The organism is Pseudoalteromonas sp. 2CM28B, assembly GCF_023161935.1.
In genome coordinates this window covers 1-57,671 of record NZ_JALNTH010000038.1, presented here as the reverse complement: position 1 = coordinate 57,671, position 57,671 = coordinate 1, and the positions used below count along the sequence as shown (strand labels likewise).

Sequence of the window (57,671 nt, the reverse complement as noted above, 5' to 3'; positions counted from 1 at the left end):
CCCTTATTGGCTAAGTGCGGGTTACAGCTACATAGACGCTCGTTACGACAATTCTGCAAGCAGTCAAGATTCTGCTCAAGTAATCGATGCATTTGATAATTCGCGCCCAGACATTATTGCAGGTACCGGCGTTGGCGCACCAAGTTTTACCGCGTTTGCACCTTCAAACCGCCAAGTTCAGGGCATTCCTGAGCAATCGTTCAGTTTTAACGGAAATTATTCAATTAATTCGAAATGGCAAATGGGTTTTTCAGGTCTATATACAAAGAGTTACCCATTAGACTTTTTGGCAACAGTTAAAATTCGTGATCAATACACGCTAAACGTTAATACTAGCTACGCATTTACGCCTAGGACTAAGTTGCGATTAGATGTAAACAATGTCACTAATCAAAAAAACTGGCGCCCAGTATTTGAAGGGGGTTACTTTGGTGCAACATTGGCATTCCCTGAACTGCCAATAAACGCAAAATTAACACTAACCCATAATTTTTAAGAGCGGTTGAGAGAACATGATTAAAAAACTATTTTTGGTATTGATTGCAGCAGCGGCTATAGGCTTGTTCTTTCACTTTAATTTACACCAGTTACTTACGCTTGAAGGATTAAAAGGCTCGATGGATCAATTTAGCCAATATAAAGAGCAATCGCCATTATTGGTTTTTGGTGGCTTCTTTTTATTATACGTAGTGGTAACGGCTCTCTCATTACCGGGGGCGGCTATATTAACACTGGCCGCAGGTGCATTATTTGGCTTAGTTGAAGGTTTATTGGTTGCCTCTTTTGCCTCTACGGTAGGTGCTACGCTTGCCTTTTTAGTATCGCGTTACTTACTACGCGATACAATTAAACAACGTTTTCCTGAGCGCTTAGACGCTATTGACGCAGGCGTTGAAAAAGAAGGTGGCTTTTACTTATTTACGCTTAGATTAGTGCCCGTATTTCCGTTCTTTTTAATTAACTTATTGATGGGTGTTACCGCAATTAAAGCATGGACCTTTTACTGGGTAAGCCAAATAGGCATGCTGGCGGGTACATTTGTATTTGTAAACGCAGGTACGCAACTTGCGCAAATTGAGAGCTTATCAGGCATTTTATCGCTCGATCTTATTTTATCGTTCGCTTTATTGGGTGTGTTCCCTTTCATTGCTAAAGGAATCTTAAACGTGTTTAAAAAACGTCGCGTATACAAAAACTACACTAAACCTAAAAAGTTCGACCGCAACATGATTGTTATTGGTGCAGGTGCTGGCGGCTTAGTGACAAGCTACATTGCAGCAGCAGTTAAAGCCAAAGTAACCCTAATTGAAGCCGGCGAAATGGGTGGCGACTGTTTAAACTACGGGTGTGTGCCAAGTAAAGCTGTTATTAAAAGCGCTAAAATTGCAGAGCAAATTCGCCACGGTGAACACTATGGCTTAGAAAACATGGCACCGCAGTTTTCGTTTAAAAAAGTAATGGCACGTGTACACCAAGTAATTGCCGACATCGCCCCGCACGACAGCGTTGAGCGCTACACAAACCTAGGCGTAGATGTAGTAAAAGGCTACGGTAAATTATTAGACCCGTGGACTGTAGAAATTAAGCTTAACGACGGTGGCACGCAAACGTTAACGGCTCGCACGATTGTTATTGCCACAGGCGCACGCCCATTTGTACCGCCACTTCCTGGTATTGAAGAAACAGGCTATGTAACAAGCGATACTTTATGGACTAAATTTGCTGAACTTGAAGAAGCCCCTAAAAAGCTTGTTGTACTTGGCGGCGGCCCAATTGGTAGCGAACTTGCACAAAGTTTTGCACGCTTAGGCTCAAATGTTACGCAAATTGAAATGGCAGAGCGTATTATGATCAAAGAAGACCTAGAAGTGTCTACCTTTGCTCACGAAGCGCTTATTGAGAGCGGCGTAAACATTTTAACATCGCATCAGGCACTGCGCTGTGAAGCGCGCGACGGTAAAAAATTCATTGTGGTAAAGCATAATGATACCGAAATCGATATTGAATACGATGAGCTACTATGTGCTGTGGGCCGAAGCGCGCGCCTTAAAGGTTACGGCCTTGAAGAACTTGGCATAGAAACTAACCGCACTGTAGTCACTAACGAATACCTTGAAACGCTTTACCCTAACATTTTTGCCGCTGGCGATATTGTAGGTCCGTATCAGTTTACGCACGTAGCCGCTCATCAGGGTTGGTACGCAGCAGTAAATGGCTTATTTGGTAATCTTAAAAAGTTTAAAGTAGATTACCGTGTTATTCCGTGGACCACATTTATTGACCCAGAAGTAGCACGTGTTGGTTTAAACGAGCAAGATGCTATTGATAAAGGCATAGATTATGAAATCACTCGCTTTGAATTTGAAGAGCTAGACCGCGCCATTACCGACAGCGCCACAAAAGGCTTTATTAAAGTAATTACACCAAAAGGCAAAGACAAAATACTCGGTGTTACTGTGGTTTCTGAGCACGCTGGCGATTTAATAGCTGAGTTTGTACTGGCAATGAAACACGGTTTAGGCCTTAACAAAATACTGGGCACTATTCACAGCTACCCTACATGGGCTGAAGGTAATAAGTACGCGGCGGGTGAGTGGAAACGCGCTCACGCACCTGAAAAAGTACTTAACATGCTTGAAAAATACCACACATGGCGCAGAGGCTAATATGTTTAAAACACCTTTAAAAGCGCTATTGTTAGGTAGTGCTTTGCTTGCAACATCGTTTGCAACGTCATTTTCGGCCCAAGCTAAAAATATGCACGAGGGCTGGAACGCATTATTAAACAACCATGTTGTAGCTATTGATCATGGCCACAGCACTGAGGTTGATTATTCAGCAATAAAAGCTAAGCACAGCGAGCTTAAAAGCTATTTAGATTCACTATCGGCTGTTACACAAAATGAGTTTGATACATGGGAAAAACCTAAGCAGCTGGCGTTTTTAATTAACGCATATAACGCCTTTACTGTTGAGCTAATATTAACAAAATACCCAAACCTTAAGTCAATTAAAGATTTAGGCAGTTTTTTTAGCTCACCATGGAGCAAAGAGTTTGTGCCATTACTTGGTAAAACGCGCAGCCTTGATGATATAGAGCATGGTTTAGTACGTGGCAGTGGTAAATACAACGACCCACGTATTCACTTTGCTGTAAATTGCGCAAGTATTGGCTGCCCAGCACTACGTGAAGAAGCCTACACAGCCACTGATTTAGAAAGCCAATTGCAAGCGCAAACGGTGCGTTTTTTATCAGATACAACCCGCAATATAGCGCAAGATAACACGCTAAATGTGTCTTCAATATTTAAGTGGTATGGCGAGGATTTTGAACAAGGTTTTAAAGGCGCCAACACATTGCAGCAGTTTTTTTTGAAATACCCTAAAGCACTAAAACTGGTACCCTCTCAGCAAAAAGCGCTTAAAAATAACGACATGAAAGTTAAGTTTTTAGACTACAACTGGGATTTAAATGCTCGCCAATAAATGTTGGCAAACATTATCGCGATACAGCTTTTGCTGTGTCGCGTTTTGCATTTGCCTTGTTATTAGCTTCAAAAGCCTAGCAAGTACACAATTACAAAGCCGTTGGCAGCAAATAGAAAGCTTAGGTAAAAACCAAAGCGTATATTTTTATGCGTGGGGCGGCGATGCGCAAATAAATGCATATATTCAATGGGCTGCGCAGCAAGTAAAAGCTAAATACAACATTAACTTAGTCCATGTAAAACTCAGTGATACCAGCGAAGCCGTTAGCCGCGTACTTGCCGAAAAATCAGCAAACAATAACGATAAAGGCAGCGTAGATTTAATTTGGATAAACGGTGCTAACTTTGCCACCATGAGCGAGCACTCATTATTACTTAAACAATGGGCTAATAAACTGCCTAATTTTAGCTACACCGACCCTAGCAATAACCCCGCTGTTAATTTTGATTTTGGAATACCCACCAACGGGATGGAAGCTCCTTGGGGCCAAGCATCGCTCACCTTTTACTACGACAGTTTAGCAATTGACGGCACTGCAAATAACACACTACCAACAACCCTAAACCAATTACTTAGCTGGAGCGCACAAAATCCAGGGCGCTTTAGCTACCCAAAGCCGCCTGACTTTTTAGGCATGAGCTTTTTAAAATACGCGCTTGTTATGCTACATCAACAAAGTGATCACACACTTAAAGCACAGTTAAATCAGCCAGCTACTGCACAAAACACAGCCCAAGTATTAAACCCATTATGGGACTTTTTAAATAAGCTGCACCCAACACTTTGGCGCGGCGGGAAACACTTTATGCAAAGTGGCGCACAAATGCGCCGTTTAGTAGGCGACACCGAGCTAAGCATAGCGTTTACGTTTTCAGCACCCGAAGTACCCGCCGCCGTTAAACGTTATGATTTACCTAAAAGTATTCGCAGTTATGCAATGCAAGATGGCAGTTTAAGTAACACCCACTTTGTAGCCATACCTTATAATGCAAGCCACCAGCAAAGTGCGCAGTTAGTGGCTAATTTTTTATTAAGTCCAGAGGCGCAAGCTCAAAAACAAAAAGCGCCTATATGGGGCGATAAAAGCGTACTTATTCAATCAACGCTAACACCACAGCAACAAGCCTTATTTAAAACAACGCAACCGCATCCAAGTGCCCTGCCTTTAAATAGTATTAAACGCACGCTAAGTGAGCCTCACCCAAGCTGGGTAAATGCTATTTTGCAAGGTTGGCAAACGCGTTTTGGAGTAAGCCAATGAGTGTTGTTTCAAATAAGTTAGCAGCAAGCCCAACGCTTAAACCACATAAAAGCGCCGATATGTTTAGTAAATTAGTTACATTAAGCCCACGATTTTTACTGGCATTGCTTATTTTACCTGTAATAGGCGGCTTAATTAGTGTGCTATTGCCCGCTTTTGGTTATGCGCCGGTACTTGATCACACAACACTTGCCCTACATGGCTTTACTATGCTCATGCAAACACCCGGCCTAACACGCATGGTTATGCTTAGTGTTGGCAGCGGATTAATAAGTACCTTACTAGCCTTTACCATTACATTAATGATTTTAGCGGCATTTTTTAATAGCCCGTGGCTTAACCGTATTCAGCGTTTATTGAGTCCCATACTGGTAATTCCTCACGCGGCAGCGGCTATAGCGGTTGGTTTTTTAATTGCGCCTTCGGGAATGATCTCGCGCTTAGTATCGCCTTGGTTTAGTGGGTGGGAACTTGCGCCTAACGGACTGTTTCCGCATGACGCGTTTGGAATTAGTATAATTTTAGGCTTAACCCTCAAAGAGCTGCCTTTTTTACTGTTAATGGCGCTAGGTGTGCTTGCCCAACCTGAGCTTGGCAAAAAACTGCGCCAACAACATAAAGTAGCGCTTAATTTAGGCTACTGCCCTATGACTGCTTTTTTTAAAGTAGTATTACCAAGTCTTTACCCATTGCTGCGCCTACCCATTTTAGCCGTATTGGCTTATGCCAGTGCAAGTGTAGAAATGCCACTTATTTTGGGGCCAAATACACCACCCACATTAGCTGTAGCTATCATGCACTGGTTTAACGATGTAGATTTAAACCTGCGTATTAAAGCCTCTGCGGGGGCATTATTGCAGCTTGTACTTACTGGCGGTTTGCTAGCACTTTGGCTTGGCGGCGAAAAAGCGATAAAAGCATTATTTAGTGATTTACTGACCAATGGCGAGCGAGAATATGGCGGCGTTTATTGGCAAAAAATAACAACCGTATTAACAGTATTTGTAATTGGCTTTATTTTGCTTTCATTAATTGGCTTAATTATGTGGTCGGTTGCCGGATTTTGGCGTTTTCCGGCGGCACTGCCCGAGCAGCTCACGCTACTTCACTTTAAAAGTGCGCTAATGCAAATGCAAAGCCCGCTTTTTAATACCCTTGCTATAGGGCTAGTAACTACGTTATTTGCCATTATTATTACGCTTTTGTGCTTAGAGTCAGAGCAGTTAAGTGCCAAACCCATGTCGCGCTTTACCAGCTTAATTATTTATTTACCGCTGCTTGTACCAAGTATTGCGTTTTTATTTGGGCTAGTGTGGCTGCAACAACTAGTAAATAACCAGGCCGCGTTTTTTAATGTGGTATTTACCCATTTATTGTTTGTACTACCGTATGTTTTTTTATCGCTTGCGAGCAGTTACAGGCGCTTAGACCCTCGCTTTGCTCATGTAGCAGCAAGCCTTGGCGCAACGCCCTGCAAAGTGTTTTTACAAGTAAAACTACCCCAGTTGTTTGCTCCTATTTTAATTGCGGCGGCACTTGGTTTAGCCATTAGCTTTGGCCAATACCTCCCCACGCTTTTAGCCGGTGGCGGGCGCATAGCAACCATAACAACCGAAGCGGTTACCCTTGCTAATGGCGCAAGTAGGCGCACCAGTGCGGTGTATGCCATTATGCAAATGGCATTGCCACTCATTGGCTTTATACTGGCGTGGGTGTTACCTAAGTACTTTTTTAAAAGCGCCCATCGCTAACCCATAAATTAAAAGGTTTTTAATGCAGTCATCTTTAGAGATTAAAAATTGTGAGCTTTATCGTCAAAACCAGCAATTACTTAGCTTAAACGAGCAGGTAAAAGGCGGCGAAATACTCACTGTTATGGGGCCATCAGGCAGTGGTAAATCAAGTTTATTAAATTGGCTTACCGGCACATTACCCAGTGGTTTTAGCGCAAATGGCGAAGTGTGGCTTAACGGCGAAAATATTAATAACTTACCCGCACATTTACGCCACATAGGCGTGCTTTATCAAGATGCGTTATTATTTTCGCATTTATCGGTAAGCGGTAACATTGCCTTTGCTATGCCTAAAGGCAATAAAAAACAGCGCCTTGAAAAAATAGAGCACGCCCTTGAACAAGTTGGATTAAAAGGCATGGCTAATCGCCACCCCGACAACCTCTCTGGTGGGCAACAAGCCCGCGTTGCTTTATTGCGTATGCTATTGAGCGAGCCAAAAACCATTTTACTTGATGAGCCCTTTAGCAAGCTCGATACCCAATTAAGAGTAGATACGCGCGAGCTAGTATTTAGCCAAATACGCGAGCATAAATTGCCCGCTATTATGGTAACCCACGATCATAGCGATGCAGAGGCCGCAAATGGCAAACTGATCACCTTAAATTTAGCCAAATAAACGCACAAAAAGTACAAGGCACCAAGCATGTTAGACAAATACATCACCCCAGTAATAAAGCCACTGTTAACTCCTGTTGTGGCGTTAATGCACAAACGCGGCATAACGCCCGACCAACTTACTGTGGTAGGCTTTTTAATAGGCCTATTAGCTGTGCCATTAATTGCGTATGAAATGTGGTACGCAGCGTTAACGGCTATTGCTTTAAATCGTATTTTAGATGGGCTAGATGGCGCATTGGCACGCCATGCAAATTTAAGTTCAAGCGCTGGCGGCTTTTTAGATATTACCCTCGACTTTTTATTTTATGCGGCAATTCCGCTTGGCTTTATTTTGGCAAACCCCGAGCAAAACGCCATTGCAGGTAGCATATTACTGGCCACCTTTATAGGCACTGGCTCAAGCTTTTTAGCCTTTGCCATAGCCGCCGAAAAATTTAAGCTCGAAAAACCCCAGTTTAAATACAAAAGCTTTTACTATTTAAATGGTTTAACCGAAGGCACAGAAACCATCGCGCTGTTTATTGCCTTTTGTATTTGGCCGCAGCACTTTGCCCTAATGGCGAGTGTTTTTGCCACTGCGTGCGCTATTACTATTTTTACACGTATACATGGTGGTTATAACACGCTTAAACGCCAAGAAGCTGATGAGGTTACACAAGCCAATGAGTAATGAAATTTGGTGGCGATTAGGGTTCTTTTTTAGCATTTTGGTTATTATGATGCTGCTAGAATCGCGCATGCCTGCCCGTAAATCGCCGATAAAAAGCACCACCCGGTGGTTGGCCAATTTTGGACTGGTGTTAACTTCATCATTAATTGCTCGCTTAAGTGTGCCAATAGGCTTAACTGCCGTAGCGCTTTATAACCAAGAGCACGGTATCGGTTTATTTAATCAAATAGCCACACCAAGTAGTGTTGCTATTATTTTAAGCATATTACTACTAGATATAGTTATTTATTGGCAGCACCGGCTTTTTCATCAAGTGCCTATTTTGTGGCGTTTGCACCGTGTTCACCACGCCGATGCCCATGTAGATACCAGCACAGGTTTGCGTTTTCACCCTATCGAAATTGTACTCAGCATAGTTATAAAATTGATTGCCGTTACCGCTTTGGGCGTACCTGCTATTGCAGTATTAATATTTGAAATAGCACTTAATGGTTTAGCGCTGTTTAACCACGCCAATATACGTTTACCCAATGCCATAGAAAAACCACTTCGGCTCATATTAATGACCCAAATACTGCATCGTATTCACCATAGTCAAAGCGTGAGCGAAACCAATTCAAACTACGGATTTAGTGTTATATGGTGGGACAAACTGTTTGGTAGTTACAAAAATGAAGCGCAAAAAGCCGATAACGAGATAGATATAGGCTTAAAAGAATACCCTAACCCGCAGCAAAACGCCTCGCTGTGGGGCTTGCTAATTATGCCGTTTAAACGTAAATAAGCTGCCATTTCAAGTGGCTACAATACTCTTAAAATAAACAATAAATTAAGCGGTAAATGCGTATTTAAATTTACACATTTACCTTATTAAACCCCGCCAAAGCCTTACTCCCTATAATTTAACCTTTACAAGCTAAGCGCTTTAAAGGGTTTACTAACCTATTGAATGCTATACCACTTTCACTTTTTTTAACTTTCGTTTTTGTAAAAAAGCAAAATTACACGCCATATAGTAAGCCTAATACGGGTAGATCATCGCAATTAGCACTGACGTAATTGCTACAGGTAACTTTAATATTTACTAATTAAGTAAAGTATTAATAGATGTATTAAAAATGCAACATTACTAATAATGTAAGCTGTTAAATTTATTAACGATTTAGTTAATAACTCCAATTGGTAAACTGGTCTTACCGTAAACTAAATGTAAATAAAACACACAAATATGTTGACCATTTACGTAGTGCGCAATATTATTTGTAAGCGCTTACAAAAACACATGGAAAATGTAAGCGCTTACAAAAATAAATATGTTTCTTTTTAATAAGTTTAAACACACATTCTGACAACAATCTGTGAAACCGGGGTTCAGCTATGAACATTGAAAAAACACACATTGCTCGCTTACTGGCTGCTATTTCGTTAGCGTCTTTAGCTGGCTGTGGTGGCGACTCAGCCACAACATCTAATTTTGAAAATATCGACGCTTCTGAGCCAGTTTCAGATTGGCAACTAGTATGGAGCGACGAGTTTGACGGCTCTGCCATTGATACTAATAAGTGGAACTTTGAATTAAACTGCGATGGCGGTGGTAACAACGAAAAACAATGTTACACCGATAACGAAGAAAACGCCTTTATACAAGACGGTGTGTTAAACATTGTTGCCCTACCCGCAACAGAAGGCGCTGAAAAGCCCTACACTTCTGCGCGTTTAAATACCCGTTACAATGCTGACTTTACTTATGGCCGCTTTGAAGTACGTGCAAAGCTCCCTTCGGGGCAAGGCAGCTGGCCTGCGTTTTGGATGCTACCAACCGATGAAGAATACGGTACATGGCCACGCTCAGGCGAAATTGATGTTTTAGAATCAGTAAACCTAAAAACCGCTGACGAAGATGGCGGTGTTGAATCAAGCATTCATGGCACATTGCATTACGGCCGCGCTTGGCCAGATAACAGCTACACAGGCCAAGAGTACAAATTTCCTGAAGATAGCAACCCAGCAGATGACTTTCATACTTACGCAGTAGAGTGGCAAGAAGGTGAAATACGCTGGTACGTTGATGGCTACCTATATGCAACGCAGCGCCAATCAGAAGTATTATATAATTCCAAAGGCGAAGCCGCAGGTTTAAAACATCGCGGTTGGTTTGCAGAGTATTTTGAACAAGGTTCTGGCGAGCTAGAAACTCATTGGGATAGCGCTCCTTACGATAAAGACTTTCACTTACTGTTAAATTTAGCAGTAGGCGGCGACTGGCCTGAAAACGTAAATGAGTTAGGCGTAGATGCCAGCGCATTTGAAAACGGCCAAACATTTGCAATTGACTACGTACGTGTTTATCAATGTGCATCAAACCCAGATACCGGCAAAGGGTGTGAAACTATTCGCCCAGGTTACGATAGCCTAGACGATGCCCTGCTAGAGGGCGAAGCGCCTATTCCTAGCCCGCCATCTACAGGTATTGCTACACCGTTAACTATTTTTGGCGACAGCTTTAACCCTAACTGGCCAGCATGGGATTGTTGTGGTGGCTCTACACCTGCAATTGTAAGTGATGAAGAGCAAGGCGACGTTGTTGAATTTACAATAGGCAGCGAGCCTACAGTGGTTGGTTTTATTAGCCGCGATGCGTTTATTACTGACGAAAACGGCGCTGCAACACCTTTTGATGCATCACCTATGCTAGAAGAAGGCTACGTACGCTTTAAAATGAAAGTAACCAGCGCACCAAGCGTGTCAGACACACCTTGGTTTGTAAAACTTGAAAGCACAGAAGCCTCAACCGATGCTGATATGCCGCTTACAAGTAGCGTTGAAGGCCAAGCACCTGTAGTAGGTCAGTGGCAAACCTATACGTTTTTACTTTCTGACCTTGCTGACTTAGATTTAGATATCAGCGCAATTGACGTACTTATGGTATTTCCTGAGTGGGGCACGGGCGAAGGCGCAACCTTTTTAATTGACGACGTTGAAATTACACAAGACAACCTAGGCGCATCACCAGAGCTGACTATTTTTGAAGATGAGCAAAACCTAGCATGGCCAATGTGGGATTGTTGTGGTGGCTCAACGCCTATCGAAGTAGTAGATGATGAAGCGCACGGTGTAACCGCTGAATTTAGTATTGGTGCAGAGCCTACAGTAATGGGCTTTAACAGCCGTACTGAAGTAGGTGGTGCAGGTGAGTCATTTGATGCAAGCAGCATTTTAGATGAAGGCGTTATTCAGTTTGATTTAAAAGTAACGTCTACCCCTAGCGACCCGTCAACTGCGTGGTTATTTAAAGTAGAGGCAAATGGTGCAACTTCATTTGCAGAACTTGAACTAACGCAAAGTGTTGAAGGTGTAGCGCCAGTGACTGGCGAGTGGCAAACTTATACATTTAAGTTATCAGATCTCGCAGGTGCGGGCCTTGATGTAAGTGCAATTGATGTACTTATGATTTTTCCGGCATGGGGCGCAGGTGAAGGCGCGGTTTACCGTGTAGATAATGTTAAAATTTACAACCCTAATGCAGCGCCCGTTGCCTCTGGTGAGCTAAACGTATTTACAGATACAGTCGCCGATCAGTGGAGCATATGGGATTGCTGTGGTGGTTCAACACCTACCACAGAAACCGACGATGATCAGCACGGCGCAGTGGCTCAGTTTAGCATTGGTGCAACACCTACTGTAATGGGCTTTTTAGCCGATGAAGACGTATCGTTTGATGCATCAGCCCTGTTAGAAAATGGCGTTGTACAGTTTGATTTAAAAGTAATAACAGCACCTTCAAACGTGGATGCACAATGGTTGTTCAAAATTGAATCAATTGGCGCTTCAAGCGCAGTAGAGCTGGCATTAACGCAAAGCAATGAAGGGCAAACACCTGTTACAGGCGAATGGCAAACATACACCTTCCCTATTGGGCAACTATTTGATGCGGGCTTAGATATTAGCGCTATAAACGTGCTCATGGTATTTCCTACGTGGGATATGGGCAACGGCGCATTATACCGCATAGATAACGTGATTATCGCGAATCCATAAAAACACACTACAATAGGCGCATGGCGCCTATTGCTACACAACAACATTTTATAAAGCAGAGCTATTATGAACACATTCAATTTTAAAAAGAGCCAACTTGCGGCTTCTGTGTCTCTTATCATTGCTGCAAGCACGTTAAATACGGCCATTGCTGCCGAGGCAGACACTGCAGCATCTCCTGATGTAGAAGTTATTGAAGTAAAAGGTATTCGTGGTTCACTTATTCGTTCTATGGATATGAAACGTGATTCATCGGGCGTAGTAGATGCCATTTCAGCAGAAGAAATGGGTAAATTTCCAGATACCAATTTAGCAGAATCATTACAACGCATTACCGGTGTATCGGTGAGCCGTGCAAACGGTGAAGGTAGCCAAATTACCGTACGTGGTTTTGGCCCAGAGTTTAACTTAATTACGCTAAACGGCCGCCAAATGCCAGGCACAGGTTATACGCGTTCGTACAACCTTGAAAACATTGCCTCTGAAGGCGTAAGTGCGCTAGAAGTATTTAAAACAGCGCGCGCCGATGTACCAAGCGGTGGTTTAGGTGCAACAGTTAATATTTCTACTGCGCGCCCTTTTCAAAAGCCTGGTCAAAATTTTTCAGCCACGGTTAAAGCAAATCACGACTCATCAAACGAAGCCGGTGATGATGTAACCCCAGAGCTTTCTGCTGTTTATAGCAACACATTTGCAGATGACAGATTTGGTTTTGGTTTTTCGTTTTCGCACCAAGAACGCGACTTTCAAAAACAACGCGCCAATATTCAAGGTTGGCAAGCCAATGTTGATTTACCTGAATTAGATAGCAGTAACGTTGTTGATAACCGTACTGACCCATCAGGTAACTACTACTTCCCTAAAGACATGAACTACTCTATTGAAGATGTAGAGCGTGAACGTACTAACGGCCAAGTTACTTTTCAATTTGAACCGGTTGATGGCTTTGTAGCCACTTTAGATTACACAGCAAGTAAAGCGGTTACGGGCTCTGAAAGTATTGGTTGGGGTATTTGGAACGACTTTGGTAGCAATATTAATGGCTACGAGCTTGATGAAAACGGCACCGCTGTTTATGCCGATATTAGCGGTAACGATGCCTCGTTTACAGCTAACAAAGGCACCACAGAAGTAAAAGCACGCTCTATTGGTTTAAACCTAGAGTGGGAAATTAACGACACGTGGCACGTTGAGCTTGATTACCATGACTCTAAAAATGAAACCGATAACGGCGCCGATGACGGGCTAGGCAGTACTGGCCAAGTTATTTTAGGCTCTGATCAGCTAGCAAACAAAATTTACGATTACCGCACAGGCGAAATTCCAAGTGCTCAAGTTAACTGGTTAAACGGCACAAGCGAATTAACGCCAGGCGAAATTGACTCTAACTTTAGCCAATTTACGCACTCGCCGGGTGAATCAAACATTGAGCAATTACAATTACATACCACTTGGTACAATGAAAACTTTGATATTGGCCTAGTTAAAGTAAAATTTGGTGCATCGCGCACTGAGCAAAACACCGGTGGTTACACTGCATGGAGTGGCTTAGTGGGTGGCCCTGGTTTTAACCCATCGTACACAGAAATATTCCCAGACAGCATGTTTACTCGCCACGATACGTCGGGCCTTTTAGATCAATTTGATGGTGGCGGCAGCAACTTACAACCAGGTTACTACTACACCTACGATTTTGACGAAGCAGTGGCTCGCCAAATGGCTTACCTAACCTCTGATGTAACCGGTGGCGATGCATACGCAGCCAATGCTTACATGGATGGTATTGATAGCGAAAGCTACGTAGAAGAAATTACAAACAGCTTTTATATTCAATCAAGCTGGGAGTTTGATGTAAGCGATTACTACGTAAAAGTAAACGCAGGCCTGCGCTACGAGCAAACAGATGTAACCAGCACAGTACGCCAACGTGTTGAAGAACAAGTAAACTGGATAAGCGCCTCAGAGTGGATAATGCAATATGCAGCCGGCGGCGATGATAACTTCTTAGAGCAGCAAGGCGATTACGACATATTATTACCGTCAATCGATGTAAGTGTTGATTTAACCGAAGACGTTGTAGCCCGTGTTTCATGGGGTAAAACTATGTCGCGTGCACCACTGGGTGATTTAGCCGGTGGCCGTAGCTTAACAGGCAGCCCAAAACCTGGCTCGCGCACGGGTAGCCAAGGTAATACAAATTTATTGCCGTTTGAATCAACCAATCTCGACTTATCATTAGAGTATTACTACGCAGAAGGCAGCTACGCCTCTGTTGGTTACTTTAAAAAAGACGTAGATAACTTTATTCAAACCACCATTACGCAAACCACGATTGAAGGTCTATACGACATTTTAAACGGCCCACGTTACTTACAAGCAGTTAGCGATATTGAATCGCGCGGCGAGCAAGCAACCACCGATGCTATTTTTGCGCAAATGATTAGCAATGGTTATGGCAATGCAAATGGCATCATTGAGCCAAATAGCGATGACCCACTTATGGTATGGAACATAAGCCAACCACAAAACACCGACAGCAAATCGGTAGATGGTTTTGAAGTGGCTGTTCAGCACTTAATTGGCGAAACTGGTTTTGGTGTAGGTGTTAACGCCACGTTTGTAGATGGCGATGTAGAATTTGATAGCGAAAGCCTAGACCAACAAGCTCCGCTTACAGGTTTAAGTGACTCTGCAAACTTTCAAGGCTTTTACGAAAAAGACGGCCTATCAATAAAAATTACTTACGCATGGCGCGACTCGTACTTAATTGGTGTAGGCCAAGCACAAGGCTCAGCCGATGCGCCACCGCAATATGCTAAAGCTTACGGCCAATGGGATATGAGCGTTAACTACGATGTAAACGAAAACGTAACCGTATTTTTTGATGGCATAAACTTAAATAATGCCACCGAAGAAGGCTACGGCCGTTACGAAGAGCAGTTTTTATTTGCTAATCAGTACGGCCCACGCTACTCAATTGGTGCCCGTTACACGTTTTAAACTATTCCCTAGTTAGAATAGTTAAGCCGCTTGTTTCAACAAGCGGCTTTTTTTATAACGTTTTTATTTGCTCAAGCAATACATTGGTTGTCCAATCAATGCCGTTATATGCCACATCGGGCTTATAAAAATCCCCTGCCCCACGCGCTCTGTTTACGTATACTTTGTTAGGTACAATCACTTTCCCTAACCCTGAAGGTAAATCAGCTAAGCGTACTTCCATGTACATAGAATCAGCACTACTTGGCGCACCGAATAACGTTGTATTTTCAAAAAGCTTAAACTTATCAAGCGCATCTAAACAAGCACTGGCGCACTGCGGTGGAACAATAACAAACACCTTGGTTTTAAAGTCACTAGTTAAAGGCTTTTGAGGTATGTTAATTGGCATATTAGCTTCTTGCTCTACATAAAATGTAGAGCCACTTTTAAGTGATAAAGCCATACCCGCAGCCGTGATTTTAAATATTTTCAATAATTCAGGCTGATTTTTTACAACCTCTAATAAAGACACTACATGGTCGGTATTATCCTTTGATGCTCTCCACCACACTTGCGTGTTTTGAGAAGTATTATCTACTTTTTGTTCTACTATTTTTTTGCCCCATAGTTCTTTGGCTATTTGTGAGCTCCAATAAGATGAGCCACCTTGGTTATGGCGCAAATCTAACACCACGGCTTTTGCAGTAAGTAACTTGCTACGCTGCTGTTGTATTTTTTCAAACACTTTATTGTAGGCAGCAGTTTGCTTTTCGGTTGATGAAAAGCTAGGCATAGCAATCCACGCAATATTTTTTTCAGGCCAGGTTAAATCAATGGGGAGTTCATCACCGTTGTAGGCATTTTCTAAATGCTTACTGACTGACTTAGGCCTTACAGACCAATTTAATATGTGTGTATAGGTATCGCCATTGGCTTTAACAAATTCGCATTCTTTTAAAGGAGTTAAAAATGGGTTGCCCTCGTCAATGAGTAACCGCCAACCTTGCTGCCACCAATGGCCAGGTTGTGCAACTTGCCCATGAAACTTAAACACTCTCTCACGTATTAAGGTCTCGGTGCTTTGCCCATCACATTGGCTTACAACGTCGCCTTTGCTAATACTTTTGTTTTCACTGTAATACACTTTTAGCGCATCACCTCGCCACACAGTTCTAAAGCCCGGCCAGCGGCGCGCGGGTCTATCTACGCTTGAAAACGCCCCCGCGTGGCCATCTTGTAAAATAGTGCTAAAACGAGAAATTGCCGCTACATGAACCTGCGGCCCACTCGCTTGAGCCGACAATGTAAGTGCTTCTGCTTTTGCTTTTTTTAATAAGTCAGGGAACGTTGGATTATTAACATCAAACATACCGGGATGATTATGTGCGGTAATGCTATATGCTGCCTCAATATCGCGCTCTGTTATACTGCGCCACTGCTCAGGTGTAGTAGGTATAATTGGCTCTTGTGCGGCATTTACAACTGCTGGTAGTAGGAATATTGGGAGCAATACATAATTGGTTATTTTTGTTTTTATAGTCATGAAAATCCATTTAAGCTAAAAATAAATTACTGGTACGTTATTGTTCATTAACAATACTAATAAAGCGATTTAAGGTACATAAGTAAATACATACCTGGCACCTAAGTTAAAAACTTAAGAATCGTCCAACCTTATTTAGTAGGTGAGCAATGTGTCTGATGCAGTAAAAAAGCCATGCTAATTAATTTTGGTGCTTGAAGGTAATCTTCGGCCGCTAAAAATTGTCCAATTAATCCCGGGGATTTCGTAACTTCATAATCAGTTGATCATAGTTTTCACTTTTCGGCACAATACTTAATTCACCATCGGCCTCGAAAACCACCGCCATAACTGTGCTTAAATCACCAAAACCGGCTTTTCGAACACTCGCTTCCACTTCCGTGCTGGTGAGTCGAGTGTCTTTCATAGCAGCCTCTATATATTCACCGTCGAAAAAGACTAATTGTGGAGAAGTTTTGACTACTTTGTCGAACGTCGAAAAATGGGCGCTGATCCAAGTGAGTAAATATTGTAAAAATAGGAGCAAGCTTACCGCGACTAAAACCTCAACTATAACCACGTCTTTCAATAAGATAGCAGAACCTAAGATGGAGCCTGCCGCAACCGTGATTATCCAGTCAAAGTTATTCATTTTAGCAAATGAGCGTTTACCTAATAAATGCGTCGCTAGGATTAAAAAGGGATAAATAATCAAGGTTGTGGTGACAATGCGCGCTATTTCACTCCACGATTCAAAAAACATATTTCCCTCTACTTAAGGTGCTGAATATACTAATAATCATATAAACTAAACAGCCACCTGAATCACACAAATTAGGCTATCACCTTAATAAAACAAACAACACTGTGCAACTAAATCTGCCATACAGATTCAGGATTTATCTTTTATTAATGGGTCTCTTTACAGATGGTTTTTAATTTATGTCAGGGCATCAAATTATGATGGGCCCTAACAAATTATGATGGGACTCACTTTATTTAGCCAATTAGAATCTAGGCATCAAAAAGTGCAAAGTTTAAGATTGGAGTTTTGTTAATTCTTTCTCGATACTCTTTTCGCCAACGACTAAGCATTAACGGATGAATATCTAGCGCCTCGGCAACATCCTTTGACATGACATCGTCTCGTAAGCTTAGTTCGACTGCTTTGATATTGAAATTAACGGGGTAAAACCATGTCTTTCTAGGTTGGGTATATCTAGGCATTTCAGCCTCCTCAAAGTGATGAGGAGGTGTCCACTAAAACGGGTGAGGAGCATGTTCCTTGTTTATGCGCTTGTTAGCATGCAGTTAGTTCGATTTGGTGATTTGCCAAAAAGGCGTTTAGCTGTATTGCTAAATTGGTATTAGCAAAGAATTCATGCCTGTAGCCCAAACGCAGCGATGCTTCCACTTTGTTTTTATCCATATTAGTTTCTAAGGATGCCCACCTGTTTCTATACACAATAGCGATAATGTTGGTTAAATCATGTCCGCAGCATACCTGAAACTTGCAAGCACCTTTTTTCTCATACTCTTGTATTTTATCTTTAAGAACTTCTACGGTAATATCCTCACTTTTAGATTTACTTCTAAGAAATAATATTTGTAAAAAAGAATCTAAATCAAAATTAATTGAGAAATTTGTAACATCAATAAATTCATTGAAATTTAGGCCCCTAAACTTCAGATTTAACTCTTCTGAGTGATTTATCCAACGTAACAAACCTAAAGTGTAAGCAGCGCCAAATACCTTGCTAGATAGTTCATCAGAAAACTGCTCCACTTTATCATTTGCCGAATATTCATTAATAAAGGCCTCTAAAGATGGTGAATTTATCAATAACGTCTCTGCATCATGATAATCAGTTACGAACACCGATATATCCTCATAAGTATTGATAGAACCCGATAAATGATCTTGATCAGCGTCACATATAGCTAGTATTTTTTCAGGAATCTCAACTGAAAGTTCTTCCATGACCTTTACTAGGTCTTTCTTTCCATCAATTGACTCTATCTTCAATCTATCGTGTTTCAAAAGCTTTCTAAATAAACGGATATCAGACTTACCCTCTACAACACATATTATTTTGTCCTTATACAAAGGGTGGCTGAAAAGCAGTCTTATTTCATTTTTCTTATCATTTTCATCAATATAACTTCGCATTAGGAAAGACCCCCTTCCAAGTCTACTGTCAATTCCCATTTTCCATCGATAATTTGAGGAGAATGCGTTGCTATAACTACAGGCATATTTTGTATTTCAATAATTTCTTCAAGGTCTTTCAAAAATTCTTTTTGCCAAGCAACATGCAATGATATCTCAGGCTCATCGATTAATACCAAAACGTTCTCTTTAGTTTTAAATATTAATTCATATAGCAAGACAACCTGATGCTGCTCTCCAGATGAAAGTTGAGTTAGCTTCAATGGCCTTTTTTCATCGGTTTCGAAATGAAAACCTTTTTCCGCTTCTATTTTTATTTTCTTGAACGAAAGTCTCTTACTGTTAAGGATTCTAGAAAACAACTCAATTTTCTTATATATGTTTTCATATGGCTTTAGCTTTGCGTTTGTATCCTCAACATATAAAGTTAAAACTTTTCTATCTTCATCTTTTATCTCATCTAGTATTCGCATAGCAGGTAAGTGCTGCTCAGAGGATAAAAGATTAAAAGAAGACAATTCAGATCTTTTATTTTGCAAAGCTTGCAACTCTTCTTTAAGTATCGATGCATTCTTTGGCTTGAAGCTTCTATCATTAGTAAGTAATCGAACGGGAAATGTTGTATCTAACTGTTGAGAAACATGCGACGATTGAAAACCTGAATCTCTAATAAGCTCAGCTAGTTCAGCTGCATATTTTTCGATTGTATCTATAAAACTTTGCTTCCGTCCTCTACTAGAAGAAGCTTTCCTTTGTATGAGTCTCTGGTCTTGAACGAAATGTGCATTCAAAGAGTCACTAAAATCAATAAACCATTGAGGATAGTTTTTAGAAGTAAATTCGTCCGGCAAGTACTCAGCAAAGTTTTCAATCACTTCTTCAAACGTATAAATTTCTTCTGTTCTGTGATCCTCCCACTCCCTTGGCCCGACACGCTGCAGAAATGGTACATGAAGATCAATTCCATGAATTGACAGCTTTTTACTTTTAGATAACTCAAACTCCCTTGAATATTCATGACTTTCAGATTCATTACTATGGCCAAGAGTAATAGAACGTGATCTCTCATCATCGTTGCTTTTTGTAATCTCAAGAGTTCCATTTGATGTATAAAGCTCAATGGATCTAAACTGCAAATCACATAGGAATGAAAGTTTTCGATTGAAGATGGAGTCTATAACTTTTAGACAGATCGTTTTACCATAGCCATTTGGTGCAGTAACAATAGTTATATTTTCGTCTTTGAACTTTATGACATGATTGAAATGACCGAAAAGACCATTGATTATTAGTTTTTTTAATTTCACATTTGTTCCCTTTATTTTGTGAATTAACCAGATGCCAAATTTTGCATGCTAACGCCCATTTAAGGGGCTGATAATAGTTTGCTTAAATTGTGTAGCGAAGCGAAACCGAGCAAACTGTTAGCAGTCCCGCTTTAAATTCTTGTTATGTTTCAATGCTATAATGGTTCAATGTCTTTAGGGAAACCGCTTAATTTAGCACTATCCTTGTTTTCAAAGTCATTCGTAATATTACGAATATTCCAACTTCGATTTACATGTTCGTAGATGTGAGAAAGTTGAATTTTGAAATCCTCTTCATCTATTTGACCTGCAGCATCTAATTGAGTTATGAGTGATTCTAAATGCTCTTTCGCATCTTCAAGCTCATAAAGAAGAGTTGACCATTCATTTGGATTAGACTTCCGATCTATCATGATATCCCTGAAACATAACAACTTTGTCTACGACATTTGTCGTTTTATAAACCGACAAATGTCCCTATATTACGATGCTTTTATCTTAGCCAGCAAATAAACACCTGTAAACAATTAGTTAACTATAAAGGAATTTCCGTTAATGCTGTAATACACCTAAATGGGGGAGATCAGTCATATCCGACAATGCATAAATCACTGCACGTTTTTAGAGCAACTTTTATAAAAAGTTAATATCGTAAAATCGTTTTTAACGCAGGTAATGAGTTATTAAAACGCTTAGGATTTAACGTTTTGAACGCGGCTGGTATTGTACTTATATATTACAACACGCTTAAGGTAGCGTTGTGAGCACTGTGAAATAAAAGCGCTGCAAATATGCAGCGCCCTCATTACTTAATGGTTGTTGTGTTTAAGTTTTAGCTGTTTTATTAAAAAAAGCCGAGTGGATCTTCGCTATAGCTCACTAATAAATTTTTAGTTTGTTGATAGTGATCGAGTGCTAGTTTGTGTGTTTCACGCCCTATTCCTGATTTTTTATACCCACCAAATGCAGCATGTGCTGGGTACATGTGGTAACAGTTGGTCCACACTCGGCCAGCTTCAATTTTGCGCCCCATGGTATAAGCACGGTTCATGTTTCGGCTCCACACCCCTGCGCCTAAGCCAAATTCTGAGCTGTTGGCAAGTTCGAGTGCTTCGGCTTCATCTTTAAAGGTCGACATAGAAATAACAGGGCCAAAAATTTCTTCTTGGAACACACGCATGTCGTTTGTACCTTTAAGCAGTGTAGGTTGTATGTAATAACCACCATTTAAATCGTCATTTAGCTGCTCTACGTTTCCGCCGGTGAGTACTTCAGCGCCTTCTTTTTTACCTATGTCTATGTAACTAAGTATTTTATCAAACTGTGCTTTTGAAGCTTGAGCGCCCACCATGGTTTCGCTGTCGAGTGGGTTACCACGTTTAATTTGTTGGGTACGTTCGAGTATGCGCTCAATAAATTGCTCGTATATATCTTCTTGAATAAACAATCTTGATGGACAGGTACATACTTCGCCCTGGTTAAAGTAAGCAAGTACGGCGCCTTCTATGGCTTTTGATAAAAACGCGTCGTCTTTTTCCATTACATCATTAAAAAATATATTGGGCGATTTACCGCCAAGCTCTACCGTTGAGGGAATAATGTTTTCAGCAGCACATTTTAAAATATGTGAGCCAACAGGTGTAGAGCCTGTAAATGCAATTTTAGCAATGCGTTTACTTGTGGCCAGTGCTTCGCCTGCTTCTTTACCAAACCCATTTACAATATTGAGCACGCCTGCAGGCAGTAAATCACCAATAATGTCCATTAAAACTAAAATAGATGCTGGAGTTTGTTCGGCTGGTTTTAGCACCACACAGTTACCTGCGGCAAGTGCTGGTGCAAGTTTCCATGCGGCCATTAAAATAGGGAAGTTCCACGGGATAATTTGCCCAACCACACCTAACGGTTCGTGAAAATGATATGCCACCGTGGTTTCGTCAATTTCGCCAATACTGCCATCTTGCGAGCGCAGGCACCCTGCAAAGTAGCGAAAGTGATCGGCCGCGAGCGGAATATCAGCCGCGAGTGTTTCGCGAATGGCTTTACCGTTATCCCATGTTTCGGCAACGGCTAGTAGCTCTAGGTTTTGCTCAATTCGGTCGGCTATTTTTAGCAGTATATTACTGCGCTCGGTCACCGAGGTTGTGCCCCACTGCTCTCGCACTGCATGCGCTTTGTCGAGTGCTAGGTTTATATCATCTTTGTCGGATCGAGGTATTTGGCAAAATACCTTACCGTTTACCGGGCTTATATTATCAAAGTATTGGCCGTTTACAGGTTTTACCCACTCCCCGCCAATGTAATTACCGTATTGTTGTTTAAAGTTTACGAGTGCGCCATCGCTACCTGGATTTGCATATATCATGTGTGTGCTCTCTTTATTGTTGTTAGCTAAAGGTCGAACATTTATATAAAACAAAATGCTTTATATTTAATCAGTGTTGTTTGACATTAGCCTAACGAGCACCTAAAAACTTGATTAGCTGTCCACAAAAGTTGTCTGTGAGTCCACACTAATAAAAATTTAAAGGATTGATATGCACACATCTCAGTTAAACAAAAAACGCCAACAACTTGATGTTTTAATAGAAAATAAAGTGACATTTGCAGCAGATAACAGCGAGTTGAGCATTTACGACACGTACCAACGTGCACAAAAGGTGGCACTGCATTCAAAGGAGTTACTGTTTTGTGCCATGCTCAGCGGTAAAAAAGTAATGCACGTAGAAAGTAGCCAATACCATAAAGCATTTTTACCCCACGAGTCGTTTGTATTAGCGCCAGAGCAAGGTGTATTAATTGATTTTCCACAGGCATCAATGCACGCCCCAACCACGTGTTTAGCGATTGAAATTAGCAAAGATAAAATAAACGCTGTGGCGAATGCGCTTAACATGCAGCAAAGCTTTGCACACGATGGCGGCTTATTCGAGTATGTTCCACAATTGGTACACAGCCAACATAATAGCCAAACACAGCAATTATTAGAGCGCATGGTGCATTTATTTAGCGAACAAGGCGCACAGCGACATTACTTAATTGACTTGTCATTAAACGAATTGATCACCCGGTTGCTACAACAACAAAGTCGCGACTTATTACTCGCTAATAGCGATAAACCACGCCTTAAAACAAAAATAAGCGATGCACTGCTTTATATTGAAGAGCACTTAAACGAAACGCTCGACATAAATACCTTGTGCAAAATAGCCTGCATGAGCCGCAGTAAGTTTTATCAGCAGTTTAAACTGGCATTTGGCACTACCCCAGCCCTTTGGCAGCAACAATTAAGACTTAAAAAAGCGCGCAATCAATTACTGCAAGGCCATGCAATTAGCCAAGTCTGCTTTGATGTTGGGTTTAATAGCGCGAGCCACTTTAGTCGTGTATTTAAACAAACCTTTGGTATTGCGCCTAAAGAATGCCGGCATTAAGGCTAAAACCTTATTTTTTACTTTGCTAACGCCCTGAATATGTTAGTTTATTAACATGAGTATTGAGTAAAGAATTGGTATGAGTAAGCAAACCCGCTGGACCCTAAAAAGTATTGCTAAAGAGTTAGGTGTATCTAACGCAACAGTCTCTAATGCGTTTAACCGCCCTGATCAGCTATCGGCTAAACGCCGAGACGATATTCTTGCAGCGTGCAAAACCTTGGGCTATTACGGGCCCAATAAAGCCGCGCAATCGCTTCGCAGTGGTACATTTAACATTGTGGCGTTAGTGCTGCCCGATAGTGTGGAATATATGGTGTCGGACCCTGTGGCCAGCAGCTTTATGCGGGGTGTAACCTCGGTGCTTGAAAAAAACGGCATTAATGTTTTATTGTTTTCTGGTAATAGCGATAACCTTAACAGTGTGGTCGACTTTGTAGATGGCTTTATTTGTTATGGCCGCCCTCGTAATAACGCATTAGTAGAGCAGTTAAAAACGGTCTCTAAACATGTGGTAACTATTGATTTTGATATAGCCCGCAATGCCTCAGTAAATATTAATAACGAGCAAGCAAGTTACGAAATAGCCAAGCATGTTTTAAAAAATCAAAGCGATAAAGTCGCTATTTTAGGCTTAAGATTACTTGATGAAAACGTATTGTGCCGCGTATATGAGCATCACGAATTTGAAACAGGGCAATCTATTTCGCACCAACGTTTACGGGGTTATCAACGTGCTTTAAGTGAGACAAATATAACCGTAGCTGATGACCGCATTTGGAATATACCTGAGAGCAGCGAGCGTTTTGCTAACATTGCCGCTAAAGAGGTGTTAAGTGCCTCCCCTCGCCCAAACGTTATCATTTGTATGAGTGATTTAATTGCCCTTGCCACCATGCGAGAAGCGATAAAACAAGGCATAAAAATAGGTGAAGAACTGCGTATTGTCGGCTTTGATGGAATAGACGAAGCCGCTCGTTTTGTGCCGCGCCTAACCACTATTCATCAAAACAGCCAAGAAAAAGGCGTAATGGCCGCCGAGCTCTTTATATCAAAAGAAGAAAAAATATGTGATGTAAGTTACGAGCTAGATATTGGCGCAAGTGGTTAATAGGTTATGTTAAAAAGGGCTGGGTAAACAAAAGCCAAGCTTTTGAGCTTGGCTTTTATGTTTTAATAGCCTGTTAGGCTAACAATGCGTTTAAACTTATCGTTGTTTCTTCATCACCATTTACTTGGGTAATAAGCGCGTCTCGCGTTTTAAAATTAACACTTAATGCAATAGACTTATCTTCTAGTTGCCACGTTAAACAACATATTCCCAGGGTGCCGTGAGCACTAAACTCTCCTGCAAAAGCGGGGTGTTCATTACGTAATTTAATGAGCTCTATTAAACCTTTTACTACAGGTTTATTGAGTGCGTGCTCAATTGTTTCACTATTTAAATACGGGCGGTTAATATCACGACCCACATTGGTACGCGCAAGTAAATCCATATCGTTTTCGCAGGCAAATAAACCACCGTAGTACACTTGCGGCACACCGGGGGCAAAAAACTGTATGGCACGCGAAATCAAATAATCTAAATCGTTAGCGCCTAATGCATTGTAATACGTGCAATTTACTTGGTATAAATCAACATTACTGGCAGCAGCACCTGTAGCTTGGCGGCTTTGGTTGTTACTGTTGGCATGCATGGTTTCTACAAGGGTATCTATTTGCTGTGCATTTAATAGCCCTGGCTTGTCGCCCATTGGGCCTGCATCAATAATGCCTATGCCGTCATGCGTATCAAGTACCGTTAAACAGTTGCGTGGTGAAATTTGTAACCATTTAAGTAATGCATCTACATCGTTATTAAATAAGCTATGTAAAATAAGCGGCGGTAATGCAAAGTCGTAAACCATGTTTACACGCTTTGCTACTTCTACTTGGGTTTGGAAGTGGCTATGAATTTCAGCAATGGTTTCCATGCCAAGCTCGTTTGCTTGCTTTGATAGGTTATCTAGGTAGCCAAAGGTTTCGTCTAGCATAAAACAGTTTGTACCGGCTTGTTTAATTGCGTAACCCGCTGCATCTAAACGAATAATATTTACGTTATTTTCAGAAAACTTAGTTAATACATTATTTAAATACGCAATACCTGCTTCAACTTTTACGTTTATATCAATTTGGTTATCGGTAAACGTGGTCCAAAAGTCATACGTTTGACCATCGCCACACTGCATTGGCGTAAAACAGCTACCGGGGCGCGGGCGATAAATTGCTTGTTGCTCAGCTTCGCTCATACCATTTGGAAAAACGTCTTCTTTTGTTAAAAACAAATCCCAAAATTCTGATTGTTTACCTTTAGCTAGCACATCTTGAAACTGATAAGACTGCGCTGAAACATGGTTAACGATTAAATCGGCCATTAGATCATGGTTTTCACCCAGTGCTTGAATATCAGCCCATGTACCAATGCGAGAATCTACTTCGCTGTGATCAATCGGGTCAAAGCCTGCATCGCTGCCATCAATCGGATTATAAAACGGCAAAAGGTGTACACCACCAAAAACGCCCTTAAGTTGGCCATTTAAAAGCGTAGTAAGTGCGTTTATATCTTGCCCTGTGATTCGATCAGCGTATGTGATCAATTGAACTTTATTCTTCATCATGTGTGATTACCAAGTTGAAACTTAATCGATTAAGATATATCTTTAACTAGCACGTACAATTTTACAAGTAATTTTTAAATATTTTACATACAAAAGTTGTGGCAAAGGTAATACTAACCAGAGTAAGTGATTGAGTTATTACTATAACTTGAGCCACAACGAGGAAAAATCACATGACAAATTTACACACACACACCAAAAGCGACCCAATGCAGCGCATACGAATACTCACTTACATGATGTTTTTTATGTTTGCGATGACCTCAGATGCAGTAGGTATGATCATCCCTGAACTAATCACAGAGTTTGGTTTAAGTATGACCCAAGCCAGTGCTTTTCATTATGCACCTATGGCACTCATTGCCTTTAGTGGCTTGTTTTTAGGCTTCTTAGCCGACAGCCTAGGCCGTAAACAAACCATAATGCTGGGCTTACTTATTTTTTCGCTCAGCTGCTTTTTGTTTGCCTTTAGCAATAGCTTTTCGGTGTTTTTAATTTTGCTGTGCTGTATAGGGCTTGCCATTGGTTTATTTAAAACCGGCGCACTAGCGCTACTTGGCGATATATCTGCAAGTAACGCAGAGCACACTAAAACCATGAACAAAGTAGAAGGCTTTTTTGGTATTGGTGCCATAGTTGGCCCTGCGTTGGTAGGCGTACTGCTTACTCAAAACGTGAGCTGGACTTATCTGTACATTATTGCCGGCGTTATGTGTTTAATTTTAGCGTTAATGGCATGGCGCGCCGACTACCCAAGTGTTGTTAAAAGCACAGAAAAGCCAGCTTCACTTGCCACCACCATGAAAATGATTAAAAACCCGTATGCACTTGGTTTTTCGTTGGCTATTGCATTATATGTGGCTACCGAGGTTGCTATTTACGTGTGGATGCCAACACTTTTAAAAGATTACACAGGCTCGTGGCCTTTGCTTGCGACCTACGCACTTACTATATTTTTTGTATTACGTGCTGCTGGACGCTTTATTGCTGTATGGCTTTTAAATCACTTTAGCTGGCAAGGGGTTATGGCTTATTTAAGTTTAGGCATCGCACTGTGTTATGTGGGCACTTTGGTAGGCGGAGTTGATTGGGCGGTAGGCTTACTTCCGCTTTCGGGTTTATTTATGTCGATGGTTTACCCTACTTTAAACTCTAAAGGTATATCGTGCTTTCCTGTTGCACAACATGGTGCAGTAGCGGGTGTTATTTTATTTTTTACCGCGCTTTCGGCCGCACTTGCGCCTTTATTTATGGGCATGATAAGTGATTACTTTGGCCACGTACGCTACGGTTTTTACTTAGCTACCGGCTTTGCTGTGATCTTATTTTTAGCCATGCTTTATAACTTTTACCGCGACCCTGCGGCAAAAGCATTAACTAAAAATGCATAAATGGCTGCTCAAGCCAGAATAAAAAACACCTTTAAAATCAATATAAAAACAAAAAAAGTGCAAATTATACACAAAAATAATTTGCATATTGTAAAAACTTTGTTATTTTTACTTAATCGATTAAGTAAAAATAACAAACTCACACAACACAATGAGGCGTTAACATGACAACACACCACACACCTTTATATTTAATCAGTGCCTTAGCACTTGCAGTAAGCCAAGGCGTTCATGCACAAGACGAGCAAGAAACCAAAGTGCAAGCTAAGCAAGGGCTTGAAACAATTGTTGTAACCGGTGTACCTCGCCGCACAACTATTATGGCATCGAGCTCATCAGTAAGCAGTTTATCGCTTGAGCAAGTTGAGGTATCAACGCCACGCTCAACGGCTGAAGCATTTAGAATTATCCCGGGTGTTCGCGCTGAATCAACAGGCGGTGAAGGTAATGCAAATATTGCAGTGCGTGGCTTACCTGTAGCATCGGGTGGCGCCAAGTTTTTACAACTGCAAGAAGATGGTCTGCCTGTAATGCAGTTTGGTGATGTTGCCTTTGGTAACGCAGATATTTTTATGCGCCTTGATAACACAGTGCAAACAATCGAATCAATTCGTGGTGGCTCAGCCTCTACATCAGCCAGTAATGCACCTGGCGGCATAATTAACTTTATTTCTAAAAATGGCGAAAACGAATCGGGTAGCGTATCTACTACTGTTGGCCTAGATTACGACAGTGTACGCACCGACTTTGAATACGGCACCTATTTAACCGACAGCGTGCGTTTTCATGTAGGTGGTTTTGTACGCCAAGGCGAAGGCCCGCGCGAAACAGGCTACACATCAAATAAAGGTGGCCAAATTAAAGCTAACCTTACTAAAGATTTTGAAAACGGTTACGTACGCCTTTACTACAAACACCTAGACGATAAGAGTGTTGGCTATCTTCCTATGCCAATGTACTCAAATGGTGACTCTATTGCTGGCTTTGATGCGCAATCAGATACACCTCACTCAGCGTTATTTACTAAAACAGTACGCTTAAATGGTGAAAACCAAATTAGCAGTGGTGATATCCGTGATGGTATGAATCCAAAGGTTGACTCTGTTGGTTTTGAAGCTGTATTTGATTTAGATAACGATTGGCGTATCGAAAACCGTTTTCGTAAGTCATCAATTAGCGGTAACTTTAACTCGCTTATTCCTGCTGAGGTTGGCAGCGCATCGTCTATTGCACAAAGTATTGGCGGTGTAGGCGCAACACTGAGTAACGCAAACACAGGCGAAGCATTTAATGATGAACTTGCCATGCGTATTCACACTTTTGATGTAACGCTTAACGACTTTGGCTCTATTGTTAACGATTTTAAACTGACTAAATCGTTTAGTGATGACACTAGCCTAACCTTTGGTTACTTTGCCTCTACGCAAAATATTGCTATGTCGTGGTTATGGAACTCTTACGTAATGGAGCTTAAAGGCGACAATGCGGCACTTTTAAATGTAACCGCAGCCGATGGTACTGAGTATTCAGAAAACGGTTTATACGCATACGGCACGCCTTATTGGGGTAACTGTTGTCAGCGCGATTACGACACCGAATACGATACTCGCGCACCGTATGTTGCGTTTTCAACAAAACTTGGTGATGTAAGCATTGATGCAAGTGCCCGCTACGACAGCGGTGAAGCACGCGGTAACTACGCAGGTGCCGTAACCTCAACAGTAGATATGAACCGCGACGGTACTATTTCTATTCCTGAGCAAAACGTAGCAGGTATTGATATAGCTAATGCAAGCCCAGTTAATTACGACTGGAGCTACTCGTCTTACTCTGTAGGTGCTAACTACCAAATTGACCCAAGCCTAGCGACGTTTGCACGTATTAGTAAAGGTGGGCGCGCAAATGCAGACCGTTTATTATTTGGTAAAGTACGCAGTGACGGAAGCGTAGCCGATGAAGATGCAGTAGATGAAGTAAACCAATTTGAGATTGGTGTGAAAAAACGCTTTGACTCGTTCTCGGTATTTGCAACAGCCTTTTACGCAGAAACAGAAGAGCAAAACTTTGAAGCAACATCGCAAACCTTTTTCGACCGTGAATACGAAGCAAAAGGGATTGAGGTTGAATCAACTTACTTTATGGATGCATGGGACTTTAGAGGTAACTTTACTTGGACCGATGCTGAAATTGCAAAAGATGCGCTAACTCCTGAAGTTGTAGGTAACACACCACGTCGCCAAGCGGATTTAATTTACTCATTAATGGCGCGTTACAGCTACGATAAAGGCGCGGCAGGTGTAAGCTTTATTGGTACAACCGATGCTTATGCACAAGATAACAACGACCTTAAGTTTGACGGCTACACGCAAGTAAATGCGTTTGTAAGCTACGACTTATCAGAAAACTTAAACCTTGCGCTTAATGTAAACAACCTATTCGATACAGTAGGTATTACAGAAGCCGAAGAAGGCTCAGTACCTGAGAACGACATTATTCGTGCCCGTACTATTAACGGCCGCACTACGTCGGTTACTTTAAAATACGCTTTTTAACTAAATGTGTGTATTGCGCTGCAGTGAGTCATCGCTGTAGCGCCTTTTAAAGTATGAATAAATAACACCCTTCATGTTTTTAGCCTAGCCTTGCTAGGCTTTTTAGGATATTCCAAATGACCAAACTCATGTGCTTAGGCGAGCTTTTAATTGATATGCTGCCTCAAGATGCTCATAACTCAGCGTACTTACCCATCCCTGGTGGTGCACCTGCTAATGTTGCTGTTGGCTATGCAAAACTTGGCGGAGAGGCTGCATTTTGTGGTGGTAAAGGTGACGATCATTTTGCCAATCAATTAAGTAATGCACTGGCGCAATACAATGTAAATACAGACTATTTATTTACCATTGCTGGCTCACAAACCGCCATGGTAATAGTAAGCCTTGATGAAACAGGCGAGCGCAGTTTTGGCTTTTATCGCCATAACACAGCCGATGTACTTTTAACCCAAGCGCATTTAGCGCAAATAAATTGGCAAAGCATAAGCACCCTGCACTTTTGCTCAAACACCCTAACCGATCCAGCCATAGCTAGCACAACGGTTAAAGCGCTAGAACTTGCTAAAACACATAATAAGCTCGTTAGTTTTGATGTGAATTTACGCTACAGCTTGTGGGAAAACATCCATGATATAGCAAGCAATGTAAAAGCCTGCTTCGCTTATTGCGACATAGTTAAACTTTCGCGTGATGAACTTAATTTTTTAGCAAAGCATAGCGAAACAACGGGCGAAGATTACATTCAAATGCTATTAAATACCGGAGTAAAACTGGTGTTTTTAACCGACGGGCCAGAGCCTGCTACGGTTTACCACAGCGCATTTATACTTAACGAATCGGCACCAAAAATAAACGCAGTAGATACAACAAGCGCGGGCGATGCCTTTATAGCGGGGGTTTTATACTATTTAAATAACTTAGGGAGTAATTTAGTGCTGGCAGATAAACTAAATGATGAAACCAGCATAAAAAACGCCCTGCACTTTGCCCTTCAATGTGGCTCTAAAGCGTGTTTAGCTAAAGGGGCATTTCCGGCATTACCTGTGCTGGCTGATGTAATATAACCTTAAGTAGAGTGCAAGTTGCTTTAAATAATAAAAAACGCTATTGAGAGCGTTTTTTATTATTTAATTATTCATCTAGCCAATCGATGGCGGCGGTGGCGTTTTCGTAGTATTGCACCTCGCCTGAAATAAACCAATTGCCTATTTTAGCCATGCGGGCTTGCCATTCTTGATTGCCATAAATAGCAATTTTATTAAATTCTTTTGAGTGCCTTACGCCAAGCTTTAAATCATCCCACGCGGCGCGAAGCTCCCAACCTTCTAACTCGCTGGCATCAATAAGCACGTTTGCTATAGGGTGTTTAACCTCGCCAAGGGCTGAGTCGATCATGGGGGTAATGACTTTATAGTCGTCGTGGGTTAGCGTTCCTACAGCTTTTAGTTTTAAAAAAAATTCTCGGCCTGCGCGTTCAATACCAATAGATAAACCATGTGTTGTGTGTACCATGCTGCTCTCCTTAATCGGGTGCGCTTATGTTATTTACAGCCTGTGTGAGTGGGTTTAATAACGAAAGCTGGAGTTAATTAAAGCCTATAAAGTGAAATTATTCCCTTTAAAAAATAAAAACCCCAAAAATACCCATCACTTACTGAGTTAAACCATAAAACTACACCGTATTAAGTTAATTAGTACTGAACTAAATCAAACAATACTGCTAAATAATGCTATTTGCTAAGCGTTTTGTACGCGCTCTATTTGCTTATCTACATCTGTTAAGTGCCCTAATTTAAGCCACACTTTTGCACCTTGCTTACCTGCGGTTATATTAAGCTCACTATTAATAGGCAGCCTTAACCAGCTGTGTTTTACTAATACGTCTGATTGCTCACTTATATCGCCTTCAAGCACGAGTAACTCAGCACCCCCGTTTGCACTAATTTGCATGTTAGCGTCTGCCTCAAAATGCAATAAACTCACATCTTCAAAGTCATCTTTATAAAGTGGGGTTATAGCAAGGCCTTTAAATGTGGCGTGTTGCACACTGCCCATATGCTGTGTTTGTAAGCGTACGTGGGTTCTATCTTGTGGCTGAAATTGCCAAAGCTTTACAAATATTATGCAGCCTTCATCAGAGCCTGGTTTGTGCTTTGATTGCGGTGGGTTACGAATATAAGAGCCTTGTGGAAAATCGCCATGCTCATCTTGAAATACGCCTTCTAGTACAAAAAACTCTTCGCCGCCTGTATGCACATGAGGCGAAAACTCGCTCCCTGGTGCATAACGTACAATGCTTGTAGCACGGGCTACTTCTGCGCCTACTCTATCAAGTGGGCGCCTATCAACGCCCGCCATTGGCGAAGGGTTCCAATTAAGTTGCTCACTATGAACAACGACTCTCTGGGTAAAATCGGCGGCTATTTTCATTTTATTACCTTTAAAATTGCATAGTGTGAGAGTAAATTTTATGCATAAAAAAAGCGAGCTTAATAAGCTCGCTTATTTAATTTTTAACGCTTTACGCTACATCTAGCTTTTTATGCTTAGAGTGTACAAACACTAAACCTACTAAGCCAATAACAACCACAGCGGCACCAATTGGTTTACCTAAGTCGGCCGATAAATTAAAGCCAATAGCAGCAGTCATAATGTACGAAAGTGTTACGCCAGTAGCGATAACGGCAGGTATGCTGGTGATCCAGTGGAATGCACGTCTATCAAATAAGTACTTAGTTGCAAGCCATAATACACTGGTTGAAAGCAGCATGTTTGAAAATGCAAAGTAGCGCCAAATAACCGAGAAATCTAATTTAGTCATAAAAAAGGCAATCGTTAAAATTGGCACTGCCAGTAATAAGCGATTACGTAAGCTTTGCGGAATATTAAACGCATCAACCACGGTTAAACGCAGTGAACGGAACGCCGTATCGCCAGAGGTAATAGGGAACACCGCAACAGCAATAATGGCCATAATACCGCCCATTACGCCTAAGTAACTATTTGCTACATGGTTAACCACTAAACCTGGGCCACCTTGATCAAGCAATGCTTTTAAGCCAGCGTAGCCTTCTGGGAATGCAGCAATACCCGCAAGTGCCCATACACAACCTACAATGCCTTCACACATCATTGCGCCGTAATATACTGGGCGTACGTATTTTTCGTTTGTTAAACAGCGGGCAATAATAGGCGCTTGGGTAGAGTGAAAGCCACTAATAGCACCACAGGTAATGGTAATAAACAGTAACGGCCAGGTTGGAAGGCCATCTGGGTTTGGCTCTAAAAAGTCATGCGCGTGGTCGGCTTCAAAGTAGGCTAAAAAGTCGCCTGCAACTGGTAAGTGTGGTGCATCTAGTAATAACGCACCGGCTATTAATGTAGTCATTACAATCATTAATAAGCCAAATAGCGGGTAAAACTTAGTAATAATTTTATCAATAGGTAGCAGCGTTGCTAAAAAGTAGTACGCCAAAATAGCCAAAACCCAAAAAGTATTATTAGCAAAAAAAGTGCCTTCAAATACATCTAAGTTACTTAATAAGCCTGCTGGGCTCATAATAAATACAACGCCCACAAAAAACAGCAGCATGGCTGTAAATATCAGCATAAAGCCTTTAAACACAACGTTGTAATAGTGCCCTGCTATTTCTGGTAAGCTTTTGCCATCTTCTTTAATGCTCATCACACCCGAGAAGAAGTCGTGTACCGCACCACCTAATACGTTACCAAGCACAATCCACACAAGTGCTACCGGTCCGTAAAGCGCACCTAAAATTGGGCCAAATATAGGGCCTACACCCGCAATATTTAAAAATTGAATTAAAAATGCACGCACAGGGTGAATGGCTACATAGTCAACACCTTCGCTAAAGCGTTTTTGTGGTGTATCAACTGTTGTATCCATACCTGCTTGTTTTTCAACAAACGGGCTATAAAACTTATATCCCAGTATTAAGATTGTTATGCAGATAAAAAAGATGATCATAAAGCACGTTTCTCTTTTTGTATTTGGAGTATAGAGCGCCTAATTGCCGCCCCGCCTTTCAATCCATGAATAATCGACGAACATTAACAAAGTATTAATCCCCCCGCTATAAGACGAATAGCTAATACACAAGGGTCTGTAGACCTTTCAAGGTTAAATTTGCAGCAGCCTGTTTGGTATTTAGGCAAGGCAGAGCCTGTCTGGTGTGGTTATTCCCCATAAGTAGGCGATAACGCAGCATTAATGCCAAACAGGCGCTGCCCTTCGGGTCCTGCCTAGGGGCGATTTACTCTTTGTTGCCTACATGGATGTAGGTAAGGGGCGTGAGCAGGACGCGGAAGCTTTGCTCGGTTTTGACTTATTCTTACATGGATGTAAGTCATTAGGATAACGCAGGAGCAGTTATCGAGCCCACTAGGTTACAAACCTCGCGCCGCGATTAAACCGCCCCTAGTTTGAACAAATTTCAAACTGCAAAGGTCAACAGACCCTATTTGAGTTACTTTTTATGCACCTTGCTCAACACTTAATCTAAACGGCTTCATTAATAAAAATTAAAGCAAAAAAAAGCGGCTTTACTATAAAAGTAAAACCGCTTACACACACAATGATTGGGTGTAACTGTGATTTTTTACGTTACGCTGGGCTCATAAACTCGTTAATTTGTTCATGAGTAAGTGTAGGTGTAGCACCGGCACTTTCGGCCACCATAGCACCTACTGCACACGCAAAATCAACAGCATGTTGTGCACAATCGCTACTACAAAGCTGATAAATTAACGACCCTAAAAACGAATCCCCCGCGCCTACTGTATCCACAACGCTAATTAAATAACCTGAGTTATAGTAATTTTCGCCTTTTATGGTTAGTAGTGCACCGTGGCTGCCTTTAGTTACACATAAGTATTCGGTGTTAGTTTGCTGTGCAATAAACGCTAAGTTTTGCTCAAGTGAATGGAACTTACAGCCCATTGCTTTGGCAATTTCATAAAGCTCTTCATCGTTTAATTTGATGAAGTCGGCTTTATTCATTAAATCTACTAATGTGTCTAACGTGTAGTGTGGCGCACGTAAATTTACGTCAAACACTTTAAAGTTAGCTACATCAACTAATTGGTTTAATGTAGCAAGTGAGGCTTCGCTTCGGCCAATTAGGCTGCCAAATACAAATACATCACTGGCTTTTACTTTTTCAATAAGTGAGTCTGTAAGCTCAATGTTATCCCACGCAGTGTCGGCAACTATTTCGTAGCTGGCTGAGCCACTTTTATCTAAGGTAACTTGTACTGTGCTGGTTTTTTTGTCGTTATTAACGCCAATGTATTCGCAGCTTACGCCTTTGCTTTTAATTTCGCCTAGTAGCTCAGTACCGAGTTCATCGTTACCTACAGCGCTTATCATGTCGGCTTTAATGCCCAGTGAGTTAATACGCACACACATGTTAAGCGGCGCGCCGCCTAGGCGTTTATCGTTTGCAAAACAATCCCATAGTACTTCGCCAAAGCAGCTTACGCTTACGTCTTTACCTTGTTTAGAATCAATTAAAATGCTCATTATTAGTTACCTTTAGGCTCAAGCACGTTATTCATAATTGCTTTAATTTTGCTAGCCGGTGCGTATAACGCTTCTACATTGTTTTTGTAGTGAGACGTAAAGGCACTTTGCGTATTTAAATCGCCAAATAAGCTTGTTAGCGATAAAAATGCAAGGTCATCAGTCGCCGTTTTAGCCGCGGCTTCATGTAACTCGCTTTGCATTGCATCGATTATTTCAAGCTTATTGCCTTGCTCATCTTCGCCTTTATCGCTGTAAAAACACCATGCAGCAATAACCAGGGTCGCAAGTGATACATCACGGCCATGGGCTAGATTTTCGTTAATAGTGGCAATTAAAAACTTAGGTAGCTTTGCTGCGCTTTCTGAACAAATGCGCGATAAGCTGTCTTTAATGTTTGGATTAGCAAAGCGCTCAATTAGCGTGTCTTTGTAGATTTCAAGGTCAATGCCTTCTAATTTCTCTAGGTTAGGCGTTACTTCTCTATCCATAAACGCACGTAAGTACTTTGCAAATAAAGGATCTGATACTGTTTCGTCAATTGTGCCGTAGCCATGTACAGAGCCTAATAAACCCAGTACCGAGTGGCCTGCATTTAATAAGCGTATTTTCATGGTCTCAAAAGGTGTTACGTCACTTACAAATTGTGCGCCAACGCTATCCCAATCTGGGCGTCCGCAGCAAAATGAGTCTTCAATTACCCATTGAGTAAACGACTCACAGGTAATTGGCCATTCATCGCTAACACCGTAGGCATCAACAACGTAGTCGATATCGCTCTTTTTAGATACTGGCGTAATACGGTCAACCATTGCATTTGGGAAAGTTACGTTAGTAGCAATCCACTCGCTTAATTCTTTATCTTGCTCGGCCGCAAAGGCAAGTAGCATTTTACGCGTTACATTACCGTTGTGCTGAATGTTATCGCACGACTGTACTGTAAACGCATCAAGGCCTTGTTCTTTACGTAGCTTTAACGCAGCAGTAATGTAGCCAAACGCCGTAATTGGGTCGTTCGGGTTATTAATGTCGTTAATAATGTCTGGGTTTGAGTAGTCAAACTCACCCGTAACTGGGTTAAAGTTATAGCCGCCTTCGGTAATGGTTAACGACACAATATGCGTATCGCTGTGCGCAAGCTTATTAATAACCGCTTGCTTGTCCTCTGGAGCAAACAAAAAGTCAATCATAGAGCCAATAACTTTGTTATCTATTTGCCCATTTGGGTGTCTTACCGTTAGCGTGTAAAGGTAGTCTTGCTGCTTTAAAATATCGCGCAGACCACGGTTACCTTCTAATAAGCCAACACCACAAATACCCCACTGTTCAGCACCTGGCGTTTTTAATAGCTCGTTAATGTACACCGCTTGGTGAGCTCGGTGAAAGCCGCCCACACCAATATGAACTATACCCGCTTTAAGCTTACTACGGTCGTAGTTTGGTGTATCTACATGGCTTGGCATATCTGCCAAGCTTTGTTGGTTTAGCCCTTTAACAAGAGCGTCAGTGTGCTGGTGTTGCGTCATGGTGCGGCCTTACTAAAACAATATTAAAAATTTAAATTAAGATGCAGTATTGAGTGCTTTATGGCGCAATAGCGACCAGTAAGCGGTTGCAAAATAAATAATGGTGCAAATAAAACATGCAATTTCAAACTGAGATTTATTTCCTGCGTAAATGCTCATGCTGTCACTAAAAAACATTACTTGGCTGGCAAAGCCAAAAATAATAAGTAACGAAACAGTCGACACGCCATTTAACACTTTGGTTAGCATTGAGTTATCAACAACCGGAGCTTGAACGTTTTCTGCAAGTCCTGCTTGGTACTCTTTAATGTCTTGCTGCTCTTGCTCTTCTGCTGCAATTTCTTTGCTGTAGTCTTCACCTGCGCCGTATTTTTTAGCCAGTAGGGTGTAAATAACAATGGTGAAAATCCAAGTAGGAATAAATAAGTAGTAAAACGACATTACATCAATCGCATTTAAACCAAAGCCAAACACAAGTGCTAATGCCCAAGAGGCAATGGCTGGTACGCTACGTGTAATGTTTTTGTATTTAGCCCAGTAGCGGGTTAAACCAATTTTAGGAAATAAAACATGCTCGGCAAATACAATGCCGCCAACAGGTACTACTAATAAGCCTGCGTAAGTTAAAAGCGGTAACATTTGCGAAAATACAAACGGGAAACACGCAATTATAACGGTTACAACACCGACAATTGCGGTAGTGCGCTCGCGCGATTGGTCAACAAAAATAGATTGTGCTGCAAGGCCTGCGCGGTAAAGGTTGGCGTTAGCTGTAGTCCAGCCCGCAATAATTACAATAACAAAGCCTGTCCAGCCTAATGCGTGGTAAGCAACGTCACCTGGGTCAAGTGATGAAATAGTTGTTTTAAGTAATACCGCAACACCTGCGCCCATAATACCAGCCGAGATCCATGCTAAGTAATGGCCAAAAAACATACCTACGCCTGAAAACAAACCGTAGCTTTTGCGTTTAGCAAATCTAAAAATTGCCATATCAATTAAGCCAAAGTGGGTAATAGAGTTTGCAGCCCATGCAAAACCAATAACCTCTAATAAGCCAATACCTTTTTCGCCATCAGCGGTGGTACCGGTCCAAATAGAAGAATCCCCTATCGCCATAAAGTCATCAAACCCAGTTAGCGTGGTTACTCCTAATACATGATTAGAAAGTTCAGGGAACAAGGCAAACGAACCCGCTATAAAAATAACAAATAACCATGGCGCACAAATTTTAGAAAAATCAGCAACGGTTGAAAAACCATACATAGCCACAAATACAACAATAGAGCCAACCGATAAAACAATGGCCACAAATGCTAAGCTGTTAGGGTACCAATCGAGTTGCGCGGGTATATCAAACAAAAACCGCACTGCGGTTGCCGATACTGTGATCATGGCGGCGGATATCACACTAAATATGACCACGTTTGCCCAGTTATAGAGCTTGGTCATTGAGTTACCCGCAATTTTATTTAGGTAGTTGTATAAACTTAAGCGTGTTTCTACCGCAATTGGAGAGGTAATTAACCACCACGAACACATAGCTAATAGGTTACCAATTAATAAACCTAATAAAATGTCGATGGTCGATGCGCCTAATGCAACAAAGGTTGCACCAATAACAAACTCGGTTGCAGCAACGTGTTCACCAGCGTATAAACCGGCAAAGTGCTTCCAACCATGAAGCTTATGATTAGCAACGGGCAATTGCTCTTCGTTAACATCGTTAAATGTTTGTGTGTGTGGACTTGATGCCATGGTATTTTCCTATTGTTTTAAGCACAGCCCTAACTAACCTGAACTCTGGATAATAAATCTATCTCAAGCAGCTATTTCCAGCGCTAACTACGTTAAATTTACTTGCAATAGGCTAGCTATTGACGCGTAATTTCGCCTTGTTTTCACTGTAAATCTCTGGCTAGAGAAAATAAACATAGATATCACTTTTGATTTAATATGTTAGTAAATCTCTTAACCAAAGTTCAGGTTAACTATTAATTTAAATAAGTGTTTTTTATTTAAATTAATAGTGAGTAAATCACCGTGCCTTTTTATAATGCTACTACTATAACTACTTAATAATTAATGCATTTTTACGTTAAGCTTTGTCAGTGTCATAAAGCTCAACGTTGATATTCTATTACTGTGTTTGTAATGTTGGGTACTGCTTATAAAAGTCATCCCAATGCGTTAAATGCGCTACCTCTGGGTAAGCTTGGTGAACAAAGTTCACTGCATCTTGCATATGCCCACCCCCGCTGTAATGCAAAACCTGCATATTGGCGGCAAGTGCTGCGCACACGCCGGCTTTTGAATCTTCAATCACTAAACAATTTTGTGGCTTCACACCCATTTGCTTAGCGGCATGTAAAAATAAATCGGGCGCGGGCTTACCATTTTTTACCTCACTAGAGGTAAATACCTTATTAAAGTGCTGCGATAAATTAACCACATTAAGCGCTTTAGCGGTGCGTTTAGGGCTACTGCTTGTTGCAATGCAACAAGGTACAGATAGTTGCTCTAGCACGTGTTTAATGCCGTTAGTTGGCATTAATGCAGTTTCGAACTCGTTTAATAGTGCTTCTCGGTAATCGGCTTCAAAGCTCTCAGCTAAGGTCACGTTAAAGGTATCGAATAAGTTTTGGGTAACTGTTTTAAAATTACAGCCCAAAAAATATTGCTGTACATAGGCTCGGTCAATATTAACGTCAACCTCTGCAAGCATGTTTATTAACACTTGCGCGCTTAATATTTCGCTATCTATAACAACGCCATCACAATCAAAAATAACTAATTCTATTTTAGTATTCATATTGCCCCTTTTTATGCACCTAGTTTGGTGCAACCTTAACTTGAGCATAAGCCCAGCAAGTGAGCATATTCTCTTTATTGTTATAATAAGTCAACATCTTGTTAGTGAAAAACGCACCACAGTGGTGAATATTTATTCATTAAATATGAAATTGTCTGTATTTTCATTGATTTCAAAATTGCAATTACGACTAAGGTCGAACATTGCAAAACCGCTATTTAGAAAATAGAAGGCAGCACGCAAACAGCAATCTAAATTTGTGATTACTCCAATCTAAACAATCAATTTTACCGAACTTACTTTTGTTAATACACTCGTTAACAGTTAAACAGCCAGCAACACTGCCGGCACTTTTATACAGATGAGGTCGACAATGAATACTCAAAAAAACACGATTAATAATAAATCTACGTTAACGCTAAGCGCATTAGCTTTAGCAATGGCATTACCTGCAAGTGCCGCAACTACCCTTACTAAAGACAACGGCGCAGCTGTTGGCGACAACCAAAACTCGATTACCGCAGGTGAGCGCGGAAGTGTATTACTTGAAGACGTACACCTAATTCAAAAGCTACAACGTTTTGCACGTGAGCGTATTCCTGAGCGTGTAGTGCATGCGCGCGGTACAGGTGCACACGGTGTGTTTGTAGCGTCTAAAGAATTAGATGACTTAACAATTGCTGCACCGTTTGCAGAAGCGGGTAAAGAAACTGACGTATTTGTACGTTTTTCATCAGTAATTCACTCAAAAGGTAGCCCAGAAACACTGCGTGACCCACGTGGTTTTGCTACTAAGTTTTACACCGACCAAGGTAACTGGGATTTAGTAGGTAACAACTTACCGGTATTCTTTATTCGCGATGCGATTAAATTTCCAGACATGGTTCACTCGTTAAAACCATCACCGGTAGATAACATTCAAGATCCTAACCGCTTTTTTGACTTTTTCTCATACGAGCCAGGTTCTACTCACATGTTAACGTGGGTATACAGCGACTACGGTACACCAGCAAGCCTACGTAAAATGGACGGCTGGGGCGTACATGCTTACAAAATGATTAATAAGTCAGGCGATGTTAAATACGTTAAGTTTCACTGGGTAAGCCAACAAGGTATAGACAACCTTGATGCTAAAGAAGTAAACGAAGTGCAAGGTAAAGACTTCCAACACTTAACACGCGACCTATACAGCGAGATTGGTAAAGGTAACTTCCCTAAGTGGGATCTATACATTAAAACCCTTGATCCGTCGCAGTTAGATGACTTTGACTACAACCCATTAGATGCAACAAAAATGTGGTTAGACGTTAAAGAAACTAAAGTAGGAACAATGACCTTAAACCGTATGCCAACTAACTTCTTCCAATCTACAGAACAAGTTGCAATGGCACCGGCAAATGTAATTCCGGGTATTGAGCCATCTGAAGACAGACTATTACAAGGGCGTGTTTTCTCTTACGCCGATACGCAAATGTACCGCTTAGGTGCTAACCACCAACAATTGCCAATTAACCGTGCAAAAGTTGAAGTGGTTAACTACAACCAAGACGGCGCAATGAACTACGGTAATACAACAAGTAACGTGAACTACCAACCAAGTCACGAAAACGTTGCAGAAAACCCAATTGCACGCAGAAGTAACACAGAGCTAAAAGGCTACGTACAACAAGCAGCAATTAAAAAGCAGCAAAACTTTGCTCAAGCGGGTGTACTTTACCGCAGCTTTAGCAAGCAAGAGCGCACTAACTTAGTTAACAACTTAGCCGGCGATTTAGGCAAAGTGAAAGACAGCAAAGTTATGCACAAAATGCTTAGCCACTTCTACAAAGCAGATAGCGAATACGGTACACGCTTAACTAACGCTGTAAACGGCGACATGAAACAAGTTAAGCAACTAGCCGCTAAGCTTTAATATTTTACCCAACCTGTAAGTTATTGAGGAAAGCCTAGCTTTCCTCTTTTTTAAAAAGGTAAACAGTATGCGTAAATTACTTATTATATTTACTTTAGTGATGAGCTTTTCAGGCTTTGCCAATGAGCCACAAAGCCCTGTAACGGAACAAAGCACCGCCCAGTCGCAATACGACAGCTTACTTGCTTATTACTTTGCAGCCGCACGCACCGACGACACCGCCGTAATAACGCAATTTGTAGATGCTGGCATTCCTATTAATAGTTACAACAACAAAGGTTACACCGCGCTAATGATTGCCACCTACCACGGCAATAAAAATACGGTAAACACCTTATTGCAATTAGGCGCTAATGCCTGCCTTGAAGACAACCGCGGTAACACAGCCCTAATGGCTGCCATATTTAGAGGCGAATTTAGTATAGCTAAAACACTTGTAGGCCTTGATTGCGATAACGCACATCAAAACAAAGCCGGTCAAACAGCCGAACAATTTGCACAAAAATTTGGCCAACAAAAAGTGCTCGATTTATTAGCACAGGTAAACAGTAAATCTAATTAATCAACTTTTAATATACCCATTTGCCCGTTATTGTTAGTGACAATAAGGCTACATTAGCAGCCAATAACCAGGCTTTAGCAAAATAAGTAGTACCCTTTAGTTATTTAAACCTTCCTCTCGCCCCATTTCATCGGGGCGTGGTTTAATACCAACGCCAATAAATAGTTGATCTATTTTACCTGCTAAAACAACGCATTTCTTTGTTGTAATTAGCGTCAAGTGAGCAACTATTTACAGCAATTTACACCTAAACTGAATTGCTTATTCGACGTAAAATTTAGAACATATAATTGATAGGGTTGGTATAAACAATGCTTTCCCCTCTTGCCGAGACTGGTCTAACCAGATATTATTTTTACCTGTGTACTTTATATGGGAAATAATAATTCTAATGACCGCACCACACTTTGAGCACACCACTATTACCTGTAATAACAGGCAAACCCTAAGCGCCCGTGTATTTACACCCACCAGCCCTATTAAAGGTGCGGTGATGATTGCCCCTGCAACCGGTATAAAGCAGCAGTTTTATGCAAACTTTGCTACTTACTTACAGCAACATGGCTTTGGCGTTATTACGTTTGATAACAGTGGCATTGGCCAATCGCTTAACCGCAGTATTAAAAAAAGCAAAGCCAGTTTACAAAGTTGGGGTGAGCAAGACATGCCTGCGGTACTTGAGCATTTGCAAAGGGTATTTCCTAATACGCAATATCATTTAGTGGGTCATAGCGCCGGCGGGCAATTAGTGGGGCTAATGCATAACGCTAACGAGCTAAGCTCCGCGTTTAATTTTGCTTGCTCGTCAGGTAAATTAACTAATATGAGCTTAGTGTACCAGGTTAAAGCGCACTTTTTTATGAATGGAGTTATACCCCTTAGTAATGCCTTGTTTGGTCATACTAAATCGCAGTGGTTTGGCATGGGCGAACCCCTACCTAAAGGCGTAGCTAAACAATGGCGAAAATGGTGTAACGCCCAAGGGTATGTGCAATCAGCATTTGGTGATACCGTATTTCAACACTGTTACAACACGCTTTCTATGCCCTCAATATGGGTTAATGCTACCGATGACGATATTGCTAACAATGCAAATGTTGCCGATATGCTCTCGGTTTTTCCTAAATTAAAAGCACAAACCCTAACCTTAAACCCACACGACTATGGTTTGAAGGAAATTGGCCATATGAAATTTTTTAGCAAAAAATCTGACGGATTATGGCCACTTGCGCTTAACTGGCTAAACAAACACAGTTAAAAAAGGATGCGTTTACACCGTTAGTTTACGGCGTTAATTTGCTTTTTAACTGGTTTTTCACGCGTTACGAAATAGCATACGAGTGAGCCGCCAGTTACCATTATTACTCCTTGCCAAAACGAGGCACTGAGGGTAATTGATAAATAAAGCGCCGAAATAATCGCCGAAAAAACCGGCGTAAAATACGAAAGCGTACCAAGCAACATTAAGTTACCGCCAATAATAGCTTGGTTCCAAAGAGCATACCCGCTGCCAACAACCACACCAGCTAACACAAGCGTTACGGTCGCGTGCAGTGTAAAGGTCATTTTTGGCTCGTCACTTAATCCATACAACACCCATAAGCTTAGTGCCGTGGCGATAAAAAACAGCACAATGGCATTTTGCCCATTGCTATTTTTTTGAGTAATTACACAGTAAACAGACCAAATAAAAGGTGCTACAAACGCCAACAAGTAAGCCGTTGGGTTACTGGCAAAATTACCCATAATACTGTTAAGAGATAACCCGCTATCGCCACCAACGCACCAAGCCACACCAAAAAAAGCGAGCAGCATACCGGGGTAAATCCAAATACTTACTTTACTACGGTTAACTATAATACTGAGCAAAATGGTAAGTGTGGGCCATAAATAATTTATAACCGCCATTTCTACCGCTTGGTGGCGATTATTAGCAAGCCCTACAAACAGCGCTAAACACACCTCGTAAAGTGCAAATAAAGCAGTGCCCCAAATAATATAACGCTTATTAAACCCAGCAAACTTGGGCCGTCCCATTACCAAAATTAAAAACAGCGCGCTTACACTGTACATAAGTGCCGCCCCACCTATGGGGCCAAATAACTCCGAAACATCCCTGAGCAGAGCCACTAAACAACTCCATAATAAAATAGCGGCAATGCCATAAAGCGTGTATTTATGATTAGAAAAAAAGTCCATTAACTACCTAAAAGTACTACTTATGTTTGACGTTACGCTAACAGTAATTAATGGGTTAAACAATTGTTGCTCATCATTTATTGTTATAAAGATGTTTTTGGCCTGCACTTAAGTGTTTGACCTTTTGGTCAGTAAAGTTACAATCATTCAACACGTTAAAAACAGCATCGCCATAATGAGCACACAAACAAAGCCAAATAAAAAAGAACTCACCCGAGTAAAAAACCAAACATTAATACTCGATGCCGCCGAGCAGTTGTTTTCTCAGCTTGGTTACGATGGCACCAGTATGAGTATGGTTGCCAAAGAAGCAGGCGTTCCTAAGGCCAATATTTTATATTATTTTAAAAGCAAAGACGGCCTATACGAAAACGTAATAGACCGCATTATCGCGCACTGGAACTTAGGCTTAGATAACGTAACCCCTGAGGACGACCCTGCACATGTGTTGTATCACTATATTAAAAGCAAAGTAATACTTGCCGTAAACCAGCCGCTGCAATCACGTTTATTTGCCAGTGAAATACTGCGCGGCGCTCCTTATTTGCAAAACTACTTTAGAACCAACACACGCCCGTGGGTAAAACAAAAGGTAGACGTGTTTCAGGCCTGGATAGATGCAAACAAAATGGATAATGTTGACCCTTACCATTTATTATTTACCATTTGGTCAACTACGCAGTACTACGCCGATTTTCAGGCCGAAGTGCTACTGGTAATGAACAAATTAGAATACGACGAAACCGATGTGGCACAAATAACGCAATCAACTGCCCACATAATTTTAAAAGGTATTGGTTTAAAAATACCTGAGCACAGTGAGGCTTAACCCATGGATAATTTTACCACCCCAGACTTATTTGACGATCACCGCAATAGCGTACAAGTCGCCGACAGCGGCCTGCGCCACTTTGGAAAAAAAACCACGTTTAGTGGCCAAGCAGTTACCGTTACCTGCCCAGACGATAACTCGTTTGCCGCTGACATACTGCATGAAAACGGCAAGGGTAAAGTACTGGTTATTGATGGCTTTGCTAGCAAACGCTTTGCTTTTATAGGCGATATTATGGCGGAGCGCGCGTTAAAAAACGGCTGGGAAGGCGTGATTATTAACGGCTGTTGCCGCGATATTGAAATACTTGCCACAATGGATTTGCCGGTTATGGCACTTGGCTCAACCCCGCGCAGTACATTAAAGCGTGGCTTTGGAGATAAAAATCAAACAGTGACCATGCTTAGTACCACAATTAACCCTAACGATTGGCTATACGCCGATGTAAATGGCTTAATTATTAGCCCTAACGCATTACTATAAACGCCACACTTGCAACCAAGTTGGTGCAATCACGCACCAACTTGGTGTGTTTTCACCTCTAGATTACACCTTCTTTAATACTTATATTTTTATAAATATCTGCTAAACCCCATACAAACCAAACAAAACCTGACCGAGCGGACAACTTTATTGCATTTGGCATTGCTTTTGCTTAGCTTTTAGGCAATATAATAGCTAACAGATTAAAAGGCGGATCAGGCTCTGTAAAACAAAAATAAGATGTTACGCAGTGGGCTGAAAAATAATAATAACTAATTCGTCTTTTTAATCACCCTAAATCTGATTATAACCAGTTGGTCAGATTTACTTTATAACGAGTGGTGATATGAGTACCAAAACACATAATAATTTTACCGGTATTTTTTGTGACCATGGCCCTAACGCATGGCAAACACAAACCCACGGCACACTTGTAAATAAGCGTCTTGCAGTAAAAGATGTATTTGCAGTTAAAGGCGAGCGCAACAGCGCAGGTAACCCAAGCTGGTTTAAAGCAGCAAAGCCTGCACAGCAAACAGCAAGTGCCGTAAACAAACTAATGAATGAGGGTTGTCGCTTTACAGGCTTTACCCATACCGATGAGCTGGCCTACAGCTTAGAGGGCAATAACATTCACTATGGTGCAGCACAAAACCCAAAACTTAAAGGCCATGCAAGTGGCGGCTCAAGTATGGGCTCGGCTGCAGCTGTAGCGGCTAACTTAGCCGATATTGGCTTAGGCACTGATACTGGTGGCTCTATTAGAATACCGGCAAGTTATTGTGGGTTATTTGGTATAAGGCCAAGCCATAACGTAATTGAAAAAGATGGCCTAATTCCGCTAGCGTCCCCATTTGATACCATTGGCTGGCTTACGCAAAATGCAGAGCTGCTAAGCGATGTAGGCAATGTACTGTTACCAAATCAAGCTATTAATAACGTTGATACCTTAGTTATTTGCGAGCCATTATTTGAGCTGGTTAACCCTGCTTTACAAGCCCCACTTAAACAATTGCTTGAAAAAACCAAACCTTATTTTAAACACCATAAAGAATTTGAACTGCCTAACAGCAGCTTATTAAGCGAACTGGCTGACAGCTTTAGAATACTGCAAGGGCGAGCAATCGCAAAAACGCATAAAGATTGGCTTCAATTGCCAGGGCAACTTCCCCAGTTTGCTCCGGCAATTGCGGCACGTTTTAACATGGCGCTTGCCCTAACCGCTCAAGAAGAGCAAGAAGCACTAAATGTACAAACCCAATGGCAAACACTAATCGCTAAAAACCTAAACACAAACAGTTGTTTATTTTTGCCAACCACACCCACAACTGCACCTAAATTGGGCGCCGACACAAGCGCCTTACGCATGCAAATAATCACCTTATCGGCCATTGCGGGCTTGAGCCGCTCGGCGCAAGTACACTTACCATTGGCTAATTTAGAAAATGGCCACCCGTATGGGTTTTCATTAATGATGAGCCACGGCAACGATAAAAGCCTACTTGCCTGCGTACAACAATTAGCTGCCCACTTTAAACAGGACACACTTGCATGAGCACAAACAACATTGCCTTTACTGCCCCGCATTTTGCAGCAACCGAGGCAGGCACCTTAATACTAAAACAAGGCGGTACAGCCACCGAAGCCATGGTAGCGGCAGCGGCTGCGATTAGCGTGGTATATCCGCATATGAACTCAATTGGCGGCGACAGTTTTTGGCTTATTGATAACCCAAACCAAAGTATACCCACTGCCATTGATGCCTGCGGGCGCGCACCAAACGATATAAGCGCCTATAGCAATGAGCCACACATACCAGAGCGCGGCGGTTTAAGCGCGCTTACTCAGGCTGCAACACTTCGCGGCTGGCAAAAAGCCCTTGCGGTAGATGAGCACGCAGCTCTTTCACTAAGTACTATTTTAGCCCCAGCCATAAAGCTCGCGCGCGAAGGCTTTACAGTATCTAAAAGCTTGCAAGCAGGCTGCGAAAAGCTTGCTACCGCTTCAAACACTAACGCTGCCTTTAAAGAACTTTACATACCTAATGGTAAACCGTTGCAAGCGGGCCAACATTTTAAAAACCCAAAACTTGCCAGTACCTTTGAGCACTTAGCCGAGCATGGCTTAAACGCCTTTTACCAAGGCCCTTTAGCAGAGTCGTTTGCAAACGATTTAGCTGCCGCAGGCAGTGCAATTACACGCGCTGATATTGCCAATACGCAGGCCGATTTAGTAACGCCGCTCAGTGCTAATTTATCGGGCATACAGTGTTATAACTTATCCGCCCCCACGCAAGGCGTGCATTCTCTGCAAATAATTGGCGCTGTTAATAAACTAAAACATTTAGCCAAAACAGAGGCCGATTGGATGCACTTAATTGTTGAGGCAACTAAACAAAGCTTTACTCACCGCCCTACACTTTGGGCAGACCCAGAGGCGCTTGGCGATGATTATAAAAACGCATTAACTGATGAGCGCTTAAATGCGCTTGCCGGCAATATAGACATGAGCCAAGCCAAGCAATGGCCATTTAATGCAGAGCCAGGCGATACCGTTTGGATGGCCGCACGGGATAAAAACGGCCAACTAGTGAGCTTTATTCAAAGTGTTTACTGGGAATTTGGCAGCGGCATTTTGATGAGCGAAGGCGGCTTTGTGTGGAATAACCGCGGTTTAAGTTTTAGTTTAAATAGCAACGATGCAAATGCCTTAAAAGCGCATAAAAAACCGGCTCATACACTCAACCCTGCTTTAGCAAAATTTGACGATGGTAGGCGCCTTGCCTACGGCACCATGGGCGGCGAAGGCCAGCCACAAACACAAGCTGCTGTATTTAGTGGTTACGCATGGCGTAATAAATCAATTACCCAAGCAGTAAGCGATCCGCGTTGGTTATTAGGGCGCACCTGGGGCGATACAAGCACAAATTTAAAGGTAGAGCAAAGCTTAGTAATTCAAGTTAAACATGAATTAAATCAACGTGACCACGACTGGGTAAGCGTTGATAATAACAATGAAATGATGGGTCATGCAGGTGCCATTTTAGATACGCCTACCAGCCTTGAAGCAGCCACCGATCCTCGTTCAGATGGTCGCGCAACAGTAACTACAGCAGGAACACAATGACAGAAATAATAAATCAATGGCCGATTATAGCGGCCTTAATAGCAACCGGTATTTTTGCAGGTATTTTAGCAGGCCTATTTGGTGTAGGCGGCGGCATAGTAATTGTGCCTGTGCTGTACTTTTTACTGCAAGGCTTTGGCGTAAGCCCTGAGTCGGCCATGATGATAGCCACGGCTACATCGCTTGCCACCATAGTGCCTACTTCTATTTCGTCGATTCGCTCGCACCATGCCAAGGGCAATATCGACCTTGCTTTAATTAAATACTGGGCCCCGTTTATTTTGGTAATGGCCGTGATATGTAGCTACTTAGCTCATTCTATACGCGGTAATGCATTGGTACTTATGTTTGCCTGTATTGCCATTTTAGTAAGTTTAAACATGTTATTTAGAGCCGGCGCGCCTGCCCTTGTTAGTAAATTACCAGGTAAATTTGGCCAAGGCATTATGGCAAGTATTGTAGGTGGTTTATCGGTAATGATTGGCATAGGTGGCGGCACTATTGGCGTACCCATGCTAAACGCGTTTAACGTACGTGCTCATGTTGCCGTTGGCACCGCTGCTGTATTTGGCTTATTAATTGCGTTACCGGGCGTTATTACTTTATTAAGTATTGGTACTACACCCACCGATGCGCCGCTAGGCACGTGGGGCCTTGTAAACCTACCTGCTTTTATACTTATTATTCCGCTTACTATTTTGTTTGCCCCTATTGGCGTAAAAATTGGTAGCAAGCTAGATCAAAAACAATTAAAACGCGCCTTTGCCGTTGTATTAATGATAACGGGCATTCGTATGCTTATTCAGACTCTGGGAGCCTAAAACATGTTTAGCGACACGCAAATTCAAACTTTAAACCCGCCACAGCGATTACTCATGGGCCCAGGCCCAATAAACGCAGATCCACGCGTGCTACGTGCTATGTCGGCACAGCTAATTGGCCAATACGACCCAGTAATGACCGGTTTTATGAACGAAACCATGGCCCGCTATCGCGAAATTTTTAAAACCAAAAACGAATGGACCATGTTAGTTGATGGCACATCACGCGCAGGCATAGAAGCCGTTTTATGCTCTATTTTACGCCCAGGCGATAAAGTACTGGTGCCCATTATGGGCCGCTTTGGCCACTTGCTTGCTGAAATAGCCGAGCGCGTAGGCGCAAAAGTACACACCATAGAAGTCCCGTGGGGCGAGGTATTTACCCCCGAACAAATAGAAAAAGCCATTGTTGATGTAAAACCCCATGTACTTGCTATGGTACAGGGCGATACCTCAACAACCATGAACCAACCCCTTGAACACATTGGCGATATTTGCCAAAAGCACGACGTATTATTTTACTGCGATGCCACCGCTTCGATTGTAGGTAACGATTTACCCGCCGATGAGTGGAAACTCGATGCGCTTTCGGTTGGTTTGCAAAAATGTTTAGGTGGCCCGTCTGGCTCTGCCCCTTTAACACTGAGCGATAAATGCGCCGATTGGATCCAAAAACGCAAAAAAGTAGAAGCGGGTATTCGTACCGCGCAGCATACCGACGGCACCGAGCCATTTGTACGCTCAAACTATTTTGATTTAGGCATGATCATGAATTACTGGGGCGAAGAGCGCCTTAACCACCACACCGAAGCCACCAGCATGCTGTATTGCGCATCAGAATGTGCTCGCATTGTTATTGAAGAAGGCGTTGATAACTGCGTTGCCCGCCACAAGTTACACGGCGATGCCATGCTAACGGGTATTCAAGCGCTGGGCTTAAACGTATTTGGCGACTTAAACCATAAAATGAACAACGTAGTGGGTGTTTATATACCCGAGGGCATTAATGCTGACCACGTACGCGGACAAATGCTAACCGACTTTGGTATTGAAATTGGCACCTCGTTTGGGCCGCTGCATGGCAAAATTTGGCGTATTGGCACCATGGGTTACAACGCCCGTAAAGATGCCGTATTACAAACATTGGCAAGCCTAGATGCCTGCTTACACGCCAACGGCTATAAAGGCCCTAAAGGCGAAGCCGCTATTGCCGCCCTAGCCCATTATAAATAAAAAAAGGATTTAGCATGACGATTGCAAGCCCCCTCCATGAGCCATTATTAAACAGTGAGCTGGCTAATAAATTTGCCGCGCGCGCGTTATTGCGCTGTAAAACGCTCAGTGGACTATCGCAAATGCAAGGTGGCATTCACCGTGTTTATTTATCTAAAGAGCACAAAGAGTGTAACCGTGTAACTGCCGCGTGGATGGCTGAGGCGGGCATGCAATCGTGGCAAGACGAAGTCGGCAATTTATGGGGGCGCTTAGCATCATCTAACCCAAACGCTAAACGTTTAATTATTGGCTCACACCTAGACACCGTACCAAACGCCGGTGCATTTGATGGTATTTTAGGTGTGCTACTCGGTATTGAAATAGCCGACCTTGCACACACGCTTAAGCTTGATTTACCATTTCATTTAGATGTAGTGGGCTTTTGTGATGAAGAAGGCACTCGCTTTGCCACCACGTTAATTGGTTCAAAAGCACTGGCGAACGAGTTTGACCCCCAGTGGTTAAATATACAAGATACAAACGGCATTAGTATGCGCCAAGCCATGCTTGATTTTGGCCTAAACCCTGATGATTACGCTAAAGCCGCCCTTAACAAAAACGAATTACTCGGTTATTGGGAAACCCACATAGAGCAAGGCCCAGTGCTTGAATCGGTAAATCAGGCGCTAGGCGTAGTAACCGCTATTGCTGGCGCCAAACGCGCTATGATCACCCTATCAGGCCAAAGCGGCCATGCAGGCACTACGCCAATGAACTTACGCCAAGATTCGTTAGTTGGCTGCGCCGAGCTTACCCTTGCCATAGAGCAACTAGCAAAAAACGCGAGTAATGGTGAAGTAGCCACCGTAGGGCAAATTCATGCTCGCCCAGGCGCTACAAATGTTATTGCCGGTAAAACGACCATAAGCCTAGATGCACGCGCACAAAATGATGCCGACCTAGCAGTATTACTTAATGCAATACATACCCGCGCCGATCAAATTGCTACATCGCGTAATTTAACGCTTGATTGGCAATGGACACATGCGGCCGACGCCGTAGCGTGCGACACTCAAATTCAGCAATTGTTTAGCAGTGCCTGTAAATTGAATAACCAAGCCTCGCCTTCACTTGCCTCTGGCGCTGGGCACGATGCCATGGCTATTGCCCCTATTTGCCCTGTAGGCATGCTATTTATACGCAGCCCAGGCGGGATAAGCCATCACCCCGCAGAAGCTGTTATTGATGAGGATGTAACAAAAGCCCTTAGCGTAATGTACAGCGCACTCATGCTGTATGTAAAAGAGTTAGAAAAGTAACTAACGGTTGTGCATCCGCAGGGGAGGCTATGTGCTGTTAGCTTAGCCCTGCGTATTAAACGAGGCTGTGGTTATTAATTAAAGCCAGTATTTAAAGTCGGTGTTTAAAACTTAATTAAGGCTTAAACCAAGCTCATTTAAACTCGCTTCAAAGCGCTGCCATTTTCTATTTATTTTACGCTTAGCCGATGAGCTCACGTAATTACTAATAGGAAAAAACTCAGTATTACCAATATCATCAACAACAACACACCGCTCAATGGTGCCGTTATTATTAACACACGCTATATTGCGTGGTTTTATTTCTTTGGTGATCACTAAATTGTGTAATAAATAATCTTTTAAATTTAATAGTGGCTCGGCTAAGGTTTCACTATTTGGCTGATTTAAATAATGTTCCAACGTTTTAGCAGGCTGATTATTTGCATCAATTACTAGGTCAAACACGTACCCTGTACCAATATTGGTGTGTACCGTACCATGGTATCGCGCTAACAACTGCCACTGAATATTTCGGTTACTAAGTCGCTTATAATAAGCCAGCTCTTGATCTTGCTCCTGCGAAAACCCTTCATGGCTTACTTTTATACATAAATTATGTGCCTCAGGGTGCCTGTAACACGTTCTATGCGCCCCTTTACCTACAATTAAATCGTCTTTCAATGAGATCAAACCAATTTTCGTCCTAACGTAAATTTACAAATACCAATTCGCTTAATTAAGTAACCTATTTTGAGGATTGGTATAAAACGAGGTAAATAACACGCCTTAAAATTGCACGCTTAGTATTTACATCTATTAATGCAGCTTTTATTACTATGTCAGTAATAAAGTAGGTACATTCGTTAAATAAGCCGGCCATTTTAACTATAAATTAGGGTTTATCAAGGTAAATTAGCTACAGTTTGGATGTATTAGAAGCTAAGGTAGGTTTGCTTTTGTATTATTATTAAAACGAATATCAGGCTATTGAGATAAGGAAGAAGAACAAAAAATTTAGATTTGTTCGCGGTAGTTAACCAAGTCTTACAAATAAATATTTAGATAGTAGAAGCCCCGTTTTTACTATCTAAATACTCTGGTATATAGCTAAACTGACTTTGTATATTTGTATTCGCATGATACAACAGCTGCACATAAGCCACTAAAAGCTAAAATACAAACTGCAGAAACTGCACCCCAAATTGACATTATCATCACAGGTAAACCGGCATTTGGTGCAGACATAACTATTCCATTCCCTAAATCTTTAGGTGCGCCAAGGTTAGAAAAAACACCAAATAAACCAATGCAAATAGCTATAAAAAACAGTATATAACTCAAAAACCCAAGCACTCTAGAAGCGATAAGCAGGCCCTTAAGGTTTTCTGTTTTAATTGTTGAGTATGGGTAAAGTTTCATATTCATCCTTAATTTAATTACTTTTATTATTTTTCCTGATCGAATGTTTATTATTCACACAAGCAAACATAAAAACAAGTAGGAGCAACTTAAATTAGCTAAATTCACCAAGTAGTTAGCCAAGCATATTAAATTTATAACTAAGTATTAGATGTATATTGAAATAAGAGAATTGCTTTAGCTAACCTTCGCTAAAAACATTTATTTTGCAGTTTTTCGGGTGGCTACATAAAACTAATTATAGGGCCACCCGTTTTAATTTTTATAGTTACTCAATCGTTACCTTTGCATCACTTACCCATGTTTCGGTTATCGCCTCTTCGTTTTTATCAACCAAATACGCGCGAATACTTACGGGGTCGTTATTGCTCTGTTTGTAGTCAAATGCTAATCGCCATTGGTTGGTACCCACTATTGGGTAAGCACCAATTGGCTCCAGTATTTCGCCGTTACTGGCTTCAACAATAGGCTTTATGCCACTTTCTCTATCTAGGTCTTTAAACACTGGCCCTTCAAAATCAATCACCATTTTGTTTACGCCCTCAGGAATAGGCTGGCCAGGAATTCCGCCCTGCCCTTGGCGAGTATTAACAACACTTGCTAGGTTTTTTGATTTTGGATCGAGTGGACGCCACTCAATATCATAAGAAAAGGTAAACTCATCGCCTTTACGTACCTCTTTTTCAGGCACCCAATAGGCAACAATATTATCAAACGTTTCATCTTTAGTTGGGATTTCGATTAGCTGCACAGCGCCTCTCCCCCAATCGCCCGTAGGCTTGATCCACGCTGATGAACGCTTATTATAAAACACGCCGTCGTCTTGGTAGTTATTAAAGTCACGGTCTCTTTGAATTAAACCAAAGCCTTTAGGGTTCTCATCAATAAAGCTATTGGTCGACACCGACTGCGGATTATTTAACGGTCGCCAAATATACTGGCCCGACCCAGTATGAATCGCTAAGCCATCGCTGTCGTGAATTTCTGGGCGCCAGTCTTTCGCTACCGTTTTATCTTTTTCTGAGTACCAGTACATGCTGGTTAGCGGCGCTATACCTAAGCGCTCTACATCGGCGCGCATATACAAATTAGCACTTACAGAGGTAACATGCCCTTTGGCCTCTTTGTTGTCTTTACTCAAACCAAACCGATAAGCACCTGTAACAGAGGGCCCCTCAAGTAATGCCCACACAGACATGCTCTCACCTTTATTTTCGGCAGGGCCTAGCCAAAATGCCGAAAAGCGTGGAAATTCTTCTGGCTCACTCATACCGGTATTAATTGCAATACCGCGAGCCGACAACCCATATTGCCCCTGAGGGCCATCAGTTCTAAAATAAGACGCCCCCAAAAACGATATCCAATCTGGTTTTATATCGGGGCGCATAATTCTAAAGCCTGCAAACCCAAACCCTTCAGGCAGGTCGTGTGCTGGGCTGTCGTCAGGCATATCAAAAAGCGCATTACTAAAAGGCAGTTCTTTAACGTTGTTTTTATCATCTCTGATGAAAATACTTACCGGCTCAGGAAAATATCGCCCAGGGTAAAATAATTGTACCGGTGCCTTTTTGCCATTTGGGTAGAGGGTTTCATCTTCTTTAAAGCGTATTTTCCAATGTTCGTCATAGGTAATTTTATCAATAAGCTCAGGTGCTGGCACTTCCACAGGCGTATAGGGCTTTTTGGCAGAGGCTTTTGCCATTGCTTTTAAATCTTCAAAAGTAAACTTAGCACTTGCTTGTGCTTGCGCCGCGTGTAACGACACAGAGGAGGCAATAATAGCGGCAATAAATAACTTTAACTTCATAAAAAGTATCTCTAATAAAGGGAGTCTAAAAATAAGCGCCCACTACAAGCGCCTAACTTAAAATGCTTGTAAAGATATTACACACCGCAATATGAACTCGCGTTTACTAAAATAACGTTATTTGGCGAAGCTTCTATGCTTAGCTGTGTTTAGGGGAGATTGTGTTTGAATAGCTGCGTTTGAATAGTTGTGTTTGAATAGTTGTGTTTAATAAATACGGCTGATATAGCTTTTACTTAGTTAAAGCCAGTTAGTGCTTTAAAATCGAAATACTGATCTGTGCGTCGCTGCTACGCTTATTATAACTACCTGATTAATGCAGGCTTGTGAACAAGAACTGAGAAGTCGAGTAGCATATTCAATCCTTTTTTAGCTTATAACACCCACTTAAAAGTGTTAAGCGTGAGGAATTGCCATTACATTGGTTTGCTATGTATTAAAGGCCACCACATAAGTCTAAAAAATTTCCTGTCGAAAACGATGACTTTGCTGATGAAAGCCAATAAATAGCTTCAGCCACCTCCTCAGGTTCACCTCCACGCTTAAGAGGAATAAGCTCCTTTAACCTTTCTACTCTTTCAGGTTCACCACCATCAGCGTGCATTTGCGTATTAATTAGCCCAGGACGCACACAATTAACTCTAATTCCTTCACAAGCAACCTCTAGTGATAAACCTTTAGTGAGTGTATCTATAGCCCCTTTTGAGGCAGCATAATCAATATATTCATTCGGTGAACCTGAACGAGATGCCCCCGATGAAACATTTACAATAACACCACCTTTTCCGCCATGGCGTGTAGACATACGCTTTATGGCCTCTCGACAGCACAAGAAGTAACTAGTCACGTTGTTTGCTAAAATAGTATTAATTCTTTCAGCCGTTAAATCCTCCAAACGCGACTGCTTACGTAAAATACCAGCGTTATTAACAAGTACTGATAAAGGACCTAGCTCGGCATCAATTTTTTTAAACAGTCTTAGCACATCTTTCTCAACCGAAACATCTGCTTGGACTGTAATACAACGATTACCCGCAGCCCTAATATCGCTTGCGACAGCTTCGGCCGAAGCTAGATTAGACTTGTAATTGATACAAACGGCATACCCTTTTGATGCAAATAATTTAGATGTAGCAGCACCAATACCTCGACCTCCGCCCGTTATTAAAACCACTTTTGTGTTATTCATAAGTCATCCTTAAATAATGATGATGGAGGAATATGGAATGCATTACTAAACAATAAGTAGTTGGCATAAATTAGCAATACTTAGCAAGAAGCTGCATTTTGTGCACAAGTTTTCTTTATCCCTAACTCTTCGTGAAAATTCATTGTGACATTAAAAGTCAGTACAAAAATAATAAAACCTAACAACCAGAAATTAAGCTCTTTTAATTTAAACCTTCCACGCCAAAACGCTGTTACAAAAATGAAAAAATATCTTATAGTGAAAAGAAACGTGATAAAGAGAAACACAAAAATAATAATTCCAGCTGTACTCATAAGTCTCCAGAGCAACTAACGAGCTTGTAAATTAACTCGTTTTAAATTTATTTTTATTAATGAATCAACCATAGCCGAGTTCCTATTTTGGTTCAATCAGTTATAGATATTCCACATAAATATAAGAAGAGAATTTGCGGCTGTTTTAATGGACGTTTTAGAGGGAATTATAGGTGCTTGATTGGCGTATTTTGGTATAAATGGGCTCCCCTTTTTTTTAAATGAAACCAAACTTAATATGCCCGAGTCATTTACTTTTTTATAAAGTTGTTTGTCGCCTATCGGGCTATCCCTTATTACTTTTATCTTGTCAGTGTAGTTCAGCTTTTTACGTGATTCATTTTCATGAATTTAGCCAAACTGACAGCTATCAATAATAATTTACGTAAAAGTTGGAATGGGTGACATCTTAACTTTTCATCTTAACTCTTTCTGTAAGTTCAACTTATTCATGTCTTTATTGACCGTAACATTTCGCTTTTTACTGAAGGGGAAGCTAGCTATTATAGACAAATGTTTACCATTCTTTAATCAAAACTGCTGATGCCTATTGAGCTGACTATTTTAAACTTTCATCTTATCAACAGAGCTCAGTTTCTTGCGTGATTCATATTTTTTAACCTCGCTAAATACTATGCTTTAATTGAGCCAGATTCAAGGTCGAAGTGCACCACCTTTACTAAACTATAAGTTCAGGAGGTGTGCCATGGGTACCCAATATTCA

At 41.6% G+C, this 57,671-nt stretch carries 47 protein-coding genes (1 of these 47 running past the window's edge); 25 read left to right on the top strand and 22 right to left on the bottom strand.

All coding sequences use genetic code 11. The annotated features are described in order from the left end of the window. From MTN96_RS30335 to MTN96_RS30290, 10 genes are all read left to right on the top strand, one after another. A protein-coding gene (locus MTN96_RS30335) for a TonB-dependent siderophore receptor (protein WP_248533907.1) crosses the window boundary here: on the top strand, nt 1-496 show its 3' portion. It extends 1,859 nt beyond the left edge of the window; 496 of the gene's 2,355 nt are visible here — the last part of the coding sequence; its start codon lies off the left edge, out of view; it ends in the stop codon at nt 494-496. A gap of 16 nt (nt 497-512) precedes the next feature. Beyond that, nucleotides 513-2,666, top strand: a complete 2,154-nt coding sequence (locus MTN96_RS30330; RefSeq protein WP_248533905.1) for an FAD-dependent oxidoreductase — start codon at nt 513-515, stop codon at nt 2,664-2,666. Between the two features lies 1 nt (nt 2,667). Beyond that, nucleotides 2,668-3,486, top strand: coding sequence for a DUF547 domain-containing protein (locus MTN96_RS30325; protein WP_248533903.1), 819 nt, complete (start codon nt 2,668-2,670; stop codon nt 3,484-3,486). Continuing rightward, a complete protein-coding gene (locus MTN96_RS30320; RefSeq protein ID WP_248533901.1) occupies nt 3,473-4,750 on the top strand; it encodes an ABC transporter substrate-binding protein in 1,278 nt (425 codons plus the stop codon). The genes MTN96_RS30325 and MTN96_RS30320 overlap by 14 nt, the downstream gene beginning before the upstream one ends. Then, on the top strand, nt 4,747-6,501 hold the full coding sequence (locus tag MTN96_RS30315) for an ABC transporter permease (RefSeq protein ID WP_248533899.1): 1,755 nt from the start codon (nt 4,747-4,749) through the stop codon (nt 6,499-6,501). The genes MTN96_RS30320 and MTN96_RS30315 overlap by 4 nt, the downstream gene beginning before the upstream one ends. A gap of 22 nt (nt 6,502-6,523) precedes the next feature. Continuing rightward, nucleotides 6,524-7,162: an ATP-binding cassette domain-containing protein gene (locus MTN96_RS30310; RefSeq protein WP_248533897.1), complete on the top strand. Its 639-nt coding sequence runs from the start codon at nt 6,524-6,526 to the stop codon at nt 7,160-7,162. A gap of 27 nt (nt 7,163-7,189) precedes the next feature. Continuing rightward, nucleotides 7,190-7,834: a CDP-alcohol phosphatidyltransferase family protein gene (locus MTN96_RS30305; protein ID WP_248533895.1), complete on the top strand. Its 645-nt coding sequence runs from the start codon at nt 7,190-7,192 to the stop codon at nt 7,832-7,834. Next, complete coding sequence (locus MTN96_RS30300) at nt 7,827-8,618, top strand: sterol desaturase family protein (protein ID WP_248533893.1); 792 nt, start codon at nt 7,827-7,829, stop codon at nt 8,616-8,618. The genes MTN96_RS30305 and MTN96_RS30300 overlap by 8 nt, the downstream gene beginning before the upstream one ends. A gap of 593 nt (nt 8,619-9,211) precedes the next feature. Then, entirely contained in the window at nt 9,212-11,872 is a 2,661-nt protein-coding gene (locus tag MTN96_RS30295) for a glycoside hydrolase family 16 protein (protein WP_248533891.1), read from the top strand. Between the two features lie 66 nt (nt 11,873-11,938). Beyond that, entirely contained in the window at nt 11,939-14,872 is a 2,934-nt protein-coding gene (locus tag MTN96_RS30290; protein WP_248533889.1) for a TonB-dependent receptor, read from the top strand. Nucleotides 14,873-14,924: 52 nt separating this feature from the next. Here the strand turns inward: MTN96_RS30290 and MTN96_RS30285 are convergent, their stop codons facing one another. The 7 genes from MTN96_RS30285 to MTN96_RS30255 form a co-directional block, all read right to left on the bottom strand. Beyond that, the gene (locus MTN96_RS30285; RefSeq protein ID WP_248533887.1) at nt 14,925-16,397 is read right to left on the bottom strand and encodes a S41 family peptidase; all 1,473 of its coding nucleotides are present in this window, start codon (nt 16,395-16,397) and stop codon (nt 14,925-14,927) included. Between the two features lie 229 nt (nt 16,398-16,626). Then, the gene (locus MTN96_RS30280; protein WP_121638353.1) at nt 16,627-17,139 is read right to left on the bottom strand and encodes a DUF421 domain-containing protein; all 513 of its coding nucleotides are present in this window, start codon (nt 17,137-17,139) and stop codon (nt 16,627-16,629) included. Between the two features lie 251 nt (nt 17,140-17,390). Then, the gene (locus tag MTN96_RS30275) at nt 17,391-17,603 is read right to left on the bottom strand and encodes a transposase (RefSeq protein WP_256845754.1); all 213 of its coding nucleotides are present in this window, start codon (nt 17,601-17,603) and stop codon (nt 17,391-17,393) included. A gap of 73 nt (nt 17,604-17,676) precedes the next feature. Beyond that, complete coding sequence (locus MTN96_RS30270) at nt 17,677-18,546, bottom strand: DUF4435 domain-containing protein (protein WP_248533885.1); 870 nt, start codon at nt 18,544-18,546, stop codon at nt 17,677-17,679. Further along, on the bottom strand, nt 18,546-19,853 hold the full coding sequence (locus tag MTN96_RS30265) for an AAA family ATPase (RefSeq protein WP_190322065.1): 1,308 nt from the start codon (nt 19,851-19,853) through the stop codon (nt 18,546-18,548). Before MTN96_RS30265 ends, MTN96_RS30270 begins: the two co-directional genes overlap by 1 nt. A 155-nt stretch (nt 19,854-20,008) precedes the next feature. Next, nucleotides 20,009-20,266, bottom strand: a complete 258-nt coding sequence (locus MTN96_RS30260; protein WP_150139018.1) for a hypothetical protein — start codon at nt 20,264-20,266, stop codon at nt 20,009-20,011. 431 nt (nt 20,267-20,697) lie between these two features. After that, complete coding sequence (locus MTN96_RS30255; protein WP_024032776.1) at nt 20,698-22,218, bottom strand: aldehyde dehydrogenase family protein; 1,521 nt, start codon at nt 22,216-22,218, stop codon at nt 20,698-20,700. 172 nt (nt 22,219-22,390) lie between these two features. Here MTN96_RS30255 and MTN96_RS30250 point away from each other — a divergent pair, with 172 nt between their 5' ends. Together MTN96_RS30250 and MTN96_RS30245 are read left to right on the top strand one after the other, a co-directional pair. Continuing rightward, nucleotides 22,391-23,287, top strand: a complete 897-nt coding sequence (locus MTN96_RS30250) for an AraC family transcriptional regulator (RefSeq protein WP_154944875.1) — start codon at nt 22,391-22,393, stop codon at nt 23,285-23,287. Between the two features lie 79 nt (nt 23,288-23,366). Further along, on the top strand, nt 23,367-24,398 hold the full coding sequence (locus MTN96_RS30245; protein ID WP_248533883.1) for a LacI family DNA-binding transcriptional regulator: 1,032 nt from the start codon (nt 23,367-23,369) through the stop codon (nt 24,396-24,398). 73 nt (nt 24,399-24,471) lie between these two features. Here the strand turns inward: MTN96_RS30245 and gtfA are convergent, their stop codons facing one another. After that, nucleotides 24,472-25,944: a sucrose phosphorylase gene (gene gtfA, locus MTN96_RS30240; protein ID WP_248533881.1), complete on the bottom strand. Its 1,473-nt coding sequence runs from the start codon at nt 25,942-25,944 to the stop codon at nt 24,472-24,474. A gap of 173 nt (nt 25,945-26,117) precedes the next feature. On the opposite strand from gtfA, the gene MTN96_RS30235 reads away from it, so the two are divergent. The 3 genes from MTN96_RS30235 (at nt 26,118) to MTN96_RS30225 (ending at nt 30,951) form a co-directional block, all read left to right on the top strand. Next, nucleotides 26,118-27,335, top strand: a complete 1,218-nt coding sequence (locus MTN96_RS30235; RefSeq protein WP_248533878.1) for a sugar MFS transporter — start codon at nt 26,118-26,120, stop codon at nt 27,333-27,335. Between the two features lie 164 nt (nt 27,336-27,499). Next, nucleotides 27,500-29,887, top strand: coding sequence for a TonB-dependent receptor (locus MTN96_RS30230; RefSeq protein WP_126009263.1), 2,388 nt, complete (start codon nt 27,500-27,502; stop codon nt 29,885-29,887). A gap of 116 nt (nt 29,888-30,003) precedes the next feature. Continuing rightward, entirely contained in the window at nt 30,004-30,951 is a 948-nt protein-coding gene (locus MTN96_RS30225) for a carbohydrate kinase (RefSeq protein ID WP_248533876.1), read from the top strand. A 67-nt stretch (nt 30,952-31,018) separates the two neighbouring features. Here MTN96_RS30225 and MTN96_RS30220 read toward each other — a convergent pair whose 3' ends face one another. From MTN96_RS30220 to MTN96_RS30190, 7 genes are all read right to left on the bottom strand, one after another. Next, a complete protein-coding gene (locus MTN96_RS30220; RefSeq protein WP_004589535.1) occupies nt 31,019-31,399 on the bottom strand; it encodes an STAS/SEC14 domain-containing protein in 381 nt (126 codons plus the stop codon). Nucleotides 31,400-31,624: 225 nt separating this feature from the next. Beyond that, a complete protein-coding gene (locus MTN96_RS30215; RefSeq protein ID WP_248533874.1) occupies nt 31,625-32,317 on the bottom strand; it encodes a cupin domain-containing protein in 693 nt (230 codons plus the stop codon). 91 nt (nt 32,318-32,408) lie between these two features. Further along, nucleotides 32,409-33,875, bottom strand: coding sequence for a carbon starvation protein A (locus tag MTN96_RS30210; RefSeq protein ID WP_004589533.1), 1,467 nt, complete (start codon nt 33,873-33,875; stop codon nt 32,409-32,411). A 636-nt stretch (nt 33,876-34,511) separates the two neighbouring features. Continuing rightward, nucleotides 34,512-35,429 (bottom strand): carbohydrate kinase, encoded by a 918-nt coding sequence (locus MTN96_RS30205; RefSeq protein WP_024032786.1) that lies wholly within the window; start codon nt 35,427-35,429, stop codon nt 34,512-34,514. A gap of 2 nt (nt 35,430-35,431) precedes the next feature. Further along, nucleotides 35,432-36,955, bottom strand: a complete 1,524-nt coding sequence (locus MTN96_RS30200) for a mannitol dehydrogenase family protein (RefSeq protein ID WP_024032787.1) — start codon at nt 36,953-36,955, stop codon at nt 35,432-35,434. 36 nt (nt 36,956-36,991) lie between these two features. Next, on the bottom strand, nt 36,992-38,713 hold the full coding sequence (locus MTN96_RS30195) for a cytosine permease (protein ID WP_029772305.1): 1,722 nt from the start codon (nt 38,711-38,713) through the stop codon (nt 36,992-36,994). Nucleotides 38,714-39,095: 382 nt separating this feature from the next. Continuing rightward, a complete protein-coding gene (locus tag MTN96_RS30190) occupies nt 39,096-39,767 on the bottom strand; it encodes an HAD family phosphatase (protein ID WP_248533872.1) in 672 nt (223 codons plus the stop codon). Nucleotides 39,768-40,140: 373 nt separating this feature from the next. Here MTN96_RS30190 and MTN96_RS30185 point away from each other — a divergent pair, with 373 nt between their 5' ends. Both MTN96_RS30185 and MTN96_RS30180 read left to right on the top strand, forming a co-directional pair. After that, the gene (locus MTN96_RS30185) at nt 40,141-41,679 is read left to right on the top strand and encodes a catalase (protein ID WP_004587093.1); all 1,539 of its coding nucleotides are present in this window, start codon (nt 40,141-40,143) and stop codon (nt 41,677-41,679) included. A gap of 100 nt (nt 41,680-41,779) precedes the next feature. Next, nucleotides 41,780-42,241 (top strand): ankyrin repeat domain-containing protein, encoded by a 462-nt coding sequence (locus MTN96_RS30180; RefSeq protein ID WP_374276184.1) that lies wholly within the window; start codon nt 41,780-41,782, stop codon nt 42,239-42,241. A gap of 96 nt (nt 42,242-42,337) precedes the next feature. On the opposite strand, the gene MTN96_RS37080 is transcribed toward MTN96_RS30180, so the two are convergent. Continuing rightward, the gene (locus MTN96_RS37080) at nt 42,338-42,460 is read right to left on the bottom strand and encodes a hypothetical protein (protein WP_282452136.1); all 123 of its coding nucleotides are present in this window, start codon (nt 42,458-42,460) and stop codon (nt 42,338-42,340) included. 172 nt (nt 42,461-42,632) lie between these two features. On the opposite strand from MTN96_RS37080, the gene MTN96_RS30175 reads away from it, so the two are divergent. Continuing rightward, on the top strand, nt 42,633-43,499 hold the full coding sequence (locus MTN96_RS30175; protein ID WP_126009277.1) for an alpha/beta fold hydrolase: 867 nt from the start codon (nt 42,633-42,635) through the stop codon (nt 43,497-43,499). 20 nt (nt 43,500-43,519) lie between these two features. Here MTN96_RS30175 and yddG read toward each other — a convergent pair whose 3' ends face one another. Then, entirely contained in the window at nt 43,520-44,440 is a 921-nt protein-coding gene (yddG, locus tag MTN96_RS30170) for an aromatic amino acid DMT transporter YddG (protein ID WP_126009279.1), read from the bottom strand. 175 nt (nt 44,441-44,615) lie between these two features. Between yddG and MTN96_RS30165 the strand changes: the two genes are divergently transcribed. From MTN96_RS30165 to MTN96_RS30135, 7 genes are all read left to right on the top strand, one after another. After that, nucleotides 44,616-45,269 (top strand): TetR/AcrR family transcriptional regulator, encoded by a 654-nt coding sequence (locus MTN96_RS30165; RefSeq protein ID WP_024032802.1) that lies wholly within the window; start codon nt 44,616-44,618, stop codon nt 45,267-45,269. 3 nt (nt 45,270-45,272) lie between these two features. Next, entirely contained in the window at nt 45,273-45,755 is a 483-nt protein-coding gene (locus MTN96_RS30160) for a putative 4-hydroxy-4-methyl-2-oxoglutarate aldolase (protein ID WP_054981718.1), read from the top strand. 346 nt (nt 45,756-46,101) lie between these two features. After that, the gene (locus MTN96_RS30155) at nt 46,102-47,310 is read left to right on the top strand and encodes an amidase family protein (protein WP_248533870.1); all 1,209 of its coding nucleotides are present in this window, start codon (nt 46,102-46,104) and stop codon (nt 47,308-47,310) included. Continuing rightward, nucleotides 47,307-48,881 (top strand): gamma-glutamyltransferase family protein, encoded by a 1,575-nt coding sequence (locus tag MTN96_RS30150; RefSeq protein WP_248533868.1) that lies wholly within the window; start codon nt 47,307-47,309, stop codon nt 48,879-48,881. Before MTN96_RS30155 ends, MTN96_RS30150 begins: the two co-directional genes overlap by 4 nt. After that, a complete protein-coding gene (locus tag MTN96_RS30145) occupies nt 48,878-49,702 on the top strand; it encodes a sulfite exporter TauE/SafE family protein (RefSeq protein ID WP_004587085.1) in 825 nt (274 codons plus the stop codon). The genes MTN96_RS30150 and MTN96_RS30145 overlap by 4 nt, the downstream gene beginning before the upstream one ends. Nucleotides 49,703-49,705: 3 nt before the next feature. Next, nucleotides 49,706-50,935, top strand: a complete 1,230-nt coding sequence (locus MTN96_RS30140) for an alanine--glyoxylate aminotransferase family protein (protein WP_004587084.1) — start codon at nt 49,706-49,708, stop codon at nt 50,933-50,935. 14 nt (nt 50,936-50,949) lie between these two features. Then, nucleotides 50,950-52,236, top strand: coding sequence for an allantoate amidohydrolase (locus MTN96_RS30135; protein ID WP_248533866.1), 1,287 nt, complete (start codon nt 50,950-50,952; stop codon nt 52,234-52,236). 111 nt (nt 52,237-52,347) lie between these two features. Here the strand turns inward: MTN96_RS30135 and MTN96_RS30130 are convergent, their stop codons facing one another. The 5 genes from MTN96_RS30130 to MTN96_RS30110 all read right to left on the bottom strand — a co-directional run bounded on the left by MTN96_RS30130 (nt 52,348) and on the right by MTN96_RS30110 (nt 56,947). Beyond that, entirely contained in the window at nt 52,348-52,908 is a 561-nt protein-coding gene (locus tag MTN96_RS30130) for a YrbL family protein (protein ID WP_248533864.1), read from the bottom strand. Between the two features lie 417 nt (nt 52,909-53,325). Then, complete coding sequence (locus MTN96_RS30125; protein WP_004587081.1) at nt 53,326-53,637, bottom strand: hypothetical protein; 312 nt, start codon at nt 53,635-53,637, stop codon at nt 53,326-53,328. A gap of 268 nt (nt 53,638-53,905) precedes the next feature. Next, nucleotides 53,906-55,444 carry a glucan biosynthesis protein gene (locus MTN96_RS30120; RefSeq protein WP_248533862.1) on the bottom strand — a complete coding sequence of 513 codons (1,539 nt, stop codon included), beginning with the start codon at nt 55,442-55,444 and terminating at the stop codon, nt 53,906-53,908. 436 nt (nt 55,445-55,880) lie between these two features. Beyond that, nucleotides 55,881-56,633 carry an SDR family oxidoreductase gene (locus tag MTN96_RS30115; RefSeq protein ID WP_248461820.1) on the bottom strand — a complete coding sequence of 251 codons (753 nt, stop codon included), beginning with the start codon at nt 56,631-56,633 and terminating at the stop codon, nt 55,881-55,883. An 80-nt stretch (nt 56,634-56,713) separates the two neighbouring features. Then, the gene (locus tag MTN96_RS30110; protein ID WP_029774363.1) at nt 56,714-56,947 is read right to left on the bottom strand and encodes a hypothetical protein; all 234 of its coding nucleotides are present in this window, start codon (nt 56,945-56,947) and stop codon (nt 56,714-56,716) included. Between the last annotated feature and the right edge of the window lie 724 nt (nt 56,948-57,671).

Coding starts and splice junctions, on each gene's coding strand:
- MTN96_RS30165 (WP_024032802.1), top strand. CDS start 44,616: ATGAGCACACAAACAAAGCCAAATAAAAAAGAACTCACCCGAGTAAAA.
- MTN96_RS30300 (WP_248533893.1), top strand. CDS start 7,827: ATGAGTAATGAAATTTGGTGGCGATTAGGGTTCTTTTTTAGCATTTTG.
- MTN96_RS30120 (WP_248533862.1), bottom strand. CDS start 55,444: ATGAAGTTAAAGTTATTTATTGCCGCTATTATTGCCTCCTCTGTGTCG.
- MTN96_RS30310 (WP_248533897.1), top strand. CDS start 6,524: ATGCAGTCATCTTTAGAGATTAAAAATTGTGAGCTTTATCGTCAAAAC.
- MTN96_RS30180 (WP_374276184.1), top strand. CDS start 41,780: ATGAGCTTTTCAGGCTTTGCCAATGAGCCACAAAGCCCTGTAACGGAA.
- MTN96_RS30225 (WP_248533876.1), top strand. CDS start 30,004: ATGACCAAACTCATGTGCTTAGGCGAGCTTTTAATTGATATGCTGCCT.
- MTN96_RS30210 (WP_004589533.1), bottom strand. CDS start 33,875: ATGATCATCTTTTTTATCTGCATAACAATCTTAATACTGGGATATAAG.
- MTN96_RS30290 (WP_248533889.1), top strand. CDS start 11,939: ATGAACACATTCAATTTTAAAAAGAGCCAACTTGCGGCTTCTGTGTCT.
- MTN96_RS30320 (WP_248533901.1), top strand. CDS start 3,473: ATGCTCGCCAATAAATGTTGGCAAACATTATCGCGATACAGCTTTTGC.
- MTN96_RS30295 (WP_248533891.1), top strand. CDS start 9,212: ATGAACATTGAAAAAACACACATTGCTCGCTTACTGGCTGCTATTTCG.
- MTN96_RS30150 (WP_248533868.1), top strand. CDS start 47,307: ATGAGCACAAACAACATTGCCTTTACTGCCCCGCATTTTGCAGCAACC.
- MTN96_RS30285 (WP_248533887.1), bottom strand. CDS start 16,397: ATGACTATAAAAACAAAAATAACCAATTATGTATTGCTCCCAATATTC.
- MTN96_RS30235 (WP_248533878.1), top strand. CDS start 26,118: ATGACAAATTTACACACACACACCAAAAGCGACCCAATGCAGCGCATA.
- MTN96_RS30185 (WP_004587093.1), top strand. CDS start 40,141: ATGAATACTCAAAAAAACACGATTAATAATAAATCTACGTTAACGCTA.
- MTN96_RS30215 (WP_248533874.1), bottom strand. CDS start 32,317: ATGAAAATAGCCGCCGATTTTACCCAGAGAGTCGTTGTTCATAGTGAG.
- MTN96_RS30255 (WP_024032776.1), bottom strand. CDS start 22,218: ATGATATATGCAAATCCAGGTAGCGATGGCGCACTCGTAAACTTTAAA.
- MTN96_RS30145 (WP_004587085.1), top strand. CDS start 48,878: ATGACAGAAATAATAAATCAATGGCCGATTATAGCGGCCTTAATAGCA.
- MTN96_RS30200 (WP_024032787.1), bottom strand. CDS start 36,955: ATGACGCAACACCAGCACACTGACGCTCTTGTTAAAGGGCTAAACCAA.
- MTN96_RS30190 (WP_248533872.1), bottom strand. CDS start 39,767: ATGAATACTAAAATAGAATTAGTTATTTTTGATTGTGATGGCGTTGTT.
- MTN96_RS30175 (WP_126009277.1), top strand. CDS start 42,633: ATGACCGCACCACACTTTGAGCACACCACTATTACCTGTAATAACAGG.
- MTN96_RS30245 (WP_248533883.1), top strand. CDS start 23,367: ATGAGTAAGCAAACCCGCTGGACCCTAAAAAGTATTGCTAAAGAGTTA.
- MTN96_RS30230 (WP_126009263.1), top strand. CDS start 27,500: ATGACAACACACCACACACCTTTATATTTAATCAGTGCCTTAGCACTT.
- MTN96_RS30135 (WP_248533866.1), top strand. CDS start 50,950: ATGACGATTGCAAGCCCCCTCCATGAGCCATTATTAAACAGTGAGCTG.
- MTN96_RS30160 (WP_054981718.1), top strand. CDS start 45,273: ATGGATAATTTTACCACCCCAGACTTATTTGACGATCACCGCAATAGC.
- MTN96_RS30110 (WP_029774363.1), bottom strand. CDS start 56,947: ATGAGTACAGCTGGAATTATTATTTTTGTGTTTCTCTTTATCACGTTT.
- MTN96_RS30315 (WP_248533899.1), top strand. CDS start 4,747: ATGAGTGTTGTTTCAAATAAGTTAGCAGCAAGCCCAACGCTTAAACCA.
- MTN96_RS30250 (WP_154944875.1), top strand. CDS start 22,391: ATGCACACATCTCAGTTAAACAAAAAACGCCAACAACTTGATGTTTTA.
- gtfA (WP_248533881.1), bottom strand. CDS start 25,944: ATGATGAAGAATAAAGTTCAATTGATCACATACGCTGATCGAATCACA.
- yddG (WP_126009279.1), bottom strand. CDS start 44,440: ATGGACTTTTTTTCTAATCATAAATACACGCTTTATGGCATTGCCGCT.
- MTN96_RS30125 (WP_004587081.1), bottom strand. CDS start 53,637: ATGAAACTTTACCCATACTCAACAATTAAAACAGAAAACCTTAAGGGC.
- MTN96_RS30280 (WP_121638353.1), bottom strand. CDS start 17,139: ATGTTTTTTGAATCGTGGAGTGAAATAGCGCGCATTGTCACCACAACC.
- MTN96_RS30195 (WP_029772305.1), bottom strand. CDS start 38,713: ATGGCATCAAGTCCACACACACAAACATTTAACGATGTTAACGAAGAG.
- MTN96_RS30140 (WP_004587084.1), top strand. CDS start 49,706: ATGTTTAGCGACACGCAAATTCAAACTTTAAACCCGCCACAGCGATTA.
- MTN96_RS30275 (WP_256845754.1), bottom strand. CDS start 17,603: ATGCCTAGATATACCCAACCTAGAAAGACATGGTTTTACCCCGTTAAT.
- MTN96_RS30305 (WP_248533895.1), top strand. CDS start 7,190: ATGTTAGACAAATACATCACCCCAGTAATAAAGCCACTGTTAACTCCT.
- MTN96_RS30325 (WP_248533903.1), top strand. CDS start 2,668: ATGTTTAAAACACCTTTAAAAGCGCTATTGTTAGGTAGTGCTTTGCTT.
- MTN96_RS30330 (WP_248533905.1), top strand. CDS start 513: ATGATTAAAAAACTATTTTTGGTATTGATTGCAGCAGCGGCTATAGGC.
- MTN96_RS30260 (WP_150139018.1), bottom strand. CDS start 20,266: ATGATAGATCGGAAGTCTAATCCAAATGAATGGTCAACTCTTCTTTAT.
- MTN96_RS30270 (WP_248533885.1), bottom strand. CDS start 18,546: ATGCGAAGTTATATTGATGAAAATGATAAGAAAAATGAAATAAGACTG.
- MTN96_RS30205 (WP_024032786.1), bottom strand. CDS start 35,429: ATGAGCATTTTAATTGATTCTAAACAAGGTAAAGACGTAAGCGTAAGC.
- MTN96_RS30155 (WP_248533870.1), top strand. CDS start 46,102: ATGAGTACCAAAACACATAATAATTTTACCGGTATTTTTTGTGACCAT.
- MTN96_RS30220 (WP_004589535.1), bottom strand. CDS start 31,399: ATGGTACACACAACACATGGTTTATCTATTGGTATTGAACGCGCAGGC.
- MTN96_RS30115 (WP_248461820.1), bottom strand. CDS start 56,633: ATGAATAACACAAAAGTGGTTTTAATAACGGGCGGAGGTCGAGGTATT.